The 54,703-nt window shown below is 65.5% G+C and carries 54 protein-coding genes (2 of these 54 only partly in view); 25 read left to right on the top strand and 29 right to left on the bottom strand.

Annotated features, from left to right (window positions below; all coding sequences use genetic code 11):
- The 4 genes from ACPRTJ_RS13555 to lipA form a co-directional block, all read left to right on the top strand.
- Positions 1–754, top strand: the 3' portion of a protein-coding gene (locus tag ACPRTJ_RS13555; protein ID WP_043863901.1) for a D-alanyl-D-alanine carboxypeptidase family protein. 407 nt of this gene lie to the left of the window's left edge; the window shows 754 of its 1,161 coding nt (coding positions 408–1,161); its start codon lies beyond the left edge, outside the window; it ends in the stop codon at positions 752–754.
- A 76-nt stretch (positions 755–830) separates the two neighbouring features.
- A complete protein-coding gene (locus ACPRTJ_RS13560) occupies positions 831–1,106 on the top strand; it encodes a DUF493 domain-containing protein (RefSeq protein ID WP_043863900.1) in 276 nt (91 codons plus the stop codon).
- Complete coding sequence (gene lipB, locus ACPRTJ_RS13565; RefSeq protein WP_043863899.1) at positions 1,106–1,753, top strand: lipoyl(octanoyl) transferase LipB; 648 nt, start codon at positions 1,106–1,108, stop codon at positions 1,751–1,753. Before ACPRTJ_RS13560 ends, lipB begins: the two co-directional genes overlap by 1 nt.
- Positions 1,754–1,755: 2 nt before the next feature.
- A complete protein-coding gene (gene lipA / locus ACPRTJ_RS13570) occupies positions 1,756–2,778 on the top strand; it encodes a lipoyl synthase (protein WP_043863898.1) in 1,023 nt (340 codons plus the stop codon).
- Between the two features lie 136 nt (positions 2,779–2,914).
- Here the strand turns inward: lipA and ACPRTJ_RS13575 are convergent, their stop codons facing one another.
- The 5 genes from ACPRTJ_RS13575 to leuS all read right to left on the bottom strand — a co-directional run bounded on the left by ACPRTJ_RS13575 (position 2,915) and on the right by leuS (position 8,945).
- Positions 2,915–4,231: a lytic murein transglycosylase gene (locus ACPRTJ_RS13575; protein ID WP_043863897.1), complete on the bottom strand. Its 1,317-nt coding sequence runs from the start codon at positions 4,229–4,231 to the stop codon at positions 2,915–2,917.
- A 61-nt stretch (positions 4,232–4,292) separates the two neighbouring features.
- Positions 4,293–4,457, bottom strand: coding sequence for an alternative ribosome rescue factor ArfA (arfA, locus tag ACPRTJ_RS13580; RefSeq protein ID WP_054916343.1), 165 nt, complete (start codon positions 4,455–4,457; stop codon positions 4,293–4,295).
- A gap of 140 nt (positions 4,458–4,597) precedes the next feature.
- A complete protein-coding gene (gene holA / locus ACPRTJ_RS13585) occupies positions 4,598–5,635 on the bottom strand; it encodes a DNA polymerase III subunit delta (RefSeq protein ID WP_058540594.1) in 1,038 nt (345 codons plus the stop codon).
- A gap of 39 nt (positions 5,636–5,674) precedes the next feature.
- Positions 5,675–6,280: an LPS assembly lipoprotein LptE gene (gene lptE / locus ACPRTJ_RS13590; RefSeq protein WP_282361842.1), complete on the bottom strand. Its 606-nt coding sequence runs from the start codon at positions 6,278–6,280 to the stop codon at positions 5,675–5,677.
- 58 nt (positions 6,281–6,338) lie between these two features.
- Positions 6,339–8,945: a leucine--tRNA ligase gene (gene leuS, locus ACPRTJ_RS13595; protein WP_054916346.1), complete on the bottom strand. Its 2,607-nt coding sequence runs from the start codon at positions 8,943–8,945 to the stop codon at positions 6,339–6,341.
- 237 nt (positions 8,946–9,182) lie between these two features.
- Here leuS and ACPRTJ_RS13600 point away from each other — a divergent pair, with 237 nt between their 5' ends.
- A complete protein-coding gene (locus ACPRTJ_RS13600; protein WP_104571897.1) occupies positions 9,183–9,500 on the top strand; it encodes a hypothetical protein in 318 nt (105 codons plus the stop codon).
- 134 nt (positions 9,501–9,634) lie between these two features.
- The gene (locus ACPRTJ_RS13605; protein ID WP_426427005.1) at positions 9,635–10,396 is read left to right on the top strand and encodes a YdcF family protein; all 762 of its coding nucleotides are present in this window, start codon (positions 9,635–9,637) and stop codon (positions 10,394–10,396) included.
- On the opposite strand, the gene lnt is transcribed toward ACPRTJ_RS13605, so the two are convergent.
- The 5 genes from lnt to miaB all read right to left on the bottom strand — a co-directional run bounded on the left by lnt (position 10,393) and on the right by miaB (position 15,703).
- Positions 10,393–11,910 (bottom strand): apolipoprotein N-acyltransferase, encoded by a 1,518-nt coding sequence (lnt, locus tag ACPRTJ_RS13610; RefSeq protein WP_043863891.1) that lies wholly within the window; start codon positions 11,908–11,910, stop codon positions 10,393–10,395. The two genes, ACPRTJ_RS13605 and lnt, sit on opposite strands and share 4 nt — an antisense overlap.
- A gap of 8 nt (positions 11,911–11,918) precedes the next feature.
- Complete coding sequence (locus tag ACPRTJ_RS13615; RefSeq protein ID WP_043863890.1) at positions 11,919–12,758, bottom strand: HlyC/CorC family transporter; 840 nt, start codon at positions 12,756–12,758, stop codon at positions 11,919–11,921.
- A gap of 5 nt (positions 12,759–12,763) precedes the next feature.
- The gene (gene ybeY / locus ACPRTJ_RS13620) at positions 12,764–13,258 is read right to left on the bottom strand and encodes an rRNA maturation RNase YbeY (protein ID WP_043863889.1); all 495 of its coding nucleotides are present in this window, start codon (positions 13,256–13,258) and stop codon (positions 12,764–12,766) included.
- A complete protein-coding gene (locus tag ACPRTJ_RS13625; RefSeq protein ID WP_043863888.1) occupies positions 13,251–14,252 on the bottom strand; it encodes a PhoH family protein in 1,002 nt (333 codons plus the stop codon). Before ACPRTJ_RS13625 ends, ybeY begins: the two co-directional genes overlap by 8 nt.
- A gap of 122 nt (positions 14,253–14,374) precedes the next feature.
- The gene (gene miaB / locus ACPRTJ_RS13630; protein WP_043863887.1) at positions 14,375–15,703 is read right to left on the bottom strand and encodes a tRNA (N6-isopentenyl adenosine(37)-C2)-methylthiotransferase MiaB; all 1,329 of its coding nucleotides are present in this window, start codon (positions 15,701–15,703) and stop codon (positions 14,375–14,377) included.
- A 129-nt stretch (positions 15,704–15,832) separates the two neighbouring features.
- Here miaB and ACPRTJ_RS13635 point away from each other — a divergent pair, with 129 nt between their 5' ends.
- Positions 15,833–16,159, top strand: a complete 327-nt coding sequence (locus tag ACPRTJ_RS13635; RefSeq protein WP_043863886.1) for a DUF1820 family protein — start codon at positions 15,833–15,835, stop codon at positions 16,157–16,159.
- 8 nt (positions 16,160–16,167) lie between these two features.
- On the opposite strand, the gene ACPRTJ_RS13640 is transcribed toward ACPRTJ_RS13635, so the two are convergent.
- The 4 genes from ACPRTJ_RS13640 to ACPRTJ_RS13655 form a co-directional block, all read right to left on the bottom strand.
- Entirely contained in the window at positions 16,168–16,716 is a 549-nt protein-coding gene (locus ACPRTJ_RS13640) for a tetratricopeptide repeat protein (protein ID WP_043863885.1), read from the bottom strand.
- 224 nt (positions 16,717–16,940) lie between these two features.
- The gene (gene hemL, locus ACPRTJ_RS13645) at positions 16,941–18,221 is read right to left on the bottom strand and encodes a glutamate-1-semialdehyde 2,1-aminomutase (RefSeq protein ID WP_054916347.1); all 1,281 of its coding nucleotides are present in this window, start codon (positions 18,219–18,221) and stop codon (positions 16,941–16,943) included.
- Between the two features lie 11 nt (positions 18,222–18,232).
- On the bottom strand, positions 18,233–18,859 hold the full coding sequence (gene thiE, locus ACPRTJ_RS13650) for a thiamine phosphate synthase (RefSeq protein WP_426427006.1): 627 nt from the start codon (positions 18,857–18,859) through the stop codon (positions 18,233–18,235).
- A 23-nt stretch (positions 18,860–18,882) separates the two neighbouring features.
- On the bottom strand, positions 18,883–19,680 hold the full coding sequence (locus tag ACPRTJ_RS13655) for a hydroxymethylpyrimidine/phosphomethylpyrimidine kinase (RefSeq protein WP_054916370.1): 798 nt from the start codon (positions 19,678–19,680) through the stop codon (positions 18,883–18,885).
- A 261-nt stretch (positions 19,681–19,941) separates the two neighbouring features.
- On the opposite strand from ACPRTJ_RS13655, the gene ACPRTJ_RS13660 reads away from it, so the two are divergent.
- The 4 genes from ACPRTJ_RS13660 to ACPRTJ_RS13675 all read left to right on the top strand — a co-directional run bounded on the left by ACPRTJ_RS13660 (position 19,942) and on the right by ACPRTJ_RS13675 (position 25,835).
- Entirely contained in the window at positions 19,942–21,930 is a 1,989-nt protein-coding gene (locus ACPRTJ_RS13660) for a sensor histidine kinase (RefSeq protein ID WP_426427007.1), read from the top strand.
- Positions 21,931–22,004: 74 nt separating this feature from the next.
- Positions 22,005–23,657 (top strand): acyl-CoA dehydrogenase family protein, encoded by a 1,653-nt coding sequence (locus ACPRTJ_RS13665; RefSeq protein WP_426427008.1) that lies wholly within the window; start codon positions 22,005–22,007, stop codon positions 23,655–23,657.
- A 69-nt stretch (positions 23,658–23,726) separates the two neighbouring features.
- Positions 23,727–25,199, top strand: a complete 1,473-nt coding sequence (gene amn / locus ACPRTJ_RS13670; RefSeq protein ID WP_043863881.1) for an AMP nucleosidase — start codon at positions 23,727–23,729, stop codon at positions 25,197–25,199.
- Positions 25,200–25,205: 6 nt separating this feature from the next.
- Positions 25,206–25,835, top strand: a complete 630-nt coding sequence (locus tag ACPRTJ_RS13675) for a pseudouridine synthase (RefSeq protein WP_043863880.1) — start codon at positions 25,206–25,208, stop codon at positions 25,833–25,835.
- Here ACPRTJ_RS13675 and ACPRTJ_RS13680 read toward each other — a convergent pair.
- Together ACPRTJ_RS13680 and ACPRTJ_RS13685 are read right to left on the bottom strand one after the other, a co-directional pair.
- Positions 25,832–26,035 carry a DUF2788 domain-containing protein gene (locus tag ACPRTJ_RS13680; protein ID WP_043863879.1) on the bottom strand — a complete coding sequence of 68 codons (204 nt, stop codon included), beginning with the start codon at positions 26,033–26,035 and terminating at the stop codon, positions 25,832–25,834. The genes ACPRTJ_RS13675 and ACPRTJ_RS13680 overlap by 4 nt on opposite strands.
- 55 nt (positions 26,036–26,090) lie before the next feature.
- Positions 26,091–26,567 carry an Lrp/AsnC family transcriptional regulator gene (locus tag ACPRTJ_RS13685; RefSeq protein ID WP_043863878.1) on the bottom strand — a complete coding sequence of 159 codons (477 nt, stop codon included), beginning with the start codon at positions 26,565–26,567 and terminating at the stop codon, positions 26,091–26,093.
- A 400-nt stretch (positions 26,568–26,967) separates the two neighbouring features.
- On the opposite strand from ACPRTJ_RS13685, the gene ACPRTJ_RS13690 reads away from it, so the two are divergent.
- Complete coding sequence (locus ACPRTJ_RS13690) at positions 26,968–27,765, top strand: DUF6515 family protein (RefSeq protein ID WP_253086437.1); 798 nt, start codon at positions 26,968–26,970, stop codon at positions 27,763–27,765.
- Positions 27,766–27,853: 88 nt separating this feature from the next.
- Here ACPRTJ_RS13690 and ACPRTJ_RS13695 read toward each other — a convergent pair whose 3' ends face one another.
- From ACPRTJ_RS13695 to ACPRTJ_RS13705, 3 genes are all read right to left on the bottom strand, one after another.
- Entirely contained in the window at positions 27,854–28,726 is an 873-nt protein-coding gene (locus tag ACPRTJ_RS13695) for a cation diffusion facilitator family transporter (protein ID WP_100634112.1), read from the bottom strand.
- Between the two features lie 21 nt (positions 28,727–28,747).
- The gene (locus ACPRTJ_RS13700) at positions 28,748–29,167 is read right to left on the bottom strand and encodes a hypothetical protein (protein WP_043863875.1); all 420 of its coding nucleotides are present in this window, start codon (positions 29,165–29,167) and stop codon (positions 28,748–28,750) included.
- A gap of 168 nt (positions 29,168–29,335) precedes the next feature.
- On the bottom strand, positions 29,336–30,148 hold the full coding sequence (locus ACPRTJ_RS13705) for a hypothetical protein (protein ID WP_116052297.1): 813 nt from the start codon (positions 30,146–30,148) through the stop codon (positions 29,336–29,338).
- Positions 30,149–30,323: 175 nt separating this feature from the next.
- Between ACPRTJ_RS13705 and hrpB the strand changes: the two genes are divergently transcribed.
- Positions 30,324–32,849 carry an ATP-dependent helicase HrpB gene (hrpB, locus tag ACPRTJ_RS13710; protein WP_426427009.1) on the top strand — a complete coding sequence of 842 codons (2,526 nt, stop codon included), beginning with the start codon at positions 30,324–30,326 and terminating at the stop codon, positions 32,847–32,849.
- Between the two features lie 3 nt (positions 32,850–32,852).
- Here hrpB and ACPRTJ_RS13715 read toward each other — a convergent pair whose 3' ends face one another.
- Both ACPRTJ_RS13715 and ACPRTJ_RS13720 read right to left on the bottom strand, forming a co-directional pair.
- A complete protein-coding gene (locus tag ACPRTJ_RS13715) occupies positions 32,853–33,932 on the bottom strand; it encodes an endonuclease/exonuclease/phosphatase family protein (protein ID WP_426427010.1) in 1,080 nt (359 codons plus the stop codon).
- A 63-nt stretch (positions 33,933–33,995) separates the two neighbouring features.
- Entirely contained in the window at positions 33,996–34,670 is a 675-nt protein-coding gene (locus ACPRTJ_RS13720; RefSeq protein ID WP_043863873.1) for a hypothetical protein, read from the bottom strand.
- Positions 34,671–34,822: 152 nt separating this feature from the next.
- Here ACPRTJ_RS13720 and ACPRTJ_RS13725 point away from each other — a divergent pair, with 152 nt between their 5' ends.
- The 3 genes from ACPRTJ_RS13725 (at position 34,823) to ACPRTJ_RS13735 (ending at position 36,778) form a co-directional block, all read left to right on the top strand.
- Entirely contained in the window at positions 34,823–35,578 is a 756-nt protein-coding gene (locus ACPRTJ_RS13725; protein WP_123753486.1) for a DUF2076 domain-containing protein, read from the top strand.
- A gap of 96 nt (positions 35,579–35,674) precedes the next feature.
- A complete protein-coding gene (locus tag ACPRTJ_RS13730) occupies positions 35,675–36,154 on the top strand; it encodes an NYN domain-containing protein (protein ID WP_043863871.1) in 480 nt (159 codons plus the stop codon).
- Between the two features lie 18 nt (positions 36,155–36,172).
- Positions 36,173–36,778, top strand: coding sequence for a 3'-5' exonuclease (locus ACPRTJ_RS13735; protein WP_043863870.1), 606 nt, complete (start codon positions 36,173–36,175; stop codon positions 36,776–36,778).
- Here ACPRTJ_RS13735 and ACPRTJ_RS13740 read toward each other — a convergent pair.
- Positions 36,775–37,233, bottom strand: a complete 459-nt coding sequence (locus tag ACPRTJ_RS13740; protein WP_043863869.1) for an Lrp/AsnC family transcriptional regulator — start codon at positions 37,231–37,233, stop codon at positions 36,775–36,777. The two genes, ACPRTJ_RS13735 and ACPRTJ_RS13740, sit on opposite strands and share 4 nt — an antisense overlap.
- Before the next feature lie 152 nt (positions 37,234–37,385).
- On the opposite strand from ACPRTJ_RS13740, the gene yedA reads away from it, so the two are divergent.
- The 3 genes from yedA (at position 37,386) to ACPRTJ_RS13755 (ending at position 40,567) form a co-directional block, all read left to right on the top strand.
- Complete coding sequence (yedA, locus tag ACPRTJ_RS13745) at positions 37,386–38,318, top strand: drug/metabolite exporter YedA (RefSeq protein WP_058540581.1); 933 nt, start codon at positions 37,386–37,388, stop codon at positions 38,316–38,318.
- On the top strand, positions 38,315–39,169 hold the full coding sequence (locus ACPRTJ_RS13750; RefSeq protein ID WP_146094979.1) for a hypothetical protein: 855 nt from the start codon (positions 38,315–38,317) through the stop codon (positions 39,167–39,169). Before yedA ends, ACPRTJ_RS13750 begins: the two co-directional genes overlap by 4 nt.
- A 66-nt stretch (positions 39,170–39,235) precedes the next feature.
- Positions 39,236–40,567 (top strand): DEAD/DEAH box helicase, encoded by a 1,332-nt coding sequence (locus ACPRTJ_RS13755; RefSeq protein WP_054916356.1) that lies wholly within the window; start codon positions 39,236–39,238, stop codon positions 40,565–40,567.
- Positions 40,568–40,648: 81 nt separating this feature from the next.
- On the opposite strand, the gene ACPRTJ_RS13760 is transcribed toward ACPRTJ_RS13755, so the two are convergent.
- Both ACPRTJ_RS13760 and ACPRTJ_RS13765 read right to left on the bottom strand, forming a co-directional pair.
- Positions 40,649–41,884, bottom strand: a complete 1,236-nt coding sequence (locus tag ACPRTJ_RS13760) for a TIGR03862 family flavoprotein (protein ID WP_426427011.1) — start codon at positions 41,882–41,884, stop codon at positions 40,649–40,651.
- A 151-nt stretch (positions 41,885–42,035) separates the two neighbouring features.
- Positions 42,036–42,950, bottom strand: coding sequence for a histone deacetylase family protein (locus ACPRTJ_RS13765; protein WP_054916358.1), 915 nt, complete (start codon positions 42,948–42,950; stop codon positions 42,036–42,038).
- A 98-nt stretch (positions 42,951–43,048) separates the two neighbouring features.
- On the opposite strand from ACPRTJ_RS13765, the gene ACPRTJ_RS13770 reads away from it, so the two are divergent.
- A complete protein-coding gene (locus ACPRTJ_RS13770) occupies positions 43,049–43,474 on the top strand; it encodes an EamA family transporter (protein ID WP_350488824.1) in 426 nt (141 codons plus the stop codon).
- On the opposite strand, the gene ACPRTJ_RS13775 is transcribed toward ACPRTJ_RS13770, so the two are convergent.
- Together ACPRTJ_RS13775 and ACPRTJ_RS13780 are read right to left on the bottom strand one after the other, a co-directional pair.
- The gene (locus ACPRTJ_RS13775) at positions 43,440–44,285 is read right to left on the bottom strand and encodes a phosphatase PAP2 family protein (protein ID WP_426427012.1); all 846 of its coding nucleotides are present in this window, start codon (positions 44,283–44,285) and stop codon (positions 43,440–43,442) included. The two genes, ACPRTJ_RS13770 and ACPRTJ_RS13775, sit on opposite strands and share 35 nt — an antisense overlap.
- Positions 44,286–44,287: 2 nt before the next feature.
- Positions 44,288–44,980, bottom strand: a complete 693-nt coding sequence (locus ACPRTJ_RS13780) for a histidine phosphatase family protein (protein ID WP_080922928.1) — start codon at positions 44,978–44,980, stop codon at positions 44,288–44,290.
- Between the two features lie 246 nt (positions 44,981–45,226).
- Between ACPRTJ_RS13780 and ACPRTJ_RS13785 the strand changes: the two genes are divergently transcribed.
- From ACPRTJ_RS13785 to ACPRTJ_RS13800, 4 genes are all read left to right on the top strand, one after another.
- Positions 45,227–47,410 carry a TonB-dependent receptor gene (locus ACPRTJ_RS13785; RefSeq protein WP_043863861.1) on the top strand — a complete coding sequence of 728 codons (2,184 nt, stop codon included), beginning with the start codon at positions 45,227–45,229 and terminating at the stop codon, positions 47,408–47,410.
- Positions 47,411–47,475: 65 nt separating this feature from the next.
- Positions 47,476–48,045, top strand: a complete 570-nt coding sequence (locus ACPRTJ_RS13790; RefSeq protein WP_426427013.1) for a GNAT family N-acetyltransferase — start codon at positions 47,476–47,478, stop codon at positions 48,043–48,045.
- A 75-nt stretch (positions 48,046–48,120) separates the two neighbouring features.
- Complete coding sequence (tesB, locus tag ACPRTJ_RS13795) at positions 48,121–48,990, top strand: acyl-CoA thioesterase II (protein ID WP_043863859.1); 870 nt, start codon at positions 48,121–48,123, stop codon at positions 48,988–48,990.
- Entirely contained in the window at positions 48,987–49,577 is a 591-nt protein-coding gene (locus ACPRTJ_RS13800) for an HAD family hydrolase (protein ID WP_054916361.1), read from the top strand. Before tesB ends, ACPRTJ_RS13800 begins: the two co-directional genes overlap by 4 nt.
- A 66-nt stretch (positions 49,578–49,643) precedes the next feature.
- Here the strand turns inward: ACPRTJ_RS13800 and ACPRTJ_RS13805 are convergent, their stop codons facing one another.
- From ACPRTJ_RS13805 to ACPRTJ_RS13815, 3 genes are all read right to left on the bottom strand, one after another.
- A complete protein-coding gene (locus ACPRTJ_RS13805; RefSeq protein ID WP_426427014.1) occupies positions 49,644–52,115 on the bottom strand; it encodes a TonB-dependent siderophore receptor in 2,472 nt (823 codons plus the stop codon).
- 104 nt (positions 52,116–52,219) lie between these two features.
- On the bottom strand, positions 52,220–53,167 hold the full coding sequence (locus ACPRTJ_RS13810; RefSeq protein WP_426427015.1) for a FecR domain-containing protein: 948 nt from the start codon (positions 53,165–53,167) through the stop codon (positions 52,220–52,222).
- A 1-nt stretch (position 53,168) separates the two neighbouring features.
- Positions 53,169–53,669, bottom strand: a complete 501-nt coding sequence (locus ACPRTJ_RS13815) for a sigma-70 family RNA polymerase sigma factor (RefSeq protein ID WP_043863856.1) — start codon at positions 53,667–53,669, stop codon at positions 53,169–53,171.
- A gap of 141 nt (positions 53,670–53,810) precedes the next feature.
- On the opposite strand from ACPRTJ_RS13815, the gene ACPRTJ_RS13820 reads away from it, so the two are divergent.
- Positions 53,811–54,703, top strand: the 5' portion of a protein-coding gene (locus tag ACPRTJ_RS13820; protein ID WP_043863855.1) for a zinc-dependent alcohol dehydrogenase family protein. Its footprint extends 118 nt past the window's final position; only the first 893 of its 1,011 coding nucleotides appear in the window; the start codon lies at positions 53,811–53,813; its stop codon lies beyond the right edge, outside the window.

A 54,703-nucleotide genomic window follows, 5' to 3' on the forward strand; every position in this document is an offset into this window, starting at 1 on the left:
TGCCGGCAGTGAAGACGCCTTCGCCGACATGATGAACAAGACTGCCACCGACCTGGGCATGAGCAACAGCCACTTCATGAACCCCACCGGCCTGCCGAACCCCGAGCACTACTCCTCGGCGCACGACATGGCGGTGCTGGCACGGGCGATCATCCACGAGGATCCGGCGCACTACGCGATCTACTCGCAGAAGGAATTCTTCTGGAACAACATCAAGCAGCCCAACCGCAACCTGCTGCTGTGGCGCGACAAGACCGTCGACGGCCTGAAGACCGGCCACACCGACGAGGCGGGCTACTGCATGGTGTCCTCGGCAGTACGTGACGGCATGCGCCTGATCGCCGTGGTGTTCGGTACCAACAGCGAGCAATCGCGCGCTGCCGAAACCCAGAAGCTGCTGACCTACGGTTTCCGCTTCTTCGAGACCCAGACCTTCTACCAGAAGGGCACCGAACTGGCCCAGGCGCCGGTGTGGAAGGGCAAGACAGCCCAGGTCAAGGCAGGTCTTGCCGAAGACCTGAGCATGACTTTGCCTAAAGGCCAATTGAAGAAGCTGGCTGCAAGCATGACCATGAACCCGCAGCTGACCGCGCCTATCGCCAAAGGTGACGTGATCGGTAAAGTGGAAGTCAAACTGGATGACAATGTGGTACACAGCGCCGACCTGATCGCGCTGGACGACGTGGAGGAAGGTGGTTTCCTGCGTCGTGCGTGGGATAGCATTCGGCTATTCTTCTACGGGCTGTTCAACTGATATCGTGACCTGCCATGCCCCCGCACACTCACGCGGGGGCATTGTTGTTGCCACGGCTTACGAGGCCGTTACTGCCATGACCGAACCAGACGTCAAGTCGCACAAGATCGAATTCCCCTGCGCCGATTACCCGATCAAGATAATCGGCGACACCGTGGTCCATTTCAGGGACACGGTGATCGAGATTCTCAAGAAATATGCCGAGGTCGACCTCAAGACCCTGGCCGAGCGCCAGAGCAAGGAAGGCAAGTACACCACGGTGCAGCTGCACATCATTGCCACCAGTGAAGACCAGTTGCAGAACATCAACAGTGCCCTGCGCGCGACCGGAATCGTGAAAATGGTGCTCTGATGTCGGCCAGCCTCGGCTTTCGCGACCTCGGCCTGCTGCCTTACACGGCCGTGCTCGAGGCCATGCGTCGGTTCACCGACCAGCGTGGCCCGGGCACGGCCGATGAAGTGTGGCTGGTTGAACACCCGCCGGTGTTCACCCAGGGCCAGGCCGGCAAGGCCGAGCACCTGCTGCTGCCGGGAGATATCCCGGTGGTGCAGACCGACCGCGGTGGCCAGGTGACCTACCATGGGCCGGGTCAGCTGGTGGCCTACCTGTTGCTCGATGTACGCCGCCTGGGCTTTGGCGTGCGTGACCTGGTCAGCCGCATGGAGCGCTGCCTGATCGAGCTGCTGGGCAGTTATGGCGTCGAGGCGGCGGCCAAGCCCGACGCGCCTGGCGTCTACGTCGACGGGGCGAAGATCGCCTCCCTCGGCTTGCGCATTCGCAATGGCTGTTCTTTCCATGGCCTTGCCTTGAACGTGGACATGGACCTTGCGCCATTCCGCCGGATTAACCCCTGCGGGTATGCGGGGCTGGCCATGACCCAGCTGCGCGATCAGGCAGGCCCGATCGAACTCACCGAGGTAAGGGCAAGGCTGCGCGGGCAGCTGGTCAAGCACCTCGACTATGCTGAGCAGACGACCCTTGCGGGCGGAATCGACTGAATATGAATACTGTTGTGCAAGAACCGCAGCAAACCCTTATTCCCACTCAGGACGTCAGCGCGCGCCCGGCCCCACGGCCCAAGGTCGAAGCTGGCGTCAAGCTGCGTGGCGCCGAAAAGGTTGCACGTATCCCGGTCAAGATCATCCCGACCGAGGAACTGCCGAAAAAACCTGACTGGATCCGCGTGCGCATCCCGGTGTCGCCGGAAGTCGACCGCATCAAGCAGCTGCTGCGCAAGCACAAGCTGCACAGCGTGTGCGAAGAGGCTTCCTGCCCGAACCTGGGCGAGTGCTTCTCGGGTGGCACCGCCACCTTCATGATCATGGGTGACATCTGCACCCGTCGCTGCCCGTTCTGCGACGTCGGCCACGGCCGGCCCAAAGCGCTGGATGTCGACGAGCCGATGAACCTGGCCGTGGCCATCGCCGACCTGCGCCTGAAGTACGTGGTGATCACCTCTGTGGACCGCGACGACCTGCGTGACGGCGGTGCCCAGCACTTTGCCGACTGCCTGCGCGAGATCCGCAAGCTGTCGCCGGGCGTGCAGCTGGAAACCCTGGTGCCGGACTACCGCGGACGCATGGACGTGGCACTGGCGATCACGGCGCAAGAGCCGCCGGATGTGTTCAACCACAACCTGGAAACCGTGCCGCGCCTGTACAAGGCCGCGCGTCCGGGTTCGGACTACCAGTGGTCGCTGACCCTGCTGCAGAAGTTCAAGGAGCTGGTGCCGCACGTACCGACCAAGTCCGGCCTGATGCTGGGCCTGGGCGAGACCGACGAGGAAGTGATCGAGGTGATGCATCGCATGCGCGAGCACAACATCGACATGCTGACCCTGGGCCAGTACCTGCAGCCATCGCGCAGCCACTTGCCGGTGCAGCGTTTCGTGCACCCGGACACCTTCGCCTGGTTCGCCGAGGAAGGCTACAAGATGGGCTTCAAGAACGTCGCCTCGGGCCCGCTGGTGCGTTCGTCGTACCATGCCGACCAACAGGCGCACGAGGCCAAGATCAAGCTGTGACCGGCGTGTGACTGGCTGAAAAAAGGCCCCCGTACCAGCGATGGTACGGGGGCCTTTTTGTTGATGGCTTCACTGGCTTCTTCGCCGGCAAGGCCGGCTCCTACAGGCTGTGGGAGCCGGCCCTGCTGTCGCGCTGTCAGCGCTTGCGCAGGCTTTCCAGCAGCTTGTGCGTCGGGTAGCCATCGGCCGGCCAGCCCTGCGCCTGCTGCGCACTGCGGATGGCCTTGCGCGTGTTGGCGCCGATGATCCCGTCTGCGGTACCCGCGTCATAATTGTTGGCGCTGAGCAGTTGCTGCAGCTCGATCCGCTCGCTGCGGCTCAGCGGCAGGTCATCCTTGGGCCACGACCCGCGAATGAAGCCCGAGTTGTCGAAGCGTTCCGCCAGCAGGCTTACGGCCAGCGCATAGGACGACGAGTTGTTGTACTTGAGGATCGCGCGGAAGTTGTCCAGCACCAGGAATGCCGGGCCACGGGCGCCCGCCGGCAGCAGCAGGGCGGCCGACAGCTGTTCGGTACCAGCCGGGGCACGGGCACCGGCTGGCAGGGTCACACCCAGTTGCTGCCACTCGGCCACGCTCTTGCGCAGGCTGCCATCGGCCAGCCAGTAGTCGAAGCTGCCTGGCACCTGGACTTCGAAGCCCCAGGGCTCGCCACGTTTCCAGCCGGAGCTTTGCAGGTAGTGCGCGGTGGAGGCCAGCGCATCGGCCGAGCTCTTCCAGATGTCGCGGCGACCGTCGCCGTCGAAGTCCACGGCGTGGGTGTTGTAGGTGGTCGGGATGAACTGGGTCTGGCCCATTGCGCCGGCCCACGAACCCAGCATGGCCTCGGGCTGGATATCGCCGTTCTGCAGGATCTGCAGGGCCGCGATCAGCTGCGCCTGGGCAAATGCCGGGCGGCGTCCTTCATAGGCCAGGGTGGCCAGGGAGCGGATCACCGACTTGCTGCCCTGGAACTGGCCGAAGTTGCTCTCCATGCCCCATACCGACACCAGTACGCTGCGGTCCACGCCATAGCGTTGCTCCAGCTGGCTGAGCAGAACGGCATGCTGGTCGAGCAGCTTCTTGCCGTTGCGAACGCGCAGGGGCGACAGCGCGCCCTCGAGGTATTCCCACACCGGCCGGGTGAATTCGGGTTGGCTGCGGTCGGCCTTGATCACGTCCATGTCGGGGGTGATGCCGATGAACGCGCGGTCGAAGGTGGCCGGGGTGATGCCGGCCTGCAGGGCCTGCTGACGAAAGCCGGCTTGCCATTGGGCAAAGGTCTGCAGGGGCTGGATTTCCGGGCTGGCGTCGGTGTTCGGGGTGGGCAGGGTGACCACCGGGGCAGGTTGCGCGGGAGCCAGGGGCAGGGTGTCGGCGACGGTAGGTTGCTCGGCACAGGCGACGAGCAGGATAAGGCTGGAAGCTGCGGTCAGCTGGCGAAGTTGCCGGCGACGGGAGGGGCATAAGGGCATGCATGGGTCCAGGTATTTCAGGTCAGGTGACGACCATATCATGCCTGTGGGTTTCTTGCTTTCATGCGGCCAAAAAGTGAGAAGCCTCCCAATCTCTCGATTGGAAGGCTTCGCGGCGGTAGCTGCCTTTGCCTTTGCCGGCGGGTTCCTGACGGCTGCGGAACAAGGGCTGGGCGATGATCGATTTGGCCTTGTTGGGCCGGTGCTTTGCGGGCTTTTTGCTCATGGCAGAGGTCCTGCTCAGATGGGTGTGGGCGCAATATAGGCGCTGAACCCCTCGCAGGCAAGGGCAGAGCCGGCATTGCCGGCGATGGGCTGCGCAGCGGCCCCCCAGAAGCTTCGGCGGTGCTGACCGTCAGTTGGGGGTTACTCGGCAGGCAATGCCAGCCGCTGCCCCGCCATCAACAGCGACAGCCGCGACAGGCTCACCCAGGGCGAGCCCTGGGCCTGGCCCTTTATCTGCGCATCGATGCGCTGGGCATCCTGCAGCAGCTGCGCCCAGCGTTGCGCCGAGTAACGCTGCAGGGCCTTGCTCATCAACGGCTTGCGCTTGTCCCACACTGGCGGGCGAGCCTGGCTGAACGCCTTGTCCAGCGGCACGCCCTGGGCGAACTGCTGGGCCAGGCCGGCCAGTACACGCAGCTCGCGCGCCAGTGCCCAGAGGATCACCGGTGGCTCGACCCCTTCGCCGCGCAGCCCCTCGAGCATGCGCAGTGCATGCGCGGCCTCGCCGTTGAGGATCGCATCGACCAGGCCAAACACGTCGAAACGTGCACTGTCGGCCACTGCTGCCTGCACGGTTTCCACGGTGATCGTGTTGCCGTCGGCCAGCAGCTTGAGCTTTTCGATCTCCTGCGCTGCGGCCAGCAGGTTGCCTTCGACCCGTGCGGCGATCAGCTCCACCGCATCACGCTGGGCCGAGAGCCCGGCCTGGGCCAGGCGCTGGTTGATCCATTGCGGCAGCTGTTGGGTGTCGACCGGCCAGATCTGCACGAACTGCACCTGCTGGCCTTCGATCAGGGCCTTGCCCCACTTGGTCTTCTGCGCGCTGCCATCAAGCTTGGGCAGGCTGACCAGCAGCAGGGTGTCGTCGGCCGGGCGCGCACAGTATTCGATCAGTGCCGCCGCGCCCTTGTCGCCGGGCTTGCCCGATGGCAGGCGCAGCTCCAGCACACGCTTTTGCGCGAACAGCGACAGGCTGGCACCGGCCTGCAGCAGGGTGCCCCAGTCGAAGTTGGCGTCGGCGCTGAACACCTGGCGTTCGTCGAACCCTTGCTGGCGAGCCGCCAGGCGCACCGCATCGGCGGCTTCCTGGCACAGCAACGGGTCGTCGCCACTGATCACGTAGACCGGTGCGAGGTTGCCTTGCAGGTGTTTGGGCAGTTGGGCAGGTGTGAGCTTCATAGGGCAGATAGACGGGGCGCCGAAGCGCCCCGTTCAGGCTCAGTTGGCCGGCAGTTCCAGCGGCGATTGCTGGGGGGTTGCATCCTGGGCACGGCGTGCAGCTTCAAGCGCCTGGGCTTCGGCCTTGGCCCGCTCATCGGCCTGCTGTTGCAGGCTATCGAGCTGCTCGGGGGTCAGTTGCTGCAGGCGCAGCACCATGCGCTGTACCAGCTCGCGACGAATCTCGTCACGGATCTGGCCCGCTTCCTGATCGGAACCGGTCAGGTTGTTGCTGTCGTGCACGTAGACCTTCTGCACTTCGATCTTGTCGTTCAGCAGGCTCAGGTTGTCCAGGCCCTTGATTTCGTAGCTAAGCTCGGTGGTCAGCTCGTACTCCACCGAACGGCCGGCGCCGGCATAGCTGGCTGCGCGCTGGTTTTCCTGTTCGTTGGTCAGGATCAGCTTGTACGGCGCACCTGTGTGCACGTTGACGCCGCTGGTTTGCAGTACCTGGCGCAGCTGGGTCACGGTTTCGCCATAGGCGTTGCGCGCGCTCAGGTCGAGTTCCTTGAGGCTCAGCTCGGTGACACCGGTTCCGCGCAGCTGGAAACCGCAGGCGCTGAGCAGGACCGCCAGGCCCATCACCAGCAGATTGCGTTTGATCATCTTGTTGCTCCCTTGAACCTTGTAGGCGGTGCGGGCGCCATCAAGGCGCCCGTTGCTCTCAGTTGGCGACGATATTGACCAGCTTGCCAGGTACCACGATGACCTTGCGGATGCTCAGGCCTTCGGTGAAACGCAGCACGTTCTCGTTGCTGCGCGCGGCGGCCTCGATTTCTTCACGGCTGGCACCGGCCGGCATTTCGATGTGCCCGCGCAGCTTGCCGTTGACCTGGATGACCAGTTCGAGGGTGTCCTGCACCAGCGCGCTTTCGTCGACCGCCGGCCAGCCGGCATCGATGATGGCCTGGGTGTGGCCCAGGCGCTGCCACAGCTCGTGGCTGATGTGCGGGGTGATCGGCGCCAGTATCAGGGCCACGGTCTCCAGGCCTTCCTGGATCAGTGCACGGTCCAGGTCGGTGGCTTGCGAGGCCTTTTCCAGCACGTTCATCAGGGTCATCACCTGGGCGATGGCGGTGTTGAACTTGTTGTGCTGGCCCACGTCGATGCTGGCCTGGCGGATCGCCGAATGGGTGGCACGGCGTACCAGCTTCTGTGCGTCGTTCAGGTTGCCCAGCTCCAGCTTGCCCGGCAGGCCCTGGCCGACGTGGGCCTGGGCCAGGCGCCAGACGCGGCGCAGGAAGCGGTTGGCACCCTCGACGCCGGAGTCGGACCACTCCAGGCTCATGTCGGGCGGCGAAGCGAACATCATGAACAGGCGGCAGGTGTCGGCACCGTAGGCTTCGATCATCGATTGTGGGTCGACGCCGTTGTTCTTGGACTTGGACATCTTCTCGGTGCCGCCGATGATCACCGGCAGGCCGTCGGTCTTCAGGCGCGCACTGATGGCCTTGCCCTTGGCATCCAGCTCGACTTCGACGTCGGCCGGGTTGAACCAGTCCTGGCCGCCATTGCTGGCGACACGGTAGTAGGTGTCGGCCACGACCATGCCCTGGGTCAGCAGGTTCTTGAACGGCTCGTTGGAGGTGACCAGCCCTTCGTCGCGCATCAGCTTGTGGAAGAAGCGCGCGTACAGCAGGTGCAGGATCGCGTGCTCGATACCGCCGATGTATTGATCGACCGGCAGCCAGTGGTTGGCCGCCTTAGGGTCGACCAGGCCCTGGTCGTAGTTGGGCGAGGCATAACGGGCGAAGTACCAGGACGACTCGACGAAGGTGTCCATGGTGTCGGTTTCGCGCTTGGCCGGCTGGCCGCATTTCGGGCAGCTGCATTCGTAGAATTCAGGCAGGCGCGCCAGCGGCGAGCCGGCGCCGTCCGGAACCACGTTCTCCGGCAGGATGACCGGCAGTTGGTCTTCCGGCACCGGTACGTCGCCACAGGCGTCGCAATGGATGATCGGGATCGGGCAGCCCCAGTAGCGCTGGCGGCTGATGCCCCAGTCGCGCAGGCGGAACTGGGTGCGGGATTGGCCCAGGCCCTTGGTGATCAGGGCGGCTTCGATGGCATCGAAGGCGCCGGGGAAGTCCAGGCCGTCGAACGCGCCGGAGTTGATCAGCTGGCCGTGCTCGTTGTAGGCGGCCTGCCATTCGCTGCCCACTTGATCGCCGGCACTGGTGCGCACCACGGTCTTGATCGGCAGCTTGTACTTGGTGGCGAACTCGAAGTCGCGTTCGTCGTGGGCCGGTACGGCCATGACTGCGCCGTCGCCGTAGTGCATCAGCACGTAGTTGGCGACCCACACCGGGAGCTTCTCGCCGGTCAGCGGGTGCTCGACCAGCAGCGAAGTGGCCAGGCCCTTCTTCTCCTGGGTGGCGACGTCGGCTTCGGCAACGCTGCCGCTCTTGCACTCGTCTATGAACGCCTGCAGCTCAGGGTTGCCCTTGGCTGCGAGGGTCGCCAGCGGGTGCTCTGCGGCCACTGCCACGTAGGTGGCGCCCATCAGGGTGTCGGGGCGGGTGGTGAAGACTTTCAGCGTGCCCGCTTCGCCGATGCTGGCCTGGTCGTAGGGGAACTGCACTTCCATGCCGCGCGACTTGCCGATCCAGTTGCGCTGCATGGTCTTGACCTGTTCAGGCCAGCCCGGCAGCTCGTCGAGGCTTTCCAGCAGCTCGTCGGCGTAGGCGGTGATCTTGAAGTAGTACATCGGGATTTCGCGCTTTTCGATCAGCGCGCCGGAACGCCAGCCACGGCCGTCGATGACCTGCTCGTTGGCCAGTACGGTCTGGTCGGCCGGGTCCCAGTTCACGGTGCCGTTCTTGCGGTAGATCACGCCCTTTTCGAACAGGCGGGTGAACAGCCACTGCTCCCAGCGGTAGTAGTCCGGCTTGCAGGTGGTGATCTCGCGGGTCCAGTCGATCGCCAGGCCCAGGCTCTTGAGCTGGGTCTTCATGTAATCGATGTTTTCGTAGGTCCACTTGGCCGGTGCCACGTTGTTCTTCATCGCGGCGTTTTCCGCCGGCATGCCGAAGGCGTCCCAGCCCATTGGCTGCAGGACGTTCTTGCCGAGCATGCGCTGGTAGCGCGCGATCACGTCGCCGATGGTGTAGTTGCGCACGTGCCCCATGTGTAGCTTGCCGCTTGGGTAAGGGAACATCGACAGGCAGTAGTAGGTGTCCTTGCCTGGCTGTTCACTGACGTCAAAAGAGTGGTGCTCGTTCCAGTAAGACTGGGCGGCGGCTTCGATTTCGCGGGGCTGATAGAGTTCGTGCATGGCTACTTTGCGCTGAGAAATGGGAGACCTTATCCAGGCTGGTTCAAAACCGTTGTGCCCGGCAATCCGGTGTCAAGAGTGAACGCCGTAGCATACATGACCCCCGTCCATCGTGGGAAACCCTGATTGCACCGGATCGGCTGGCGTTCCGTTGGTCGCGGCAACGGGCTGGTTTTGGGAGTGCCGCTAAGCTGACGTGTGGGGGGAGATGAATCTTATCTTCAATGAGGTGAACGGATGGGAGAGTCGCAGCTGGAACCACTGAAGCCGGAGATTTACGAGCGGTTGCTCGATCGCCTGGGGCTTGCCCTGGATGTCGCCCGTACGGCCGCTCGATTGCGTGATGAAATGCCTGCCGAACTGGAACTGCGTGGCCTGAGCCGCGCCGAATTCGACGTGATCAGGGCCTATCTGGCGTCGTTGCCGGAGGGTGCGCCGGGTCGTGCCGAAGCGATGCAGCAAGCGCAGCCGCCGTCCAGGGCCAAGGTCGTCTGGCTCAAGCAGACGGCGCGTTCCACCCACACGGCAAAGCCCGGAAAGCTGCACTGCAAATAGATAGGCAGTTGCCGGGCACAATCAGGCGCAGGCGGAGTGCGCCACTGGCACCATGATTCCCATTGATCGGCGCCTGGCGGCATTGTTGCCAGGCGCCGTTTGTCTGTAGCCTTGGGCATCCATGGAGGTGCCTGATGCCATTTCGCTATTTCATCAAACAACTGATTCTGCCGCCCGGCGTGCTGCTGTTGCTGCTGCTGGCAGCGTGGTGGCTGCGCCGGTCCTGGCCGCGTACCTCGCTGTTGTGTTTCATCGCCGGCCTGGGCGGGCTGTGGCTGATGAGCCTGCCGGTGGTGGTGGAGTTCGCGGCGCGCCAGCTGGAGCGTGTGCCGCCGCTTGCGACGCAGCAGTGGCAGGCGCTGGCCGGCCAGGCCGACGCGATCGTGGTGCTGGGCGCCGGGCGCGAGCGCGGTGATCCGGCCTGGGGTGGCGCCGACCAGCCCACCGGCGTGGCACTGGAGCGCATGCGCTACGCGGCGCAACTGGCCAAGGCCAGCGGCTTGCCGCTGTTGACCAGCGGTGGGCTGCACTACGGTACGCCGCCGAGCGAGGCGCGATTGATGGCCGATTCGTTGCAGCGCGATTTCGACGTGCCGGTACGCTGGCTCGAAGAGCAGAGCCGTACCACCTGGGAGAACGCCCAGATGAGCGCCGCGCTGCTGTTGCCGCAGGGCGTGAAGCGTGTGGTGGTGGTCACCCAGGCCTGGCACATGCCGCGTTCGGTGTGGAGTTTCGAACAGGCGGGGTTCGACGTGGTGGCGGCGCCGGTTGGCTATCTGGGGCATGCCTATGCACGCCCGTTCGGCGGCTGGATGCCCGAGAGCCGCGCCATGTGGCAGAGCGGCCAACTGCTCAACGAAGCAGTCGGCCTGCTGGGTTATCGCCTGTTCTACTAGACCGTCTTGGCAATGCGGCTGGCCAGCAGGGCCCAGCCGAACAGGCCCAGGCACAGGAGGGTCAGCGGCCAGGAGCGCCAGTGCAGGTAGGGCGTGAGTTTCTGCATCGGCACCACTTCACCGTAGAGGATGCCGCGTTCGAACTGCGGAATCTGCGCGGTGATCTTGCCGAACGGGTCGATCAGGCCTGTGACACCGTTGTTGGTGGCGCGGATCATCCAGCGCCCGGCTTCCAGGGCGCGCATCTGCGCCATCTGCAGGTGCTGGATGGGGCCGATCGACTTGCCGAACCAGGTGTCGTTGCTGATGGTCAGCAGGATGTCGCTCTTGGCGGCAAGGCTGGCGGCCAGTTCCGGGTAGACCACTTCGTAGCAGATCATCGGCGCCAGGTGGTAGCCCTTGGCCTGCAGCATGGCCTGGTCTTCGGGGCCGCGGGCGAAGTCCGACATCGGCAGGTCGAAGAAGGCGATCAGGCCACGCAGCATGTCCTGCAGGGGCACGTACTCGCCAAAGGGCACCAGCTTCTGCTTGAGGTAGGTGCCGTCACCCTCGCCGACCACGGTGATGCCGTTGTAGTAGCGCCGCTGCTGGTGCACCACCTCACGTACCGGCACACCCGTGATCAGCGCCGAATGCCGGTCAGTGGCGAAGCTGCCCATCATGTCCAGGTAGCCCTGGGCCTGCTCCTTGAGCACCGGCACTGCGGTTTCGGGCCACACGATCAGGTCCACGGGCCGGGAACTGAAGCTCATGTCGCGGTACAGCGCCAGTTGCCGGTTGAGCTGCTCGGGGTCCCACTTCAGTTCCTGCTCGATGTTGCCCTGGATTGCCGCGACCTTCAGCGGCTCGCCCGAAGGCACGGTCCAGGCATGGCCCTTGAGTGCCAGGCCGATGATCCACGGGGCGAACAGCAGTAGCGCGCCGATGGCCATGAAGCCCTTGCGCTCGCGCAGGCGGTGCAGGTTGCACAGCAGGGCGGCGGTCAGGGCCAGGGTGAAGGACACCAGCCACATGCCGCCCAGCGGGGCCAGGCCCGCCAGCGGACCGTCCAGCTGACTGTAGCCGGCATAGAGCCACGGGAAACCGGTGAGAAACCAGCCGCGGAACGCCTCCTGGCCCACCCACAGGGCGGCAAAGCACAGCGCGTCGGCCAGCGGTGCTTCAGGGCGGCGCAGCCAGCGCGCCCACAGCCAGGCCGGCAGGGCGAAAAACCACGCGATGGCGGCGAAGAACAGCAGCATCAGGCCGCCGGCCAGTAGCGCCGAGGCGCCGCCGTAGTCGTGGATGCTGACGTAGATCCACCAGGTGCCAGCACCGAACAGGCCGAAGCCGTAGCACCAGCCGCGCCACAGCGCCTGGCGCGGGCTCAGCTCGCGCAGGCCGAGGTAGAACAGCGCCAGCGACAGCAGCGACAGCGACCAGATGTCGAACGGGGCCAGGCTCAGCGGAGTGAGGGCGCCGGCCGCCACGGCCAGCAGGTTACCGGGCCAGCCGGGGCGGGTGATCCAGCGCATGGTTGTCCTTAACGGGTGATGGGGGTCAGGCGCAGCAGGTGAATCCGGCGGCTGTCGGCATTGAGGATGCGAAAGCGGTACGGGCCGATCTCGGTGGTTTCGTTGCGCTTGGGCAGGTGGCCGAAGGCGCTCATGACCAGGCCGCCGACGGTGTCGAACTCGTCGTCGGAGAACTCGCTGTCGAAGAACGCATTGAAGTTCTCGATCGGCGTCAGGGCCTTGATCAGGAAGTCGCCGCTGGGCAGCGGCTTGATGTAGCTGTCTTCCTCGACGTCATGCTCGTCCTCGATGTCGCCGACGATCTGCTCCAGCACGTCCTCGATGGTCACCAGGCCCGCCACGCCGCCGTATTCGTCGATGACGATGGCCATGTGGTTGTGGTTGGCGCGAAACTCGCGCAGCAGCACGTTCAGGCGCTTGGACTCGGGCACGAAGGTGGCCGGGCGCAGCAGGTCCTTGATGTTGAAGCTGTCGCCGTTCTCCTTGAGGATCAGCGGCAACAGGTCCTTGGCCAGCAATACGCCAAGCACGTCGTCGTGGCTCTCGCCGACCACCGGGTAGCGCGAATGCGCGGCGTCGATCACTGCCGGCAGGAACTCGCGCGGGGTCTGCGACGCCTTGATGCTGATCATCTGCGAGCGCGGCACCATGATGTCGCGCACCTGCAGGTCGGCGACCTGGATCGCACCTTCGACGATGGTCAGGGCCTCGCTGTCGAGCAGCTTGTTCTGGTGCGCTTCGCGCAGCAGCTCGAGGAGCTCCTGGCGGTTTTTCGGCTCATGGGCAAAAGCCTGGGTCAGTTTGCCCAGCCAGGACTTTTGCCCGTTGCTCGATCGATCTTCGCTCATGGCGGTTACTCGTGATCCTTGCAGATATCAGTGTGGGGTGCGTCGTGTTCGTCGTCGGCGTACGGGTCGGGGTGACCCAGTTCGGCAAGCAACGTTCGTTCCAGTGCTTCCATTTCCTCGGCCTCATCGTCGTCGATGTGGTCGTAGCCCAGCAGGTGCAGGCAACCGTGGATGACCAGGTGGGCCCAGTGGGCTTCGAGGGCCTTGCCCTGCTCGGCGGCCTCGCGCTCCACCACCGCCACGCAGATCACCAGGTCGCCCAGCAGCGGGATGTCGAGCAGGTCGTCGGGCACATCGGCCGGGAAGGACAGCACGTTGGTGGCGTAGTCCTTGTGCCGCCAGGTGTGGTTCAGCTCGCGACCTTCGGCTTCGTCGACCAGGCGGATGGTCAGTTCAGAATCGGCACTGCGCTGGCGCAGGGCCAGGGCGCACCATTGGCGGAACTGTTCTTCACTCGGGGCGCTTGCCTGGGTGGCCAGTTGCAGATCGAGCTCAAGCATCGTGCGGTTTGCCTTCGGTCGGGCCCGCCTGTGCATTCTCGAAGCGCTCGTAGGCTTCGACGATGCGCTGGACCAACGGGTGGCGCACGACGTCCTTGGGCTGGAAATGGGTGAAGCTGATGCCCGGCACGTCCTTGAGCACGCTGATGACGTGGGCCAGGCCCGACTTGGTGCCGCGCGGCAGGTCGACCTGGGTGATGTCACCGGTGATCACGGCAGTGGAACCGAAGCCGATACGGGTGAGGAACATCTTCATCTGCTCGACGGTGGTGTTCTGGCTCTCGTCGAGGATGATGAAGCTGTTGTTCAGGGTGCGGCCGCGCATGTAGGCCAGCGGGGCGATCTCGATCACCTGGCGTTCGATCAGCTTGGCCACGTGTTCGAAGCCGAGCATCTCGTACAGGGCGTCGTACAGCGGGCGCAGGTACGGGTCGATCTTCTGGGCCAGGTCGCCGGGCAGGAAGCCGAGCTTCTCGCCGGCCTCGACTGCCGGGCGTACCAGCAAGATGCGACGTACCTGTTCACGCTCCAGCGCGTCGACCGCGCAGGCCACGGCCAGGTAGGTCTTGCCGGTACCGGCAGGGCCGATACCGAAGTTGATGTCGTTGCCGAGGATTTCCTTCACGTAGCGCTGCTGGTTGAGCCCGCGTGGGCGAATCATGCCCTTGCGCGTGCGCAGCGAAACGCTGACTTCGTTGACTGCCGGGTTCTCCAGCGCTTCAACGGCCGATTCCTGCAGGAACAGGTGGACCATTTCCGGGGACAGCTCGGTGGCCTTGGTCTCGCGGTAGAGACGGCGCAGCAGCTGCTCGGCAGAGGAGGTCAGTTTGGGTTCGCCGATCAGTTCGAACTGATTGCCGCGGTTGCGGATCTCGATGGCCAGGCGCTGTTCGATCAGGCGCAGGTGCTCGTCGAACTGCCCGCACAGGTTGGCGAAGCGATGAGCCTCGAAGGGCTCGAGGATGAAGCGATGAGGTTCTATGGGTGCGTTCAAGGTCGTTTTTAGCCGCCCTACGGCAATTTGGATGAATTCAAGGATAACCCCACCCGCGCTACGGTGAAAGCGCTGAAACGATCAAGGGTCGCCGGGCCGCTCGTCGGGCCCGGCGCAGGCCCTTATTGCACCAGCGAACCGAACAGCGAATGTGGCCGTGCATCGTCGATGTGGATGTCGACGAACTGGCCGATCAGCGTGGGATTGTCGCAGCGGAAGTTGACGATACGGTTATTCTCCGTGCGCCCCTGCAACTGCCCCGGGTCGCGTCGCGAATAGTCGGTTACCAGGATGCGCTGCAGGGTGCCGACCATCTGTCGGCTGATCTCGAAGCCCTGGTGGTCCAGGCGGTGCTGCAGTGCAGCCAGGCGTTCCTTCTTCAGCGCCTCGGGGGTGTCGTCCGGCAGGTCGGAGGCCGGGGTGCCCGGACGCGGGCTGTAGATGAACGAGTAGGAGAAGTCGAAGCCGACCTCGGCCACCAGCTTCATGGTGTTCTCGAAGTCTTTCTCGGTTTCGCCGGGGAAGCCGATGATGAAGTCGGAACTGATGCAGATGCCCGGTACCGCCGCCTTGAGCTTGCGCAGCTTGGACTTGTACTCCAGCACCGTGTGCCCGCGCTTCATCGCCGCCAGCACGCGGTCCGAGCCCGACTGCACCGGCAGGTGCAGGTGCTTGACCAGCTCCGGCACCTCGGCGTGTGCCTGGATCAGGCTGTCGGAGAACTCCAGCGGGTGCGAGGTGGTGTAGCGGATGCGGTCGATGCCGTCGACGGCCGCCACCACCCGGATCAGCTCGGCGAGATCGGCCACGCGACCGTCGTGGGTCTGGCCCCGGTAGCCGTTGACGTTCTGGCCCAGCAGGGTGACTTCACGCACGCCGTTCTCGGCCAGGTGGATGATCTCGGCCAGCACGTCGTCGAACGGGCGGCTGACCTCTTCGCCGCGGGTATAGGGCACCACGCAGAAGGTGCAGTACTTGCTGCAGCCTTCCATCACCGACACGTAGGCGGTGGGGCCGTCGATACGCGGTTCGGGCAGGTGGTCGAACTTCTCGATCTCGGGGAACGACACGTCGACTTGCGGCAGGCGCGTGGTGCGCGCCGCGTCGATCATCTCGGGCAGGCGGTGCAGGGTCTGCGGGCCGAACACCACGTCGACATAGGGCGCGCGCTTGCGGATCGAATCACCTTCCTGGCTGGCCACGCAACCGCCCACGGCGATCACCATGTCGGGCTTGGCGTCCTTGAGCTCGCGCCAGCGGCCGAGCTGGGAGTAGACGCGGTCCTGGGCCCGTTCGCGGATCGAGCAGGTGTTGAGCAGGATGACGTCGGCGTCTTCGGCCCGCTCGGTCACCTCCAGCGCTTGATGTTCACCCAGCAGGTCGACCATGCGCGAGCTGTCATACTCGTTCATCTGGCAGCCATGGGTTTCGATATAGAGCTTCTTGGCCATGCGTGATCATCAGGTGATTCAAAGAACCGCGCATTATAGGGCGCGTGGTCGAGGGTTCCTAGCGCTGTCGTTCGGGCGGCTATGTTATAGTTTGCGGCTTATTTCCCCCTGTGACTGTTCCAGCCCCCAATGACCAAACGCGAAGCTCCCATCTACAAAGTCATCTTTCTCAACCAGGGCCAGGTGTTCGAGATGTACGCCAAACAGATCTACCAGAGTGACCTGTGGGGTTTTCTGGAGATCGAGGAATTCGTGTTCGGCGAGCGCACTCAGGTCGTGGTCGACCCGAGCGAGGAGAAGCTCAAGGCTCAGTTCGAGGGTGTGGTGCGCAGCTTCGTGCCCATGCATTCGATCGTGCGCATCGACGAGGTCGAGCGCCTGGGCACGCCGAAGGTCAGTGAAGCCCGTGGCGTCAGCAACGTGATGCCGTTCCCGATGCCGATGCCCGAGAAGTAACAGCTGCGTTACGGAAGGGGTGCGAAGGGGGTGCGACCGTCGACGGTCTGCAGCTCCAGCAGGTACTTGCGAAAGATCTGGCCGAGTACCTGGGTGGCCATCTCCAGTTCGTCGCGCTGCATTTTTGCCGACACTTCGTCGGCCATGTCCAGCGCGTCTTCAGCGCCGTTCACCGCGGCCATCTTCAGCACGATATAGGCCTGCACGTTGTTGGCGGCGACGCCTTCGCCGCGAAAGAACATGCTGCCCAGGCGATATTGCGCTTCGGCGTGGCCTTGCAGCGAGGCCTGCTCGAAATAGTTGAGTGCCTTGTTCAGGTCTTGCGGGGCGTTCTTGCCGTCGTAATAGAACTCGCCCAGCTCGTACTGCGCCTGTGCATCGCCGGACTGCGCGGCCTGCTGGCAGCTGGCCAGGGCCTGTTGCAGTTCGTCGGCAGGCGTATTGAGGGTGCAGCGGCCTGCTGCCGGGATCAGCAACGAGTTACCGCCTGCGGTGGCCAGCAGGGGCTGAAGTAGCAACAGGCAGCCCAGTGCGAGGGCGCGGCCGGCGCGGTTCATGGTGATCGACTTACCTCTGCAAAGCTGCGGCCAATGTGTCTGGTGGCACATTATGGGATAAGCAGCGCCCACCTTACAAAGTCTTTACTCGATTTTCTGCCGAGGGAGGAAGGCGGGGAGGCTTGCGGTGGCTGTTCTGGCGTCTTTGCCGGCCAGGCCGGCCCCTGCAGATTGCATGAGATTGCATGCAACCTGCAGGGGCCGGTCTGGCCGGCGAAGCGGTTTCACAGCTTGGCGAAGGCCCGCTCGGCGGCATCCAGGGTGATCTTCAGCTCGGTCTCGCCGTGGGCGATGGAGGTGAAGCCGGCTTCGAATGCGCTCGGCGCCAGGTACACGCCGCCTTCGAGCATCAGGTGGAAGAAGCGCTTGAAGCGCTCGGCATCGCTGGCCATCACGTCGTCGAAGGTGACGATGTCGTCGGCGCCGCTGAAGTACAGGCCGAACATGCCACCGGCCTGGGTGGTGACGAACGGCACGCTGGCCGCATCGGCGCGCTGCTGCAGGCCATCGAGCAGGCGGCTGGTGAAGGCGCTCAGCTCGTCATGGAAGCCCGGACGGCTGATCAGCTTGAGGGTGGTCAGGCCTGCGGCCATGGCCAGCGGGTTGCCCGACAGGGTGCCGGCCTGGTACACCGGGCCCAGCGGCGCGATCTGTTCCATGATGTGGCGCTTGCCGCCGAAGCAGCCCACCGGCATGCCGCCACCGACGATTTTGCCGAAGGTCGACAGGTCCGGGGTCACCCCGTAATGCGCCTGGGCGCCGCCCAGGGCCACGCGGAAACCGGTCATCACTTCGTCGAAGATCAGCACCACGCCGTGCTGGTCGCACAGGCTGCGCAGGCCTTCGAGGAAGCCCGGCGCCGGTGGCACGCAGTTCATGTTGCCGGCCACCGGCTCGACGATGATGCACGCCACGTCCTGGCCTACTTCACCGAGCATCTTCGCTACCGCGTCGATATCGTTGAACGGCAGGGTCAGGGTGTGCTTGGCGAACGCCGCCGGCACGCCGGCCGAGCTTGGTACGCCCTGGGTCAGCAGGCCGGAGCCGGCCTTGACCAGCAGGCTGTCGGAGTGGCCGTGGTAGCAGCCTTCGAACTTGATGATGCTGTCGCGACCGGTGAAGCCACGGGCCAGGCGGATCGCGCTCATGGTCGCTTCGGTGCCGGAGCTGACCATGCGCACCATTTCCATCGACGGCACGATCGAGCAGACCAGGTCGGCCATCTCGGTTTCCATCGCGGTCGGGGCACCATAGGACAGGCCGTGGGCCAGTTGCTTGCGCACCGACTCCAGCACGTCCGGGTGGCTGTGGCCGAGAATCATCGGGCCCCACGAGCCGACGTAGTCGACATAACGCTTGTCGTCTTCGTCAGTGACATAGGCGCCTTCGGCGTGCTTGAAGAACAGCGGCGTGCCGCCCACGCTCTTGAACGCACGCACGGGCGAGTTCACGCCACCGGGGATGTGCTTCTGGGCATTGGCAAACAGGGTTTCGGAACGAGACATGTCGGGCTCTCTCAGGCAGATGCGAACAGGGCGTTGAAGGCGCGGGCGCGGCGAGTGACCTCGGCCGTGCTGTCGGCGCCGAACAGGCCGTGAATCACCGCCAGCAGGTCGGCGCCATGGGCGACCAGCGGTGCGGCGTTGTCCAGGGTGATGCCGCCGATCACGGCAATCGGCAATTTGATGCGGCCACGGGCGTCCTCCAGCAGTTGCACGTTGCAGGCCGGGGCGCCGGGTTTGGTGACCGAGTTGAAGAAGCGGCCGAAGGCGACATAGTCGGCGCCTTCGCGGGCCGCCTGCTCGGCCAGGTCGAGCTGGGCGTGACAGGTGGCGCCGATGATCGCGCTGCGTCCCAGCAGGGCGCGCGCCGGGGTCAGCGGGCCGTCGGTCTGGCCCAGGTGCACGCCGACGTCCAGGCGCGCGGCCAGCTCGGCGTCGTCATTGATGATCAGGCGGGTGTTGTAGCGCTCGCACAGGGCCTTGAGCGCTTCGGCCTCGCCCAGGCGACGTGCGTGGTCCTGGCTCTTGTCGCGGTATTGCAGCAGGGTCACGCCACCTTCGAGGGCCGCTTCGACGTAGGCAAGAAAGCGGCCAGCCAACAGTTGGCTGTCGGTGATGGCATACAAACCACGTAACTTCATCGTGCAGGCCTCGGGGCGGTCGGTCAGGAACAGAAATCCAGGGGCAGGCGGCGTGGCACGTACTGGCCCTGGCCGAGTTTTTCGGCGTCACGCAGGGTGCGCCAGGTGTAGTCCAGCGCCGAGCGTACCGCGCTGTGCAACTGCTCGCCCAGGGCCAGGCGTCCGGCCAGGGCGCTGGCCAGGGTGCAGCCCGAGCCATGGTAGTCGCCCGGCAGGCGCTGGCAGGTCCAGGTGTGGTGCTCGCCGTCGCGGCTGTACAGGCGGTTGTGAATTTCGTGTTCGTCGCCGTGGCCGCCGGTGATCAGCAGGTGCTTGACGAATGGCAGCAGTTTTTCGGCGCATTCATCGGCACTGCCTTCGGGCAGTTCGGCCAGGATGCGGGCCTCGGGCAGGTTGGGCGTGGCAATGGTGGCCAGCGGCAGCAGGCGTTCGCGCATGGCGTAGCCGACCTCGTCCTTGCCCAGGCGACCACCGCCACCGGCGCGCAGCACCGGGTCGCACACCAGCGGCAGGTGCGGGTGGGCGCTGAGCAGTTCGACGATGGTGTCGACCATGGCCAGCGAGCCAAGCATGCCAAGCTTCACCGCCGCGACGGTCGAGTCGGTCAGCACGGCATTGGCCTGGGCCAGCACCCACTCGCGGTCGAGCACGCGGAAGTCACTGACATTGACGGTATTCTGCACGGTCAGGGCGGTGACGGCCGGGGCGGCGTGACAACCTTGAGCGATCAGGGCTTCGATATCTGCCTGCAAGCCGGCGCCGCCACTGGGGTCGTGGCCGGAGAGACAGAGGACAACGGGGCGGGAGCTGTAGGTATTCATGGTGCGCGAGCTTACCACCAAACGCTTTTGGCGGGTCTTCCAGGCAGGCGGTGTTTTTGATCGACAGGTCAGATTGCTTCTCTGATATAGGCTGAAAGCCGCGAGATAGAGCCTCTGAATTGAATTGAAACAACACCGCTGGAAGCGCCGGGAACCTATGCTAGAGTGCTCGCCAATCGATAACAGGTACTGTCGGATTTCGTCGCCTCAAACGGACAGGAGGCCAACGCGACGCGACTGCACATGCCACGCCGGGGCTGTATGCGTAATTTGCTGACTTTCTTGCTGTGCTGTTTGCCACTGTTGGCCAGCGCTGCCGATTTCGACGACACCACCCGGCAGTTGCCGCTGGGCCGCCTGATGCAGGTGTATGAAGACCCCGATGGCAGCGCCAGCATCGCCCAGGTGAGCTCGCCGGACTTCGCCAGCCGGTTCGAGCCGCACCAGGCCGACGTGCTCAACGCCGGCTATTCGACCTCGGTCTTCTGGATCAGGCTCGACCTGCGCTACACCGCCATGGCCCAGGCCGCGCCACGTCACTGGTTGCTGGAACTGGCCTACCCGCCACTCGATTACCTGGAACTCTACCTGCCCGATGCCGCCGGGCACTACTACCTGGCGCAGCGCACCGGGGATGCCTTGCCCTACGCCAGCCGCCAGATCCGCCAGAACAACTACCTGTTCAATCTGCCGTTCGCCCCCGGCCAGGCGACCACTTTGTACCTGCGCCTGCACAGCGAGGGTTCGGTACAGGCGCCGCTGACGTTGTGGTCGAGCGATGCGTACCTGGAGGCGCAGCCCACGCGGCTGTATGTGCTGGGGCTGATCTACGGCGTGCTGCTGGGGATGCTGGTGTACAACCTGTTCATCTTCATCAGTGTGCGCGACAGGAGCTACCTCTACTACATCCTCTACATCGCCTCGTTCGGCCTGTACCAGGTCTCGGTCAATGGCGCCGGGGTGGCGTACTTCTGGCCGGACCACCCGTGGTGGGCCAACGCCGCCACCCCGTTGTTCATCGGCGCCGCGGGCCTGTTCGGTTGCCAGTTCGCGCGCAGTTTCCTGCAGATGGCCAGCCACAGCCGCGCCTTCGACCGCTTCCTTCAGGGGCTGATGGCCTGTTCGGTGCTGGTGATGGTGATGTCGCTGGCGCAGGACTACGGGATCGCCCTGCGCCTGGCTACCGCGCTGGCGCTGCTGTTCACGGTGAGCATCTTCGCCGCCGGGCTGTTTGCCTGGTGGCGCGGCATGCGCGTGGCACGCTACTTCATCATCGCCTGGTCGGCCTTTTTGCTCGGCGGGCTGGTCAACACCCTGATGGTGCTGGGCTACCTGCCCAATGTGTTCCTGACCATGTACGCCAGCCAGATCGGTTCGGCGCTGGAGGTGGGGCTGTTGTCGCTGGCCCTGGCCGACCGCATCAACAGCATGCGCGAAGAACAGGCGCGCACGCTGCGCGAGGCCGGGCTGACACTGGAGCAGGCCAACTTGCAGCTGGCGCGCAGCAATCGCCTCAAGGACGAGTTCCTGGCCACCGTCACCCATGAGCTGCGCACCCCCATGAACGGTGTGATCGGCTCGCTGGAACTGATGCAGATGGCCACCAGCGAGCAGGAGCGTACCCCCTACCAGCACACCGCCAACGCTGCCGCGCAGAACATGATGCGCATGGTCGACGACATCCTGATTCTCACCGAGCTCAAGGCCGGTCGCCTGCAGGTGCAGACCGAGCTGTTCAGCGTGCATGGATTGCTTCACGAACTGCGCGTGCGATTTCTGCCCAAGGCCCAGGAAAAGGGCCTGTTCTTCAACCTGGACCCGGGCATGGATCTGCCGGACGTGATCCACGGCGACCGGCGCAAGCTGGCCATGTGCCTGAGCTACCTGCTCGACAACGGGCTCAAGTTCACCCATCGCGGCGGCGTGCTGCTCAAGGTGCGGGCCACGCCCATGGGCGTCGATCAGGCGAGCCTGACCTTCAGTGTGCGCGACAGCGGTATCGGCTTTCACTGCCTGGACGAGGCAGCGCCCTACCAGCGTTTCTTCCAGGTCGATGGGTCGATGACCCGCGAGTACGGCGGCCTGGGCATTGGCCTGTCGATCTGTCGCAAGCTGGCGCTGTTGATCGACGCACAGCTGAGCCATCAGTCGAGCCCGGGCGAGGGCAGTTGCTTCGAACTGACCTTGACGGCCCGGGTGCCCAGCGGGTTTTCCGGGGCGCCCAGATCGGGGCAAATCGCGGCTGATTAGGCGTTTTTGTCACTTTGAGCCGGGGGCGGGGCGTGATTCACTGGGGTCACGTCCGGATCTGCCAGGAGCCCCCGATGAACCTGCACCAGTACGCCGAAACCCACGAAGTCACCAACCAGCCGCCCAGCCTCGACGGCGCCAATCTGTATCGCCTCGACCTGCCGCTGCAGCAATGGTCGCGCCATTACGGCGCAGGCTGGGCCGAGGCACGTATCGATGCCTACGGCGCGCTGGCCGGTGGGCCGCTGATGGCCGCAGGCTTTCTGGCCAACCAGAACAAGCCGCAGTTCAGCAGCCATGACCGTTATGGGCATCGGATCGATCTGGTGGAGTTTCACCCGGCCTACCATGAGCTGATGCGGACTGCCATCGAGCATGGCCTGCCCTCGCTGCCCTGGGCCGAGCCGCGTGCCGGCGCGCATGTCGCCCGTGCCTCGATGACCTACCTGCACAGCCAGGCCGAAGCCGGTAGCGGCTGCCCGCTGACCATGACCTTTGCCGCGGTGCCAGCGCTCAGGCTGCAACCGGACCTGGCTGAGTACTGGGTACCCAAGGTGCTGGCCACCGCCTACGACCCGCGCAATGTCGGCGACCGGCACAAGGTGGGGGTTACGCTGGGCATGGCCATGACCGAGAAGCAGGGCGGTACCGATGTGCGTGCCAATACCACCCGGGCCTACCCGGTGAGCGCGCCGGGGCCGGGCCAGGCCTACGAGCTGGTGGGCCACAAGTGGTTCTGTTCGGCACCGATGTGCGACGCGTTCCTGACCCTGGCGCAGACCGACAAGGGCCTGAGCTGCTTTTTGCTGCCGCGCCATCGCCCGGACGACACGCGCAACCAGTTCTATATCCAGCGCCTGAAGAACAAGCTGGGCAACTGTTCGAACGCGTCCAGCGAGGTGGAGTTTCGCGGCGCCCTGGCCTGGATGATCGGCGAGGAAGGCCGTGGCGTGCCGACCATCATCGAGATGGTGGCCATGACCCGTTTCGACTGCATGGTCGGCTCCAGCGCGCTGATGCGCCAGGCCCTGACCCAGGCCGCGCACCACTGCGCCCACCGCACGGTCGGGGGCCGGGTGCTGGCCGAGCAGCCATTGATGCAGAACGTGCTCGCCGACCTGGCCCTGGAAAGCGAGGCGGCGCTGGCCCTGAGCCTGCGCATGGGGCATGCGCTGGACCAGCCCGACGACCCGCACCAGGCGCGCTTTGCGCGGCTGATGACGGCGGTGGGCAAGTACTGGATCTGCAAGCGCGCGCCGGCCATGATCAACGAGGCCGCCGAATGCATGGGCGGCGCCGGTTACGTGGAAGAGAGCATCCTGCCCCGGCTGTACCGCGAGGCCCCGGTCAACTCGACCTGGGAAGGCTCGGGCAACGTGCAGTGCCTGGACGTGTTGCGTGCCCTGTCCAAGGAGCCCGGTGTACTGGACACGCTGTTTGCGGAGCTGGGCGATGGCCATGGCGATCCGCGTCTGGCCGCACACATCGGCAACCTCAAGGCGGCCTTCGCCGATACCGGCGACATCCAGTACCGCGCCCGCCAGCTCACCGAGGACATCGCCCTGGCGGTGCAGGCCAAGCTGTTGCTGGAGGCCGGCAACGCGGCGGTCAGTGACGCCTTCATCGGCAGCCGGCTGTCCGGCAGCGGCCGGGTCTACGGCACGTTGCCGCGCGGGGCGGACGTGGCGGCGCTGGTGCAGCGGGCCACACCGAACTGGCCGCTCTAACGTGCGTGCCTTTGCCGGCGGATATAGGCAAGATGGGCCCATGCATGTCAGACAGACAGGAAGTACATTGTGAGCCGTACCGATGAAACCTTCGTTGTCGTGGAAACCGCCGAGCAAGCCGTCGACCAGTTGGCCGCCTTGCACGAATCCGCCACCGCCGCACTGAGCCAGGCGCTAAAGCGCTACCTCAAGGACCGCACCGAGCCCAATGCGGCCGAGCGCGCACAGTTTCGTTACCCCGAACTGCGCCTGACCTACCAGTATCAGGGTGACGTACCGGTGATCACCCGGGCCTACGCCAAGGTTCAGTTGCCGGGCACCTACAGCATCACCGTGACTCAGCCGGCCGCGTTTCGCGGCTACCTGCTGGAGCAGCTCGGGCCCTTGATGCGCGACTTTACCGTGACGGTCGAAGTGGGCCTGAGCGAGCAGAACATTCCCTACCCCTATGTGGTCGAGCAGGGCGATGAACTGGCCGGCACCGGCATCACCGCTGCGGCGCTGGCGCGGGTGTTCCCCAGCACCGACCTGTCGGCGGCCACCGACGGCATCGCCGACGGGCTGTACGACTGGGCCAACGTCGACCCGCTGCCGCTGGCGCTGTTCGACGCGGCGCGGGTCGATTTCTCGCTGCGCCGGCTGGTGCATTACACCGGCAGCGACTGGCGGCATGTGCAGCCATGGATCCTGCTCACCAACTACCACCGCTATGTCGACCAGTTCATCACCCACGGCCTGGAGCAACTGCGCCAAGACCCGCGCTTCGTGCGCATGGTGCTGCCGGGCAACGTGGTGATCGAAAAGGCCATGGACAATGGCGAAGCCCAGGCGCTGGTGGCCGGGGTGGTGTGGCACCGCTACCAGATGCCGGCGTATCACCTGATTGCTGCCGACGGCCATGGCATCACCCTGGTCAATATCGGCGTGGGCCCGTCCAACGCCAAGAACATCACCGACCATCTGGCGGTGCTGCGCCCGCACTGCTGGCTGATGATCGGCCACTGTGGCGGCCTGCGCCAATCCCAGACCATCGGCGACTACGTGCTGGCCCACGCCTACATGCGCCGCGACGGCATCCTTGACCGTGTGCTGCCGCCCAATATCCCGATCCCGGCCCTGGCCGAGGTGCAGCTGGCGTTGCAGGAAGCGGCGGCGCAGGTGACCGGCGAACGTGGCGACGAACTGAAAAAGCGCCTGCGCACCGGCACCGTGCTGACCTACGACGACCGCAACTGGGAGCTGCGCTGGGCCCAGGAGCGCCCATTGATCAACCTGTCGCGGGCTGTGGCAGTGGACATGGAAAGCGGCACCATCGCCGCCCAGGGCTACCGCCTGCGCGTGCCCTACGGCACCTTGCTGTGCGTGTCCGACAAGCCGCTGCACAGCGAGATCAAGCTGCCGGGGGCGGCCAACGCCTTCTACAACCGGGCGGTCAGCCAGCACCTGAAGATAGGTATTGCGGCGCTCGACCTGCTGCGCACCGAACTGAACTCGCTGCACTCGCGTAAACTGCGCAGTTTCGACGAGCCGCCGTTCCGCTGAGGCCCCATGCCGTTACCCCCCCGTTCCAAGCCGCGGCCCGCCGCGGCCAAACCCGCCGGCCCGCGTCGCCAGGCCAAGGCGCCGCCGGCCGCGCCGCGCCTGCTCCTGTTCAACAAGCCCTTCGACGTGCTGACCCAGTTCAGCGACGGCGAGGGCCGCGCCACCCTCAAGGACTTCATCGATGTACCGGGCGTATACCCGGCCGGGCGTCTGGACCGCGACAGCGAAGGGTTGTTGCTGCTGACCAATGACGGCCAGTTGCAGGCGCGCATTGCCGACCCCAGGCACAAGTTGCCCAAGACGTACTGGGTACAGGTGGAGGGCGAGCCGACCGAGGAGCAGCTGCAGCGCTTGCGCGAGGGGGTGCAACTGAATGACGGCATGACCTTGCCGGCCCAGGCGCGTCATCTGGAAGAGCCGCAACTGTGGCCGCGCAACCCGCCGGTACGCTTTCGCAAGAGCGTGCCGACCGCCTGGCTGGAGTTGGTGATCAAGGAGGGGCGCAACCGGCAGGTGCGACGCATGACCGCGGCGGTAGGCTTGCCGACCCTGCGCCTGGTGCGCGTGCGGATCGGCGACTGGAGCCTGGATGGGCTGGACCAGGGCTGCTGGCGCGAGGTGCCGGCGCGGCGCTAGACGCCTTCGATGAAGCCGATGACCACGCTCTTGATGACGAAGGCGAGAATGCCCAGGCCCAGCACGAAAAACAGGATGAAGGTGCCGAACTTGCCAGCCTTGGATTTTTTCGCCAGGTCCCAGACGATGAAACCCATGAAACCAATCAGGATGGTGACCAGGATGGTCATCATCCATTCTTCGAACAACGCAGGATCCATCGATCTTCTCCGCCAGGTTGAAGCGCGCGATTATACGCCCGGCCCGCAGCGCTGACTAACGCAGGTGCGTAAGGGGCAGCTCGGTGCTGGCCAGCACCTGGTTGAGCACGAAGCTTGAACGCACGCTGGTGACGCCTTCGATGCGGGTCAGGTGGCCGAGCAGCAGCTTCTGGTAGTGATCCATGTCTGGCACCACCACCTTGAGCTGGTAGTCGGCATCCATGCCGGTGACCAGGCTGCACTCCAGCACCTGGGGCAGGCTGCGGATGGCGGCCTCGAAGGTTTCGAAGCGCTCGGGGGTGTGCCGGTCCATGCCGATCAGCACGTAGGCGGTGAGGCTCAGGCCCAGCTTCTTGCGGTCGAGCAGGGCGACCTGGCGCGAGATGTAGCCATCGTCCTCCAGTTGCTTTACCCGCCGCGAGCAGGGCGAGGGCGACAGGCCGATCCGTTCGGCCAGTTCCTGGTTGGAGATGCGCGCATCGCGCTGCAATTCGGCAAGAATGCTCAGGTCGTATCGGTCGAGCTTGCTCATGAATGAAGCCTTTTCTGTTTCGATTGCTGCGGATTATCAATCCTTAGTTAAAAATTGCGCAAGTAATGTTTTGTTGAGCAATTTTCGCAATCCTCTGTCGCGGCGCTTGCCTATGATGGTCAACAGAATCACTGCCCGGACACATGTCCACAGCGGCGGCCCCAATCAGGGGCGCTGCGGCCAGCAACCCCACCGGGTTGTGCTCGGCCCCCGGGCTGCACACTGTTCACAAGACAGCGTGAGGTGAGCCGGCGTCACAAGCGCCGAGCACGGACGAAAATCTCGAAGGGTGGCCTCAGGGTCACCCTTTTTTAATGTCCGCAATTTCATCTGGCGCCTGCTGGCGCGTGGCAGGCGGCCTGATAGAGTAGGCCATGAATGCCAGCGGGAGAGAAACAGCATGAAGTCGCGCATCTGGCAGTTGGCAGGTGTTGGTCTGCTTTGCCTGAGCCTGGGCGCACAGGCCCAGGACGAGCGTCGCGGACCACAGCAGGACCCCAATGGCGGCGAGCGCCCGCCTGCGTCCTCGCCGCTCAACGCGCGCCCGGACGAGGTCCGCCAGACCCAGCCGCCACGCCAGGGGTACTATCAGGACGTGCCGCGGCGCAATGACGCCAATCAGCACTGGCAGGCCGGCGGGCCGGGGCAGCGCCCTGGCGAAGGGCACGGCAATGGCTGGGGCCCCGGGCCTCAGTATCGGCCGGGGCACACCATAGACCGCTTCCCGGAACCGTACCGGCGCGTGCCGTATCGTGGCAGTGACTATTACTATTCCGGTGGTTACTGGTATCGCCCGCAGGGGCCGCATTACGTGGTGGTGGCGCCGCCTTACGGGGTACGGGTGAACTACCTGCCCGACTATGCGCGGCAGGTGTGGGTGGGCAGTGCGCTGTTCTTTCTGGCTGCAGGCACCTATTACCAGTACCTGGACGACAGCCGCGACTATGTGGTGGTAAGCCCGCCGATGGCTGCGGCGCCGGCGCAACCGGGCAATGGTTATGACGTGATTGCCTACCCGGCCAACGGGCAGTCGCCACAGCAGGTCGATCAGGACCGCTACCAGTGTCACCGCTGGGCGGTGCAGCAGACCGGGTTCGACCCGGCATCGGCGACCTACGCGCCTGCGGCGCAGGTGACGGACACCTATCGACGGGCGCTGGGGGCGTGTTTGAGCGGGCGCGGTTACAGCGTCAACTGAAGCGCAACAGCTTCGCCGGCAAGGCCGGCTCCTACACGCACAGCGTGAATCCCGTAGGCGCCGGCCTTGCCGGCGAAGGGGCTGCTTGTCACTCCACCGGGTCGGCATGCACCAGCACTTCGGCCTTGGGGTACTCCCGGCGGATCGCCGCCGCTGCCGCATCGCACAGCACGTGGGCCTCGGTCAGCGTCAAGGTGCCCGGCAGCTCCAGGTCCACCTGAACGAACCAGTGGTTGCCCGACACCCGGGTGCGCAGGTCATGCGCGCCCTGCACGCCAGGCACCGCGCACACCAGTGTCATCATCTGCTCGCTCACCTCGCCGGGCAGCTCCTTGTCCATCAGGATGGCCGAGCTTTCACGGGCGATCTGCAAGGCACTCCATAGAATGTACAGCGCGATGCCCAGCCCAAAGTACGCATCCACCTGTGGCCAGCCGAACCGCGCCAGCACCAGCGCGACCAGGATGCTGGCATTGAGCAGCAGGTCGGAGCGGTAGTGCAGCGAGTCGGCGCGCACGGCGGTCGAGCCGGTGAGGCGCACCACCCTGGCCTGCACCATCAGCAAGGCGACGGTCAGCCCCAGCGACAGCAGCATCACGACAATGCCCACCGTGGCATCACCCAGCGGCGTGGGATTTTTCAGGCGTTCGACCGCCTGTACGCCGATCAGTACCGCACTCACCCCGATGAACAGCGCCTGGGCCATGCCGGCCAGTGCCTCGGCCTTGCCGTGCCCGTAGCGATGATCGTCATCGGCCGGGCGCAGGGCATAGCGCACCGCGAGCAGGTTGAGGAACGAGGCCACGCCGTCGAGCATCGAGTCGGTCAGGCCGGCCAGCAGGCTGACCGAGCCGCTGAGCCACCAGGCCACCGCCTTGCTCACGATCAGGATGCTGGCGACCCCGAGGGAGGCATTGGTCGCCAGGCGCAGCAGGCGGGCGTGTTCGGCGCTGGTGTTCATCGGTCGTCCTTGTGCGGGCGGTCAGGCGGCGGGCTTGAGGCCGTACATCGCCAGTTGTTCAACGCTGCCCTTGTGCTGGATCAGGCGCGGGTCGTTCAGCGGCAGGCGCTGGCCCAGCTCGCTCTCCAGGATGGCCTGCAGGCGCACCTTGTCGACCTTGCCATCGGCAGCGATGGCCTTGTTCAGCGTGTGCGGGTCGACCTGGGCGGTCTTGCCGCCGGGCAGGTAGATGGCGCCGGTGGCAAAGTCGACGCCGAAGGCGATCAGCCCGGGGATCACGTAGAACAGGATACCGATGGCATCCAGTGCCACGATCACCGGATCGACCTTGCCTTCGATCTGGCCGCGACGGTCGGGAAAGAACAGGGTGCCGCAAGCCGTCAGCTGGGTCAGCAGGGCAGCAACCACGGCACCGCCGATAAGGCGTGAAGGAATACGCATGTGAATCTCCGCAAAGTAGGCCGCACCGCTACCGGCGAAATGCCGGAGGGTGCAGCTAAGACCATGATAAGGCAGGCTCGGTTCGCCGTTATACTCGGCCGATTGTTCGAGGGCTATGGGCAGTTCTTTACTGATCAATACGGATCGGCGAGAACCGACGTATTCATGTCAGGCCTGTGCAATCAGCCCATTTCCCCCTTCGCTGCTGATCAGCAGGTTGGCTTTGTCGCCGTAGGTGCTGAACAGCCGCTTGGTGTCTTTCACGAACTTCACGTCCTGCTCCGCTCGGCGGGTCATTTCGCCATGCACATCCGCATGCAGGGTGGTCATCGCCGTGGCGGTTTCCTTGATGGTTTTTTCCAAGGCCTGGAAAAGTGGGCCCACTACGGGAAGCTTGGAGACTTCGATCCATGCGTAGTTCTGAAGGAAGGCGCAGAGAAACTCCCATGCGCTGTTGAGGCAGAAGTAAGTCCCCATTTTGCTCCGCTGCAGCGTGGCGATGATGTTCGACAGCGCGTCGCTCATGGCTTTGCTGTCGATAGCGTCGCTGGCGCTGATGCTGTTCAACAGTTCGATAATGCGGTCAAACAGCTCGGGCAGCCGGTTGCTGGCCTTGTAGTGTTCGAAAATCGCTTCGAAATCGATACCTTCAGGGCGTGTCTGATCCAGCATCCACTGATGGCATTTGATCTGTGGCAACAGCGTCACCAGATCGCGCATGAAGTCCGGGGTGGGCCGCTTGCTCTGGGCGTAGCCGGTGATGCACTTGATCAGTTCGTCAAGCCAGGCTGGGGTTCGCCCAGGGGGGATCAGCGCGCGCAAGCTAGTGGCAGCCTCATGCACTTTGGAAGCCTGTTGCTTTTTTTCGTGGGATAACTCGCCACCCATGATCCCCAGCAGTTTGTCGGAGGCATCGTACAGGCCGCTGCCTTGTCGATTGAGCAGAGTGGTCAGGTGGTCAAGCGCTTCTTTGTCGAGCATGGGCGCAGTCTCAAAATGTCTCCGGGCAGGGGCATCGTGCCGTTCCGCCTCGCTTTAACGGGACGATTTTGCCGGTTATGCGATGGCTAGGCCAGCAGGCGTCGTTGGTAACCGGCGCGTTGGTGAGGGCATGCCCTGCATTCCTTTATACTGCCGGGCTTGTTCGGGGGAATTCATGAGTTCATTGCCAATCGATGCCGTGCTGCCGGCCTTGCGCACCGCCTTGCAGCAGCGCCACGAAGCCGTGCTCGAGGCACCGCCGGGCGCCGGCAAGACCACCCGCGTGCCACTGGCCCTGCTCGATGAGCCGTGGCTGGCCGGCCAGCGCATCCTGCTGCTCGAACCGCGCCGGCTGGCTGCCCGCGCGGCAGCCGAGCGGCTGGCCAGCGAACTGGGCGAGGCGGTGGGCGAAACCGTCGGTTACCGCATTCGCCTGGACAGCAAGGTCGGCCCGCGCACCCGCATCGAAGTGGTCACCGAAGGCATCCTCACCCGGCGCCTGCAGGACGACCCGGCGCTGGACGGGGTGGGCCTGTTGATCTTCGACGAATTTCACGAGCGCAGCCTGGATGCCGACCTGGCCCTGGCCCTGAGCCTCAACGGCCGCGAGCTGCTGCGTGACGAGCCGCCGCTGAAGATCCTGCTGATGTCCGCCACGCTGGAAGGGCAGCGCCTGTCTGCGTTGCTCGACGACGCCCCGGTAATCAGCAGCGAAGGGCGCATGTACCCGGTGCAGATGCGCTGGGGGCGGCCGTTCCAGCCCGGCGAGTTCGTCGAGCCGCGGGTGGTCGACACGGTGTTGCAGGCGCTGGCCGACGAGCCGGGCAGCCTGCTGGTGTTCCTGCCTGGCCAGGCCGAGATCCGCCGTGTGCACCAGGCCTTGCAGGAGGCCCTGGGTGAGCGGCGCGAGATCCTGCTGTGCCCGCTGCACGGTGAACTCGATCTCGCGGCCCAGCGCGCCGCCATCGAGGCGCCGGCCGCGGGCCTGCGCAAGGTGGTGCTGGCGACCAACATCGCCGAAACCAGCCTGACCATCGACGGCGTGCGGGTGGTGATCGACGCCGGGCTGGCGCGGGTGCCGCGTTTTGACCCCGGCAGCGGCATGACCCGCCTCGATACCCAGCGCATCTCGCGCGCCAGCGCCACCCAGCGGGCCGGGCGCGCAGGACGCCTGGAGCCGGGCGTGTGCTATCGGCTGTGGTCCGAGGCCCAGCATGACCAACTGGCTGCCTACGGCAGCGCCGAGATCCTGCAGGCCGACCTTGCCGGGCTGGCCCTGCAATTGACCCGCTGGGGCGTGGCCCCGGCGCAGCTGTGCTGGCTCGACCTGCCACCGGCGGCGGCCTATGCCCAGGCCCAGGACCTGCTGGTGCGCCTGGGGGCGCTCAGGCCGGGGCAGTTGCTGGCGCTGACCGAGCATGGTCAGGCCATGGCCGAGTTGCCGGCACACCCGCGCATCGCACACCTGCTTTTGCGCGGCCAGGACCTTGGCCTGGCACAGATGGCCTGCGATGTGGCGGCACTGCTGGGCGAGCGCGACATTCTGCGCGGGGCGGGCGCCGACCTGCACAGCCGGCTGGCCCTGCTCAGTGGCGAAACCCGTGCAGCCCGAGGTGGGCAAGGCGGGGTGCAGCGGGCGCGACAACTGTCCCGCCAGTACCGCAGCTACCTGCGCGGCAAGGCCGGCGCGGCCGTGGCCGACCCCGAACATTCCCGCTGGCTCGGTGCCCTGCTGGCGCTGGCCTACCCCGATCGGGTCGCCCTGCAGCGCCGTGCCGGCGGCGCCGAGTACCGGTTGGCCAACGGGCGTGCGGCGCTGTTCGGTGAGGCCGACGCGCTGATGAAGCAACCCTGGCTGGTGATCGCCGACCTCGGCAGCCGCCAGGGGCAGCGCGAAGAGCGCATCTACCTGGCGGCCGAATTCGACCCGGCGCTGTTCGACGACGTGCTCGCCGAGCAGGTGCGCCACGTGGATCAACTGGACTGGGACGAGCGTGAGAACGTGCTGCGTGCCGAGCGCCAGCGCAAGGTCGGCGAACTGGTGCTCAGCCGCGAGCCGCTGACCGGGCTGGGCGAGGATGCGCGTGCGCGGGCGCTGCTTGACCTGGTGCGGCGCAAGGGCCTGGAGCTGCTGCCCTGGACCCCGGAACTGCGCCAGTGGCAGGCGCGGGTGGCACTGTTGCGCGGGCTGGATGTTGCGGCGGCAGGCCAGAGCGAATGGCCTGACCTGAGCGACGCGGCCTTGCTGGCCAGCCTTGAGCACTGGCTGCAACCCTACCTGGGCAAGGTCACCCGGCTCAGTCATTTTGCCCAGCTCGACCTGTCGTCCATCCTGCGCAACCTGCTGCCCTGGCCGCTGCCGCAGCGCCTGGACGAATGGGCTCCGGTGCACATCGGCGTGCCCTCGGGTTCCAACATCCGCCTGGACTACAGCGAGACGCCGCCGATTCTGGCGGTGCGCTTGCAGGAACTGTTCGGCCTGGCCGAAACCCCGCGCATCGCCCAGGGCCGCCAGCAGGTGTTGCTGCACCTGCTGTCACCGGCACGGCGCCCGGTGCAGGTGACCCAGGACCTGGCCAATTTCTGGCGCAGCACCTACGCCGAAGTGAAGAAGGACCTCAAGGGCCGCTACCCCAAGCACTACTGGCCGGACGACCCGCTGGTGGCCGAAGCCACCGCGCGGGCCAAACCGCGCAAGTAGTCGCTAGGGCGGCGTCGGCAACAGCAGGCGCGCGCTCAGCGGCAGGTGATCGGAAATCTGCAGGGTGTCCTGCTGCAGCACCCGGGCGCTCAGGCGCTGCAGCTTGGGGCTGTGGAACAGGTAGTCCAGGGTGCGGTCCGGGCCGTTCAGGCGCGGGTCGTTGGGGTAGTGGGTCAGCCAGGCGCTGCGCTCGGCGCCACCGGCTTCGGCGTTGCTGGGGATCATCGGATACTTTTCCCACAGCAAGTGCAGGTCGCTGTCGGCGCCATAGTGCTGGCGCTGCTCGGGGGTGAGCCGGCGGTACTGGCCCAGCGGCAGCAGGTTGAAGTCGCCACCGATAAGCCACGGCGTGCCCTGGCTTTCCAGCTTGTCGAGCAGCGCGCCGAGCTGGCGCACCTGCTGGCGCTGGATATCGCTGCCGGGAACGAAGGGCGCCAGGTGGGTGTTGAGCACCGCCAGCGAGCCGCCATCACGCAGCGGCAGGTAGCTGGCCAGCACCGCCTGTTGCGGCTGCAGCAGGCGGCTCAGGGCGTTGTCGGGGGCCGAGGGCAGGGCCAGGCGTTCGGCCTGCTGGATGGGGTAGCGGCTCAGGGTCGCCAGGCCGCGGCCGACGCTGCCGAACACATGCCGGTCGGGCACGAAGTCCGCCTTCCAGTCGTAGGCCTGCACCGCACAGGGGTAGAGGTCGGCCAGGCGCTCGCGCAGCAGGGCCAGCTGGTCCTGGTAGGCGCTGGCCTTGGCGTTGGTGTCCAGTTCCTGCAACAGCACGATGTCGGGGTTGTCGGCGCGGATCACCCGCGCCACCTCGTCGAGGTTGAACGCCAGGTCCTGTTCGGTAGGGCGGGTGTCACTGCCCCGGCCTTCGTCATACCAGAACACGTAGCCCTTGCCGGCCAGGTACTGGATGTTCCAGCTCATGACCTTGAGCATCTGGCCCGGCACCAGCGGCGTGGCCGTGCCACGGCAGGCCACCGGCAGGGCCTCGCGCGGCTCGGGTTGCCAGCTCAGGTGACTGGCCAGCAGCCACAGCAGGGCAAGTATCAGCAGCAGGGTCAGCAGGGCATTGCGCAGTAGTCGGATCATCGGCTCGGCTTGGCGTCGCAGGTGAACCCGCAGCATACCCGAGCCGTTCGTCGCCTGCTTGGTTCAGCTCGGGTCGCGGGCCAGCGGCGGCTCGGTGACCAGCATGAACATGCGAAAGCTCACCAGGGTGCTGAACAGGGTGAGGAAGCCGTTGAAGCTGCCCACCAGCAGTTCCAGCCACAGCTCGGGCTCTTCTCCGATCAGGCTGCGGGTCAGCGCATCGATCAGCCACAACGGGATCATGGCCACGATCATGCACACCAGGATCTGCCAGAAGTGGCCCTTGCACAGCTCGAAGCTCTGACGCATGGCCGGCAGCGGTTGCAGGCCGCGCAGCACAAGCAGGTACTCGGCGAACACCAGGTTGACCATCACCCAGATGCCCGGAAGGATGAACAGCGCGCAGCCGGCCACGATCAGCAGCAGGCAGACGATCATCAGCAGCGCGAACGAGGGCCACAGGCGCAGCGACATGGCCAGCAGGTCGCGCTTGCGCGGCTCTTCACCCTGGCTGCGGGCGTCCAGGTAGAGGATCAGTGCGCCGCTGTAGAGCGGGTAGAACACCAGGCCCAGCAGCATGCCGTAGGCCAGGGTACGGGTCTGGCTGCCGAACTGTGCATAGATCGCCTGGGCCAGCAGCGTTTCGATGACGATCAGCGGCAGGCACAGCTTGGCGATGCTCAGCAGGTGGCGGCGGAAGAAATACAAGGAGTCTTGCAGAACGCTAAGCGGATTCATCAGTCGATATCGCAGTGACAGAGCAGGCCGCTACTTTAGCCCAGCGGTCGAACCTGAACAAAGTTTCATGCCGCGGGCCGATTGAATCGCCCATGCTGGAACCCCATCTAGTGCTCACCTGTAATCCCCCGGCTATCCAGTGAGGTCGCCCCATGAACCACGAAGAACAAACCTTGATCGACGGCCTGTTCGGCCGCCTCAAGCAAGCCGAGAGCGAAGGCGCACCGCGTGATGCCCAGGCCCAGGCGCGCATTGCCGAGCACCTGCAGCAACAGCCGTCGGCCCCTTACTACATGGCCCAGGCGATTCTGGTGCAGGAGGCCGCGCTCAAGCGCCTCGATGAACAGAACAGGCAATTGCAGGCCGATCTGAACCAGGCCCGCGCACAGGTGGCGGCCACTGCGCCGAGCAGCGGCGGCTTCCTGTCGAGCATCTTCGGCGGGGGGGCACGGCAACCCGAGCCGCAGCCGCAGCGCGCGGCCCAGCCGGCCCCGGCACCTGCCACCAGTGGTGGTGGCTGGCGTGAACCGGCCAGCGGCTTTGGCGGGCCCGGCGTGGCCCCTCAGCAGCAGGGTTTCAACGCCGCGCCCCAGGCCGCACCGGCCCGCGGCGGCGCCAGCAGCTTTCTGGGCGGTGCACTGCAGACCGCCGCCGGCGTGGCAGGCGGGGTGATGCTGGCGCAGGGTATCAGCAGCCTGTTCGGGCACCACGGGTCGCAGCCCCAGGAAGTCACCGAGATCATCAACGAAGCGCCGGCACCGGCCAGCGACAGCGGCTGGGGCGGTAACGACGAGCAGCGCCTGACCGCCGACAACGGTGGCTACGGCAATGATCAGGGCGGCTTCATGGACACCGACTACGGTGACGATGGCGGCGGCTTCTTTTCGGACGACGATTCCTTCGTCTGAGCCGCGCACATACCCGTACTGCCGTCAGGCTGGCATACTGGGCGCCGAAACGGCCCCGGTATGCGGGGCCGGCCCCTGGCGTGACGAGGAAGTGCGGTGAAGAAGATTGCGGTGTTCGCCGATGTCCAGAACCTCTACTACACCGTGCGCCAGGCCTATGGTTGTCATTTCAACTACGCCGCCTTCTGGGCGCACGTCAGCCAGGACGGCGAGATCGTCGAGGCGGTGGCCTATGCCATCGACCGCGGCGACAGCAAGCAGCAGCAGTTTCAGCAGATCCTGCGCAACCTCGGTTTCACGGTCAAACTCAAACCCTATATCCAGCGCAGCGACGGCTCGGCCAAGGGCGACTGGGACGTGGGCATCACCCTGGACGTGATCGACGCCGCCTCGCGGGTCGACGAAGTGGTGCTGGCCTCCGGCGATGGCGATTTCGACCTGCTGCTGGAACGGGTGATCAACCGTCATGGCGCCGAAGCGGTGGCCTATGGCGTACCGGGGCTCACCGCCAACTCTCTGATTCGCGCCGCCACCCGCTATGTGCCCATCGAAGGCGCACTCCTGCTCAAGCACTGAGAGCTACCCGAGGTTTTTGTGGAACGTATTGCGGTCATCGACTTTGAAACCACCGGCATCTCGCCGGGTGCCTACTGCCGCGCTACCGAAGTGGCGGTGGTGATGCTCGAACGCGGGCGCATCGTCGATCGCTACCAGAGCCTGATGAATGCCGGCGTGCCGGTACCGGCCTTTGTCGCCGGGCTGACCGGCATCACTACCGCCATGCTGCGCAGTGCGCCGGCCAATGCGCAGGTGATGAACGAGGTGGCCGAGTTCGTCGGCAGCACGCCCTTGCTGGCGCACAACGCCTCGTTCGACCAGAAGTTCTGGGACTACGAACTGAGCCTGATCGGACGCTCGCGGGTGCAGTCGTTCGCCTGTTCGATGCTGCTCTCGCGGCGCCTGCTGCCGGCTGCGCCGAACCACAAGCTCGGCACCCTGACGCGCTGGGCCGGGCTGCCCGACACCGGCACCGCTCACCGGGCCATGGCCGATGCCGAGATGGCCGCCAACCTGGCCCAGCACCTGGCCGGCGAACTGCGCCAGCGCCACGGTATCAGCGAGGTGTCGCACCCGCTGTTCTGCAGCCTGCAGAAGGTCCCGGCAGCCAAGGTTGCCGAAACCCTCAAGCGCTACCGCTAGGCTTTCTTGCCGTTGCTGTCGAGCTGGCCGAGCGGCACCCGTCGCTCTACCGCGCTGGACAGGATGATCGAGGTCTTGCTGAACCCGAACTGCGCCACGTGGTTGATCAGCTCTTCGAGTTCCGGCATCGAGCCGACCGCCGCCTGCATGATCACGCACGGATCGCCGGTGACCCGGTGGCACTCGGTGATCTGCGGGATACGCGCCAGGTCCTCATAGGTCTGCTGGTTGCCGTGGCTGGCCAGGCGCAGCTCGATCACGCACTGGATCGGCAAGCCGATCCGGCTCATGTCGACCTTGGCCTGGTAGCCGGTGATGACCCCGCTGGCCTCGAGCTTGGCCACCCGCTCGGCCACCGCCGGGGCCGACAGGTTGACCTTGCGCGCCAGTTCGGCGAAGGAGGCGCGGCCGTTGTCGAGCAAGGCGGCGAGGAGCATGCGATCGTACTTGTCCATGGGGCGTGGGTACCAGGTGTTGAAACGATGGCGAATCGGGCAAACATCCGTTTTTTCGAAAGTATGGTGGCCGTATAAACAGGGTTTGTAACTTAAAATTACCCGTTTGGCTTTCTAAACTACAGCTCCAAAACCCTGATTTCGAGCCTCCCATGCCTGCCTCCCGTCGCTTTCCGCTGGTGCTGATCGGTGCCTTCCTGGCCTTGTACCTGGTGTGGGGGTCGACTTATCTGGTGATCCGCATCGGTATCGAGTCGTGGCCACCGCTGCTGATGGCCGGGGTGCGCTTTCTGATTGCCGGCAGCCTGCTGTATGGCTTTCTGCGCTGGCGCGGGGTGCCGGCGCCCAGCTGGGCGCAATGGAAGGCCGCCGGGGCCATCGGCATATTGCTGCTCAGCTGCGGCAACGGCGGCGTGACCCTGGCCGAACATGCGGGCGTGGCGTCCGGGGTCGCAGCTCTGGCGGTGGCGACCGTGCCGCTGTTCACCCTGGTGTTCGGGCGATTTTTCGGGCACCGCAACACGCGTCTGGAATGGGCCGGTATCGGCCTTGGCCTGGCCGGCATCGGCCTGCTCAACCTGGGCTCCAACCTGCAGGCCAGCCCGCTGGGCGCGGCGCTGATCCTGTTTGCTGCAGCGTCCTGGGCCTTCGGTTCAGTGTGGAGCAAGAGCCTGCCGCTGCCGGCCGGGCCGATGGCCAGTGCCGCCGAAATGCTGGTGGGCGGCGCGGCGCTGCTGCTGGGCAGCGCGCTCAGCGGTGAACGCATGACCCAGATGCCGACCGCTGCCGGCTGGGGGGCGTTGCTCTACCTGGTGTTCTTCGGTTCGATCCTGGCCTTCAGTGCCTACATGTACCTGCTCAAGCATGTGCGCCCGGCGGCGGCCACCAGCTATGCCTACGTCAACCCGGCGGTGGCGGTGCTGCTAGGCATCCTGTTCGCTGGCGAGCAGATCGGCGTGGAGGAGTGCGTGGCGATGGCGGTGATCATCGGCGCGGTGGTGTTGATCGGCGTTCCGCAATGGCGCAAGGTGCCGGCCAGCGTGGCCACCCCGGCTGACGCCTTGAGGGGTGAGTTGTCCAAGTGAAGCGTCGTATTGCCATGGCAGGCTTGTTGGTTGGGATGCTGTCCGGTTGTGATGAACAGGAAGTTGGCCTGGAGTTTCAGGTATCGGTTATCGACAATTACGCCCACGGCCATGCAGACCGGTATTACGCCGAAGCGGTCCGTAACCTGCTGGCCGAACAGCAGATCGACCTGGCCCGAGTGGAAATGTGGGCCGATGACGAGACCCCTTGGGTGGTGAACCTGCGCATGCCAGGCGACGTATTGACCCCGGCGCGGCGTGAGGCTCTGCAGGCAACGGTCGACGCCGTGCTGGCTGCGCGCCAGGCAGTCACCGGCAACGTCACCCTGACCCTCGCGGATCAACCTGACCAGCCGATCGCGTTGCGGTTGGCCTTCCCCAACGATGTCGCGATCAAGAGCCATCCTACGCTCAGCGAAGCGATGCGCTCGCTGATCGAGAACACGGCGCGCGGCGAGGTCGATTGCCGGGTCCCGGTGAGGCTCAGGGCCAACCTGCCCTTCGAGGTGCTCGACTACAGTCAGGGCGTGATGACGCTGCGCACCCCGGACCAGAAGCTCAGGCGCACGCCGGTTCGCCTGGAGTTCGCTGATGGCGGGTTGCGTAGTCAGGTAGCGCGCGGCCAGGTAGCCGTCAGCTTCAGCCGCGAGAAGGACCGCGACCACATGATCTTCGAACTGGGGTCGCTGGGCATGCACAGCTGGACGCCGATGTCGGCGCGCGATTCGAGTCTGAACGAGATCTACGGCCTGTGCCGTTCGCGCGCCAGCCAGCTGGGCAGGCCGCTGTCGCTGTTTGTCGGCAATGGCCTGGATCGCCTGACGTACGTGTACCTGCCGCCTGTGGATTGAAGCTCGGTGAACCCGCGCGAACAGGGTAAACTTGCGCCATTGCTGAATTCCCCAGACGGTATTGCCATGACATTCGCCAAACTTGGCCTGATTGAACCCTTGCTGCGCGCGCTCGAGCACCTCAAGTACACCACCCCGACACCGGTGCAGGCGGCGGCCATCCCGGCCGTGCTGGCCGGCCGCGACCTGATGGCGGCGGCGCAGACCGGCACCGGCAAGACTGCCGGCTTCGCCCTGCCACTGCTGCAGCGCCTGGTGATGGAAGGCGAGAAGGTCGCCAGCAACTCGGTACGTGCGCTGGTGCTGGTGCCGACCCGCGAGCTGGCCGAACAGGTGCACGCCAATATCGTCGAGTACGCCGAACACCTGCCGCTGCGCACCTACGCGGTGTACGGCGGGGTGAGCATCAACCCGCAGATGATGAAACTGCGCAAGGGCATCGACCTGCTGGTGGCCACGCCCGGGCGCCTGCTCGACCTGTTCCGCCAGAACGCGGTCAAGTTCAACCAGTTGCAGGCGCTGGTGCTCGATGAAGCCGACCGCATGCTCGACCTGGGCTTTGCCGAAGAGCTGCGCTCGATCTACGCGGCGTTGCCGGTCAAGCGCCAGACGCTGCTGTTTTCCGCAACCTTCTCCGACGAGATCCGCCTGATGGCCGGGCAGATGCTCGACGACCCGCTCAGCGTCGAGGTCAGCCCGCGCAACGTGGCGGCCAGCAGCGTCAAGCAGTGGGTCGTGCCTGTGGACAAGAAGCGCAAGCCCGAGCTGTTCATGCACCTGCTGCGCAAGCAGCGCTGGAAGCAGGTGCTGGTGTTCGCCAAGACCCGCAACGGTGTGGATGCGCTGGTGGAGCGCCTGCAGGCGCAGGGCGTGAACGCCGACGGCATCCATGGCGATCGCCCCCAGGCCACGCGCCAGCGTGCGCTGGACAGCTTCAAGGCGCGCGAGATCCAGATCCTGGTGGCCACCGATGTGGCGGCGCGCGGGCTGGATATCGACGACTTGCCGCTGGTGGTCAACTTCGATTTGCCGATCGTGGCCGAGGACTACATTCACCGTATCGGGCGTACCGGGCGTGCGGGCAATACCGGCGAAGCCATTTCGCTGGTGTGTGCCGACGAGGTGAACATGCTGTCGGCCATCGAGATGCTCACGCGCAAGACCTTGCCGCGCCATGAAGAGCCGGATTTCGTGCCGGAGCACCGGGTGCCGGAAACCGACGCCAGCGGGCAGGTGGTGAAGAAGCCGAAGAAACCGAAGAAGCCCAAGCAGGGCAGCGGCAAGGGCAGCCTGGGGCGCTGGACCGACAGCGGGGATACCCCCGCAGCCGCGCCGCAGGTCAAGCCGGTGCGCAAGGTGCCGACGTTCAATACCGGGCCGCGCAAGCGCAAGCCTTGATTGGGCACGGGCTGCGCTGCAGCCCTTTCGCCGGCAAGGCCGGCTCCTACAAGGGCTGTGCGTACCCTATAGGCGCCGGCCTCACCGGCGCAGCCACTCCAGCACCCCCAACCCCGCCCTTCGCCCACTGGCAAAGCACGCCGTCAGCAGGTAGCCGCCGGTCGGTGCCTCCCAGTCGAGCATCTCGCCCGCACAGAACACCCCCGGCAACCGGGTCAGCATCAGGTGCCGATCCATCGCCTCGAACTTCACGCCGCCGGCGCTGCTGATCGCCTCGTCCAGCGGGCGCGGTCGTACCAGCGTGATCGGCAACGCCTTGAGCGCTGCCGCCAGGCGCGCCGGGTCGGCAAACACCTCGGGCCCGGTCAGCTCGCGCAGCAGCGCCGCCTTCACCCCGTCCAGGCCCAGCTGACCGTGCAGGTGCCTGGCCATCGAGCGCGAACCACGGGGTTTGCGCAGCGCCGCCTCGATCTTGTCCACAGGCCGGTTCGGCAGCAGGTCGAGCAGCACCGTCGCGCTACCTTCGCGGTTGATCGCTTCACGAATCTGCGCCGACCAGGCATACACCAGGCTGCCCTCGACGCCGCCCTGGGTCAGCACGAACTCGCCCAGGCGCGGCGCCTGGCCGGCCAGGCTCAGGGCGATGTTCTTCAGCGGTGCACCGGCGAACCTGCCCTTGAGCACGTCGCTCCAACCCGTTACCTCGAAGCCGCTGTTGGTTGCCTGCAGCGGCGAGATATCCACACCCCGCGCCTGCAGCCAGGGCAGCCAGGCAGCGTCCGAGCCCAGCCGCGCCCAGCTGCCGCCGCCCAGCGCCAGCACCACGGCATCGGCCTGCACGCTCACCTCGCCCTGTGGACAAGTGATCCGCAGGGCGCCGTCGGCATCCCAGCCGTGCCAGCGATGCCGGGTGTGGATAACTACCCCGGCATCGCGCAGGCGCTTGAGCCAGGCGCGCAGCAGCGGGGCGGCCTTCATGTCGCGCGGAAACACCCGGCCGGATGTCCCCACGAAGGTGTCGATGCCCAGGCCGTGGATCCATGCGCGCAGCGCGTCTGCATCGAAGCCGTCGAGCAGGCGCGCGATGTCGTGTTCGCGTTCTGCATAGCGCGAGATGAACGCGGGGTAGGCTTCGGAATGGGTGATGTTCATGCCGCCCACGCCCGCCAGCAGGAACTTGCGCCCCACCGAGGGCATGGCGTCGTACAGGTCTACCCGCACACCAGCCTGGCTGAGGACCTCGGCGGCCATCAGCCCGGCCGGCCCGCCTCCGATAATGGCAACGTGGGGGGCGGCGGTTGGGGGAGTATCGGTCATGGGCGGCTGCAGGCTGGGGATAAAAGAGCGGGCATTCTACCCGACACGGCCCCGCCCAGGCACTGTACAAAAAACGATCAGTACGGTGCAGGCCCCGTGCCACAAGGGCCGGATGGGCTTGCGCTCAGGTTATCCACAGGCAGCTCCACAGTCATTGTGGGTAATCGAGTACCCGTTGTGCGCTGTGGTGCAGTATGCCGTGGCGTCGGGCCAGGGCGTGGCGGTCCTTGCTGTAGCCGCCGCCGATCAGGCCGACCACCGGGATATCGCGCCCCAGGCAGTGGCGCAGCACGGCTTCGTCGCGGGCAGCGACGCCTGCGTCGGTCAGTTGCAGGTACCCCAGCGCATCGTCCTTGTGCACGTCCACGCCGGCGTCGTACAGCACCAGGTCGGGCTGGTACAGCGGCAACAGGTAGTTCAGCGCGTCGTGCACCACCTTCAGGTAGTCGGCGTCGCCCATGCCGCGCGGCAACGGGATGTCCCAGTCGCTCTGGGCCTTGCGTGCCGGAAAGTTCTGTTCGCAGTGCAGCGACACGGTGATCGCGTCCGGGGTGTCGTGCAGGATGCGCGCGGTGCCATCGCCCTGGTGCACGTCGCAGTCGAAGATCAGCACCCGGTGCACGCGCCCGGCTTCGAGCAGGTAGCGGCTGATCACCGCCAGGTCGTTGAAGATGCAGAAGCCGGCCGGGTGATCGTAGTGGGCGTGGTGCGTGCCGCCGGCCAGGTGGCAGGCGATGCCATGCTGCAGGGCCTGTTCGGCGGCCAGCAGCGAGCCGCCGACCGCGCGCACGGTGCGCCGTGCCAGCGCTTCGCTCCAGGGCAGGCCCAGGCGACGCTGGTCTTCGCGGCTCAGGTCGCCATTCATGTAGCGCTCGATGTAGCCCCGCTCGTGGGCCAGGGCGAGGATGTCGCTGGGGCAGAGCTCGGGGCGCAGCAAGGCCGCATCGGTGGTCAGGCCGCTGTCGACCAGGTGGTCGCGCAACAGGCGGAACTTGTCCATCGGGAAGCGGTGCCCGGCAGGAAACTCCGGGCTGTAGTCGTCGTGGTAGATCAGGGGCAGGGGCATGGCAGCTTCTAACCGGGGCAGGCCTCGATCTTGCCAGTTGCTGTACAGCCAGCGCCAGCGATCTACACTGCGCGCAGGTTCTCGACAGGGGTGCACCCATGCTGGCTTCCTGGACGTTCTGGGCGATTCTGTCGGCGATGTTCGCCGCCTTGACCGCCATATTTGCCAAGGTTGGCGTGACCGGCATCAATTCGGACTTCGCCACCCTGCTGCGCACGGTGGTGGTGCTGGTGAGCCTGGCGCTGATTCTGTTCGCCACCGGCCAGTACCAGTCACTGGGGTCGATCTCGCCGCGCAGCTACCTGTTCCTGCTGCTGTCGGGGCTGGCCACAGGCGCCTCGTGGATCTGCTACTTCCGCGCCCTGCAGCTGGGGCAAGCCTCGCAGGTAGCGCCTGTGGACAAACTCAGCGTGGTGCTGGTGGCGGTGCTCGGCGTTACCCTGCTGGGCGAGCGGCTCGACCTGCGCCAGTGGGGCGGCATCAGCCTGATCACTCTGGGCGTAGTGATGCTGGCATGGCGTTAGCGTGCAGAGGTATTGCCGGTAACTCCAGCGGTGCCTTCAGCGGTGCCTGCAGCGCGGTGCGGCCATAGAAGCACAGCGCGGTCGGCAGGCAGGTCAGCCAGACGAAGATCCCCGCCCAGAAGGTGTGCGACATGTAGTGCCAGCCCTGCATCACGCGGGTGGTGCCGTACACCATGCCCAGCAGCACGATGAACCCCAGCAGCTTGCGTGCGTGCGCCCAGCGCCAGCGGCGGGCCACGAAGTACAGCGCCATCAGGGTGAAGCCGCTGGAGGCATGCCCGCCGGGCCAGCAGCGCCCGTCACCGGCCTTGCGCAGCAGGTCGAACTGTTGGTACCACTCCAGGCGCGGATGGGTACCGCCGTAGAATGTGGTCTCTACCGGGCAGTACACCCCGGTGTGACTCTTGAGGTAGTGAATGATGGCAGTGCACAGTGCGAATGCCACCACCACGAACAGCAGGTCGCGCCGGTGCCGGGTGGTGAAGCGCAGCACGCCGGCAATGCGGCTGCGTTGCAGCAGCCGGGTGGCGGCGGCCTGCGGATGGCGGGCGAAAAGCGGCCACACGAAGGACAGCAGGGCGCCGATCAGTGCGGCTTCGCCTGTCCAGTTGGGCAGGATGCGGGGCCACTTGTGGGTCACTTTCTCGAACCAGGCGTCGTGCAGCAGGGTGAACTGGCCGCTGGCCGGGTCGATGAACAACTGGCTGAACCAGCGGTCGAGGCCGGTGAGGTCGAAGGCCACGAACACGACCAGTGCCAGCAGCAGGGGCAGGCCCAGGTGGGTGAGGTAGAACGACTGGCGTGGCGACATGCTCATTGCTCCGCCCTGGCCAGCAGCTTGCGCCATTCGGGGGCGTTCATGCGGCCGAGGATTCTCGGTTTGCCGCTGGCGCCCACCGAGACGAATACGGCTTCGGCGTAGGCGCTGGAGCGTTCGCCACCGGGCACGTTCAACTGGCGTTCGAGCTGGTCGATGCAGCCGCTGTGGGTCACCAGCACCAGGTTGCGCTCGGCGGCCTTGCGCGCCAGGGCGTTGTCGGCGAAGCCCTTGTTGCATTGCTGCAGCCAGTCCTCACTGGCTGCCAGCTTGCCGAACATGAAGTGCGCGGTTTGCTGGGTGCGGGTCAGGGGGCTGGCCAGTATGTCGGCATGCTCCAGGCCCAGGCGCTGCAGCCCTTCGCCCACCTGCGCCGCAGCCTGGCTACCCGCCTGGGTGATGCCTTGCGGATCATCCAGGCACGGGTTGCGCGAGCGGTCGCAACGCTCGGCATGCCGCACCAGCACGATGACTTCACCTTTGGCCCAGTCGGCATACACACCGCTGTTGCGCATCTGTCTTTCGCTACCCAGGTCCACGATCGCCAACCCTCTGAACAGCCACAGGCTTGAAACGGCCAGTGCAAGCAAGGTGCACAGGCCCAGCAGGAACGTCGCCGAAGGCAGGCGTCGTCGTCGCCCCGGACGGGCTGGGATCAAGGTCTGGTCGAGTACTGCATCGTGCAACATGGGGCCGCTCCGGCTACCGCGAGAATGTGTGCACGGTAAGCAACGGCCTGTGGTGAATCGGTGAAGGCGATGTGAAAGCCTTGTGGGGCAAGGGGCAACAGCACGTTGCAGTTTCAATTCAATGAAGTAATAAGTTGTTACTTTCGGACATAAACTGAAACGCGGCGTAAATAATGTAAATCGGCTTTGAGTGATAATTGCTCGTAAATAGTATTGCGCATCATTTTCTGATGGTGGGCATTACCAATGGCACAACTTTCAATAAAAAGCCGTCGTTCTGAATCCGGTCATCTGTGTACTGCACTGGGGTTGGCGGTAGCCTCCTGGTCGACAGCCAGTATTGCGCAAACTTCCACACCGGCTGCATCGTCCACCGCATCGTCGGTGGAACTCGATGCCACCGATGTGAAGGGCGTGCACCATGAAACGTTCAAGGTCGATAACGCCTCCTCGCCCAAGTTCACCGCCCCGCTGCGCGACACGCCAAAGTCCGTGACCATCATCAATGAAGCGCTGATCAAGGAGCGTGGCGCCACGTCCCTGACCGATGTACTGCGCACCACTCCCGGCATCACCCTGGGCGCGGGCGAGGGTGGCACGCCACTGGGCGACCGCCCGTTCATTCGCGGCTTCGAAGCCAGTACCGATATCCAGATCGACGGCCTGCGCGACCTGGGCCGCGCCTCCCACGAGGCGTTCAACATCGAGACCGTGGAAATCGTCAAGGGGCCGGGCTCGGCCTACAGCGGCCGGGGTTCCACCGGCGGCTCGATCAACCTGGTGAGCAAGGCGGCCAAGGCCGAGGACTTCATTGGCGGCAGCTTTACCCTGGGCACCGACCAGCTGCGTCGCACCACCCTCGATGTCAACCAGTACCTGGGCGAGCAGGACCTGGCGTTTCGTCTCAACGCGATGAAGCACGAGGCCGACACCCCCGGGCGCGACCATGTCGAGGTCAGCCGCTGGGGCATTGCGCCGACGATCACCTGGGGCCTGCAGGGCCCGACCCGGGTCACCGCCAGTTACTACCACCTGCAAACCGACGACATTCCCGATCAGGGCCACCCGGTTTCGTTGATTACCAACAAGCCGGTGAAGGTCGACCGCGACAACTTCTACGGGCTTGTGGATCGAGACTTCCGGAAAACTTCCGCCGACCTTGCCACCTTCAGCATTGAACATGACTTCAATGAACACCTGAGCCTGCGCAATACCCTGCGCGGTGGCCGCACCATGCAGAACTATGTCATGAGCCGTCCGGTGTTCGCCAATGTGGGCCAGGAAGAGAGCGGGCTGGTGTCCCGGGGCTTTCGCCCGCGCAATGTGGTCAACACGTCGCTGATCAACCAGACCGACCTGTTCGGTACCTTCGACACCGGCACCATCAAGCACACTTACGCAGCCGGTATCGAAGTCAGCCGCGAAACCATCACCGACAAGGACAAGTACCAGGGCAACAACGGACGCCCGGGCGACCTTTACGACCCCAACCCGCACGACGGGGGCTGGACCCTGCTGCCGGGCACCGGCCAGGTCACCAGCAAGTACCAGACCGACACCCGCTCGCTGTATGTGTTCGACACGCTCGGCCTGCATGAGCAGTGGGACCTGAACCTGGGCCTGCGCTACGACGACTACGACGTGAAGAACCGCGTCGCCGGTGGCGCCGAGTCGTCCAGCGAGCTGTGGAACTACCAGGTGGGTATCGTCTTCAAGCCATTGCCCAACGGCAGCATCTACCTGTCCTACGGCACCTCGTCCAACCCGTCGGGCGAAAACACCCAGTCCGGTGGTGCCGATGGTGCCGGTGCCGGCAACCTCAACGGCAACAAGGCCAACCTCGACCCCGAACGCTCGCGCAGCCTGGAGCTGGGCACCAAGTGGGACGTGTTCAACGAGCAGCTGTCGCTGACCGCAGCGGTGTTCCGTACCGAGAAGACCAATGCACGCGTGACCGATCCAGTCTCGGGCCTGGTGGCACTGGATGGCGACCAGCGTGTCACCGGCCTGGAGCTGGGCGCCACCGGACGCATCACCGATGCCTGGGCGGTGTGGGCCGGCTATACCTACCTGGATGCCGAAGTGGTGAAGGCCGGTGGCAACGGCGCCAACGACGGCAACCAGTCCAAGTTCATCGCGCCCAACAGCTTCAGCCTGTGGACCTCGTACGACATCGATGCACGCTGGACAGTCGGCGCTGGCGCCAACTACATGGACGAGCGCTACATGAACGACGCCAATACCATCACCGTCGACGACTACTGGCGCTACGACGCGATGGTCGGCTACAAGGTCAACAAGAACCTCGACCTGCAGCTCAACCTGCTCAACCTGACCGACGAAACCATCTACGACGCCTCGCACGTGGGCCTGTTTGCCACGGTGGCCCCGGGGCGTTCAGCCGAGTTGACTGCCAACTTCCGTTTCTGAGGCTGGGCGCTCGGGCATTGCCTGCCTACGCTGTACACTGCAAGGCAGTGATCACGGAGCAGGCAATGACCCCGATACTTGAACTGGAGAGCGCGCGGCTGCGGCTGCGCCAGTGGCAGGACGACGACCTCGCCGAGTTCGCCGCCCTGTGTGCCGACCCACTGGTGATGCAGTACTTCCCGGCGCCGCTGAACCGGGTCGAAAGCGCCGCACTGATTGGCCGCATCCGCGGCCATTTTGCCGAGTACGGGTTCGGCCTGTGGGCCCTGGAGCGCCAGGACAGCGGGGCGTTCATCGGCATGACCGGCTTGCTCAATGTGAGCTTCGATGCGCCGTTCACCCCGGCGGTGGAGATCGGCTGGCGCCTGGCGCGGCGCCACTGGGGCCAGGGCTTCGCCAGCGAGGCGGCCTGGACCTGCCTGCGTTGTGCGTTCGCCCAGCTGGGCCTGGACGAAGTGGTGTCGTTCACTACCCAGGGCAATCTGCCGTCGCAGAAGGTGATGCAGGCCATCGGCATGCAGCCCGATCCGCTGGGCGACTTCGAGCACCCGCGCCTCGAGCCCGGCCACCCCTTGCGCCCCCACGTGCTGTACCGGATCAACCGCGCCCAGTGGCAGGCCACCTTGCATGGCTGAATCGCAGAACATACAGGCCGCCAATGACAAACCCTGTATTATTTGCGCCCTGGGCCTTGCTTTGGAGAATCTCGAATGAGCCACGTGTTGGACGATCTGGTCGACCTGTTGAGTCTGGAGGCGATCGAGGAAAACCTTTTCCGCGGACGCAGCCAGGACCTGGGCTTTCGTCAGCTGTACGGGGGCCAGGTACTGGGCCAGTCGCTGTCGGCGGCCAGTCAGACGGTCGAAGAGGCGCGCCACGTGCATTCGTTGCACGGCTATTTTCTGCGTCCGGGCGATGCGTCGATGCCGGTGGTGTATTCGGTGGACCGCGTGCGTGACGGCGGCAGCTTCAGCACCCGCCGGGTGACGGCGATCCAGAAGGGCCAGCCGATCTTCACCTGCAGCGCCTCGTTCCAGTACGACGAGGAAGGCTTCGAGCACCAGGGCCAGATGCCCCAGGTGGTCGGCCCCGAGAACCTGCCGTCGGAAGTGGAACTGGCCGAGCGCATGGCCGATCAGTTGCCCGAGCATATTCGCGACAAGCTGCTGTGCGCCAAGCCCATCGAAGTGCGCCCGGTGACCGAGAAGGACCCCTTCAACCCCAAGCCCGGCGACCCGGTGAAGTACGCGTGGTTTCGTGCCGACGGCAACCTGCCCGACTCCCAGGCGCTGCACAAGTACATGCTGGCATACGCCTCGGACTTCGGCCTGCTGACCACTTCGCTGATGCCCCATGGCAAGTCGGTTTGGCACCGCGACATGCAGCTGGCCAGCCTCGACCATGCGCTGTGGTTTCACGGCAACCTGCGCGCCGATGACTGGCTGCTGTACGCCATGGACAGCCCGTGGGCGGGCAATGCGCGCGGCTTTGCCCGTGGCAGCATCTTCAATCGCGCCGGGCAGCTGGTGGCCTCGTCGTGCCAGGAAGGCCTGATTCGCCATCGCAAGGACTGGGCATGAGCCTGCGCTCGATTCGTCACTGGGTGTTCGACATGGACGGCACCCTGACCGTTGCCGTACATGACTTTGCGGCCATTCGCGTGGCGCTGGACATCCCGGCGCAGGACGACATTCTTACCCATCTGGCGGCCCTGCCTGCGGCAGAGGCGGCGGCCAAGCATGCCTGGCTGCTGGAGCACGAGCGCGAACTGGCAGTGGCCTCGCAGGCGGCGCCGGGGGCGGTGGCGCTGGTGCGCGAGCTGGCGGCGCGGGGCTGCCGGCTGGGGATCCTGACGCGTAATGCGCGCGAGCTGGCGCATGTGACGCTGGAGGCGATCGGCCTGGCCGACTGCTTCCCGGTGCAGGACATCATCGGCCGCGACGAGGCTCCGCCCAAGCCGCACCCGGGCGGGCTGCTGCAACTGGCCCAGGCGTGGGACGTGGCACCGGCGCAGATGGTGATGGTCGGTGACTATCGCTTCGATCTGGACTGCGGGCGTGCGGCGGGTGCGCGCACGGTGCTGGTGAATGTGCCGCAGAACCCGTGGCCGCAGCTGGTGGATTGGCATGCGGCTGATTGTGGGGTGTTGCACGGGATGCTGGAGTAGGTCCGTGCTGGCCTCTTCGCCGGCCTTGCCGGCGAAGAAGCCCGGATCATCAACCCAGGCCTTCGATCAGAACGCCCAGCGCGTAGTCAGCATCAGGTTGCGCGCTTCGCCATAGTAGGTGGTGTCGAAGTTGCCCAGCCCGGCCAGGTAGCGCTTGTCGAACACGTTGTTGGCGTTGAGCGTGAAGCTCAGGTGGTCGTTGTACTGGTAGCGGCCCATCAGGTCGACCAGGGTGTAGCCACCCTGCTTGATGAAGGTGTAATCCTTCACCGTAGGGCTGTAGATCTGGCCGTAGAACGCGCTCTGCCAGTTCACCCCGCCACCCACCGTGACCTTGTCCAGCGCCCCCGGCAGGCGGTAGGTGGTGAACAGCCGCAGCAGTTGCTCAGGCTTGGTGGTGCTCATCGGCGAGCCGAAGATGCGCTGGTGGTCCTTGTCGCGAGAGCGCGCATAGGTATAGCCGGCCGACAGGTTCCAGCCCTCCTGCAGTTCGCCGGCAATCTCCAGCTCCACGCCCTCGGTGGTTGCGCCGCGGGTGGCCTTGTAGATCCCCTCGTTGGTGTTGGTGGTGCCGGTCTGCACCGCCACGTTGTCCTGCTCGATACGGAACAAGGCCAGGCTGGCATTGAGCCGCCCCTCGAAGTAGGCCGCCTTCAGCCCTGTCTCGTAGCTGTCGCCCTCCACCGGATCCAGCGGGGTGCGGTTTGCGTCCTTGTAGGTCTGTGGCTGGTAGATCGAGGTGTAGCTGGCATACACCGAGTAGGTGTCGTTGAGGTCATACACCACGCCGGCATACGGGGTCACCACGCCATGCTGCTTGTAGCCGGCCTGGTTGTCGCTGAAGTACACCGGGTTGAGGCCGTCGTAATCGTAGTTGTCGTTGTACTTGAAGGTGCTGACGCGGGTGCCGAGGATCAGCGACAGGTCGTCGGTGGGGCGCAGGCGGGTGGCGATGTACGCGCCGTTCTGGCGCTTGGTCTGCTCGTACTTGCCGTTTTTCGGGAAGTCCGGCACGCCGATCTTGCCGTTCCATTCGTAGATGTTGCCCGGTGTGCCGCCCAGGCTGGTGTCCCAGGTGGCGCCGGTCTGGCGCGAGTTGGCCGCGTTGAAACCCATCACCAGGTCGTGCTGGCGGCCCAGCAGGGTGAAGGGGCCGGACAGGTTGATGTCGGCGGTGTTCTGCACCCGGTGACCTTCCCAGCGGCCCCAGAACATGAACATGCCTTCGCCCGTGGCACGGTCGGGATTGCCGCCGCTGGCGGAGGCAAGGCGCGTGTCGTGGTCGCTCTGCAGCTGGTTGACGCTGAGCTTCAGGCTCCAGTCGTTGGCCAGCGCCTGCTCCAGCGAGGCGAAGTAGGTGCGGTTCTGGAAGTCGCGACGGCTCCAGTCGGCCCCCGGGTTGAACCGGCGCGAAAAGTCGGTGCGTCCGCCATCGGCGAAGTACACCGGGTTGCCGGTCCAGGAGGTGCCGCGCGGAGTGGTGGTCTGCTGGTCGATACCCACAGTCAGCAGGGTGTCGGGGGTGACGTCGACTTCGAGGATGCCGTAGTACACCTCTTTCTTCTGCTGGTAGTGGTCCTGGTAGCCCTTCCTGTCCTGCTGCGCGCCGACGAAGCGCCCGCGCACGCTGCCGCTGTCGTTCAACGGGCCGGAAACATCGCCTTCGCCACGGTAGTCGTCCCAGCTACCGGCGCTGCCCGACAGCGAGGCCTGGAACTGCGCGGTGGGTTTCTTGCGGATCAGGTTGACGGTGGCCGAAGGGTCGCCGGAGCCGGTCATCAGGCCGGTGGCCCCCTTGAGCACTTCGACGTGGTCGTAGATCGCCATGTCGACATGCGCGGTGCCTTCATCGTACACGCCGTCGTAGATGGTGTTGACGCCGTCGTACTGGAAGTTGGTGATGGCCAGGCCACGGCTGGAGAATTCGGTACGGTCGCTGTCGTAGGCCTGGGCGGAGACGCCGGGGGTGTTGCGCAGCACGTCGGTGATGCTCTGCGCGCCCTGGTCATCCATCTGCTGGCGGGTGACCACGGTGACCGATTGCGGGGTTTCGCGGATCGACAGCGTCAGCTTGGTGGCGGTGCGGGTGGCGGCGGTGGTGTAGGCGCCGGTGTTTTCGGTGGTCTCGCCAAGGGTATTGCTTTCGATGCTGGTGGCCCCCAGCTCGACGGCGCCGCCGTTGCCGGCTGGCACCAGCACGTAGCCGCCATTGGACTGGCGCTGGGCCTGCAGGCCGCTGCCCGCCAGCAGTCGCGCCAGGCCTTCATCGATGCTGTAGCTGCCCTGCAGGCCCGCCGATTGCAGGCCCTGGGTTTGCCGCGCATCGAACGACAGGGTGATGCTGGCGCGGGTGGCGAACAGGCTCAGCGCGGTGCCCAGCGGGCCTGCGGCGATCTGGAAGTGGGTGCTTGCGCTTTGTGCCAGGGCGTTTGACGGCAGCACCGCCAGCAACGGCAACGGTGCCAGCGGCAGGCTGAACAGGGCCAGGTGGACGGCGCGTAGCAGAGGGCGAGGCGCTCGCGGGCAAGGGGCGGACATGCAGGTTTTCCTTCGATTGGCTGGGCAGGGGCGCGGCTTTTTTTCCGCTTTAACTGCGTAGCCGAATGAGAATGAAAATCGGCAACCCGGTTTTCGATGTTTTTTCAGACCGGCTCGACGCTCACCCAGTACCGGGTGAGGTAGCGCACCTTGACCGGCAGCGAGGTGCCCAGGTTCTGCAGGACGGTGTCGGTATCGTCAATGCGAAAGGCGCCGGACAGGCGCAGGTCGGCAATACGCTCATCGCAGCGCAGCAGGCCGGGACGGTAGCGGCGCAGCTCGCTGATGAAGTCGGCCAGGCGCCACTCGATCACGGTCAGCATGCCGTCGGTCCAGGCACCGGTGCCGGGGGCAGCGCTACCGACCGCTCCGAGCTGATGCGCGTCGAAGCTCACGCTTTGCCCGCTGTCCAGGCGCAGCACTTGCCCGGGCTGATCGGCGGGGCGGACCTCCACGGCGTGCTCCAGTACGCTGACCCGGCTCAGGCCGCCCTCGCTGTGCACGCTGAAACGGGTGCCCAGGGCGCGGATGCGGCCTTCCGGGGTTTGCACCAGGAAGGGCCGGCCAGCGGCGTCGGCGGCGGTTTGCACCATGATTTCGCCGCTGTACAGGCGCAGCAGGCGCTGCTGACCGTCGAATTCGATATCCAGCGCGGTGTCGGTGTTGAGTTCCAGTTGACTACCATCGGCCAGTGTCACGTGGCGGCGCTGGCCCTTGCCGGTACGCAGCCCGGCCATCAGCTCGCGGCCCGTGTCGCTTTCGCGCACGGCCCAGCCGGTGATGCCCACGCCCATCAGCAGGGCCAGGGTCTTGAGCACGGCGCGGCGTTGTGCGCGTACGCCGGCCAGGGTCGGCAGGGCCACGTCGGCGGGCAGGCGGCCAAGCTGGCGCTGCAGTTTTTCCACCCGCGCCCAGGCCTGGGCATGGGCCTGGCTCTTGCCCAGCCAGTCCCGCCAGGCCTGCACCTGGGCCTCGCTGGGCTGCGCGGCATTGAGCTTGACGTACCAGCTGGCCGCCGCCTCCAGGGTTGAGTAGTCCAGGGGCTGGGCCATGTCAGTCGTCCGTCAGCAGCAGGCAGTGGGTCATGGCGCGAATCATGTGTTTTTTCACCGTGGTCACCGACACGCCCATGCGCTCGGCGGTGGCCACGTAGCTCAGGCCCTCGAGCTGCACCGCCAGGAAGATCTGCCGGGTGCGTTCGCCCATGCCGTCGAGCAGGGTATCGACGGCCACCAGGGTTTCGAGAATCAGCAGGCGCGTCTCTGGCGACTCGACGACGCGCTCCGGGCGGGTGGCCAGCTCGGCGAGGTAGGCCTGTTCCAGGGCCTTGCGGCGAAACTTGTCGACCATCAGCGCATGGGCGATGGCGCCCAGGTAGCTGCGCGGTTCACGAATGGTCTGGGCATTGCGTGCGGTCAGCACCCGGATGAAGGTGTCCTGGGCAAGGTCTGCGGCATCGCTGGCGTTGCCCAGTCGCGCGCGCAGCCAGCTTTTCAACCAACCGTTGTGTTCGCTGTAGAGCGCGTGCAGGGCAGCGTGATCGGGTGCGGGCATGGCGCGGAGGATACTGAGTAATTGATAATTAGTCGCATTATTGTGGTTTGCCGGCGGATTGTGCAAGTGCTGGTGCTTGACCTGCGTCAGGCACGGGCGAAGACTGGTTGACCCTTTACAGACACGAGCGAGGCGCTTCCCATGAGCCACAAGGCCATTTACGTTCAACCCGGCGGCGGATATGACAAGGTGCAGGTGGGCACGTGCGAAGCGCCGGCGCCGCAGGCGGGCGAGATCACCGTGCGCCTGCGTGCCAACTCGCTCAACTACCACGACTTTGCCGTGGTCAGCGGCATGTGGGGGCCTGCCGAGCCGCGCATTCCGATGGCCGATGGTGCCGGTGAAGTGGTGGCCGTGGGCGCCGGGGTCAGCGAGTTCGCTGTCGGTGATGCAGTGGTCAGCACCTTCTTCCCCGACTGGCTGGATGGCGCGCCGCTGATCGAAGGCTTTGCCACGGTGCCGGGCGATGGCATCGACGGCTATGCCCGCGAGCAGGTGACGGCCCGTGCCACGTCGTTTACCCATGCGCCCAAAGGTTGGAGCCACGCCGAAGCGGCCACGCTGACCACTGCGGGCTTGACCGCCTGGCGTGCACTGATGGCCGACGACGCACTCAAGCCAGGCGACACGGTGCTGGTGCAGGGCACCGGCGGGGTGTCGATCTTCGCCTTGCAGTTCGCCAAGCTGGCGGGCGCCACGGTGATCGCCACCTCCTCCAGCGACGCCAAGCTCGAACGCCTCAAGGCCCTGGGCGCCGACCACCTGATCAACTACCGCACCACTCCGGCCTGGGGCGAGCAGGTGCGCAGCCTGACCCACAATCGTGGTGTGGACCATGTGATCGAGGTGGGCGGCCCAGCCACGCTGGAGCAATCGATGATTGCCGCGCGCATTGGCGGGCACATCTCGTTGATCGGTATCCTCACCGGCGTAGCGGGGCAGTTGCCGCTGGTGCAGGCGCTGGTGCGCCAGTTGCGCCTGCAGGGGGTACTGGTGGGTAGCCGTGCCCAGCAGCAGGCCATGGTGCGTGCCAT

It is taken from the genome of Pseudomonas palmensis (genome assembly GCF_049942755.1).
GTDB classification, from domain to species: Bacteria; Pseudomonadota; Gammaproteobacteria; order Pseudomonadales; family Pseudomonadaceae; genus Aquipseudomonas; species Aquipseudomonas palmensis.

Excerpts from the sequence above, each read along its gene's own strand:
- tesB (WP_043863859.1), top strand. The coding sequence starts at position 48,121 with ATGAGCCACGTGTTGGACGATCTGGTCGACCTGTTGAGTCTGGAGGCG.
- holA (WP_058540594.1), bottom strand. The coding sequence starts at position 5,635 with ATGAAGCTCACACCTGCCCAACTGCCCAAACACCTGCAAGGCAACCTC.
- hemL (WP_054916347.1), bottom strand. The coding sequence starts at position 18,221 with ATGTCTCGTTCCGAAACCCTGTTTGCCAATGCCCAGAAGCACATCCCC.
- ACPRTJ_RS13805 (WP_426427014.1), bottom strand. The coding sequence starts at position 52,115 with ATGTCCGCCCCTTGCCCGCGAGCGCCTCGCCCTCTGCTACGCGCCGTC.
- ACPRTJ_RS13695 (WP_100634112.1), bottom strand. The coding sequence starts at position 28,726 with ATGAACACCAGCGCCGAACACGCCCGCCTGCTGCGCCTGGCGACCAAT.
- ACPRTJ_RS13755 (WP_054916356.1), top strand. The coding sequence starts at position 39,236 with ATGACATTCGCCAAACTTGGCCTGATTGAACCCTTGCTGCGCGCGCTC.
- lptE (WP_282361842.1), bottom strand. The coding sequence starts at position 6,280 with ATGATCAAACGCAATCTGCTGGTGATGGGCCTGGCGGTCCTGCTCAGC.
- ACPRTJ_RS13575 (WP_043863897.1), bottom strand. The coding sequence starts at position 4,231 with ATGCCCTTATGCCCCTCCCGTCGCCGGCAACTTCGCCAGCTGACCGCA.
- ACPRTJ_RS13775 (WP_426427012.1), bottom strand. The coding sequence starts at position 44,285 with ATGTCGCCACGCCAGTCGTTCTACCTCACCCACCTGGGCCTGCCCCTG.
- lipB (WP_043863899.1), top strand. The coding sequence starts at position 1,106 with ATGTCGGCCAGCCTCGGCTTTCGCGACCTCGGCCTGCTGCCTTACACG.
- ACPRTJ_RS13780 (WP_080922928.1), bottom strand. The coding sequence starts at position 44,980 with ATGTTGCACGATGCAGTACTCGACCAGACCTTGATCCCAGCCCGTCCG.
- ACPRTJ_RS13765 (WP_054916358.1), bottom strand. The coding sequence starts at position 42,950 with ATGCCCCTGCCCCTGATCTACCACGACGACTACAGCCCGGAGTTTCCT.
- lnt (WP_043863891.1), bottom strand. The coding sequence starts at position 11,910 with ATGCGCTGGATCACCCGCCCCGGCTGGCCCGGTAACCTGCTGGCCGTG.
- ACPRTJ_RS13760 (WP_426427011.1), bottom strand. The coding sequence starts at position 41,884 with ATGACCGATACTCCCCCAACCGCCGCCCCCCACGTTGCCATTATCGGA.
- ACPRTJ_RS13790 (WP_426427013.1), top strand. The coding sequence starts at position 47,476 with ATGACCCCGATACTTGAACTGGAGAGCGCGCGGCTGCGGCTGCGCCAG.
- ACPRTJ_RS13655 (WP_054916370.1), bottom strand. The coding sequence starts at position 19,680 with ATGAATACCTACAGCTCCCGCCCCGTTGTCCTCTGTCTCTCCGGCCAC.
- thiE (WP_426427006.1), bottom strand. The coding sequence starts at position 18,859 with ATGAAGTTACGTGGTTTGTATGCCATCACCGACAGCCAACTGTTGGCT.
- ACPRTJ_RS13800 (WP_054916361.1), top strand. The coding sequence starts at position 48,987 with ATGAGCCTGCGCTCGATTCGTCACTGGGTGTTCGACATGGACGGCACC.
- lipA (WP_043863898.1), top strand. The coding sequence starts at position 1,756 with ATGAATACTGTTGTGCAAGAACCGCAGCAAACCCTTATTCCCACTCAG.
- ACPRTJ_RS13605 (WP_426427005.1), top strand. The coding sequence starts at position 9,635 with ATGCCATTTCGCTATTTCATCAAACAACTGATTCTGCCGCCCGGCGTG.
- ACPRTJ_RS13665 (WP_426427008.1), top strand. The coding sequence starts at position 22,005 with ATGAACCTGCACCAGTACGCCGAAACCCACGAAGTCACCAACCAGCCG.
- arfA (WP_054916343.1), bottom strand. The coding sequence starts at position 4,457 with ATGAGCAAAAAGCCCGCAAAGCACCGGCCCAACAAGGCCAAATCGATC.
- ACPRTJ_RS13690 (WP_253086437.1), top strand. The coding sequence starts at position 26,968 with ATGAAGTCGCGCATCTGGCAGTTGGCAGGTGTTGGTCTGCTTTGCCTG.
- ACPRTJ_RS13815 (WP_043863856.1), bottom strand. The coding sequence starts at position 53,669 with ATGCCCGCACCCGATCACGCTGCCCTGCACGCGCTCTACAGCGAACAC.
- ACPRTJ_RS13715 (WP_426427010.1), bottom strand. The coding sequence starts at position 33,932 with ATGATCCGACTACTGCGCAATGCCCTGCTGACCCTGCTGCTGATACTT.
- ACPRTJ_RS13770 (WP_350488824.1), top strand. The coding sequence starts at position 43,049 with ATGCTGGCTTCCTGGACGTTCTGGGCGATTCTGTCGGCGATGTTCGCC.
- ACPRTJ_RS13720 (WP_043863873.1), bottom strand. The coding sequence starts at position 34,670 with ATGAATCCGCTTAGCGTTCTGCAAGACTCCTTGTATTTCTTCCGCCGC.
- ACPRTJ_RS13725 (WP_123753486.1), top strand. The coding sequence starts at position 34,823 with ATGAACCACGAAGAACAAACCTTGATCGACGGCCTGTTCGGCCGCCTC.
- hrpB (WP_426427009.1), top strand. The coding sequence starts at position 30,324 with ATGAGTTCATTGCCAATCGATGCCGTGCTGCCGGCCTTGCGCACCGCC.
- ACPRTJ_RS13640 (WP_043863885.1), bottom strand. The coding sequence starts at position 16,716 with ATGAACCGCGCCGGCCGCGCCCTCGCACTGGGCTGCCTGTTGCTACTT.
- ACPRTJ_RS13635 (WP_043863886.1), top strand. The coding sequence starts at position 15,833 with ATGACCAAACGCGAAGCTCCCATCTACAAAGTCATCTTTCTCAACCAG.
- ACPRTJ_RS13785 (WP_043863861.1), top strand. The coding sequence starts at position 45,227 with ATGGCACAACTTTCAATAAAAAGCCGTCGTTCTGAATCCGGTCATCTG.
- ACPRTJ_RS13705 (WP_116052297.1), bottom strand. The coding sequence starts at position 30,148 with ATGCTCGACAAAGAAGCGCTTGACCACCTGACCACTCTGCTCAATCGA.
- ybeY (WP_043863889.1), bottom strand. The coding sequence starts at position 13,258 with ATGCTTGAGCTCGATCTGCAACTGGCCACCCAGGCAAGCGCCCCGAGT.
- ACPRTJ_RS13700 (WP_043863875.1), bottom strand. The coding sequence starts at position 29,167 with ATGCGTATTCCTTCACGCCTTATCGGCGGTGCCGTGGTTGCTGCCCTG.
- ACPRTJ_RS13675 (WP_043863880.1), top strand. The coding sequence starts at position 25,206 with ATGCCGTTACCCCCCCGTTCCAAGCCGCGGCCCGCCGCGGCCAAACCC.
- ACPRTJ_RS13685 (WP_043863878.1), bottom strand. The coding sequence starts at position 26,567 with ATGAGCAAGCTCGACCGATACGACCTGAGCATTCTTGCCGAATTGCAG.
- ACPRTJ_RS13615 (WP_043863890.1), bottom strand. The coding sequence starts at position 12,758 with ATGAGCGAAGATCGATCGAGCAACGGGCAAAAGTCCTGGCTGGGCAAA.
- ACPRTJ_RS13600 (WP_104571897.1), top strand. The coding sequence starts at position 9,183 with ATGGGAGAGTCGCAGCTGGAACCACTGAAGCCGGAGATTTACGAGCGG.
- ACPRTJ_RS13560 (WP_043863900.1), top strand. The coding sequence starts at position 831 with ATGACCGAACCAGACGTCAAGTCGCACAAGATCGAATTCCCCTGCGCC.
- yedA (WP_058540581.1), top strand. The coding sequence starts at position 37,386 with ATGCCTGCCTCCCGTCGCTTTCCGCTGGTGCTGATCGGTGCCTTCCTG.
- leuS (WP_054916346.1), bottom strand. The coding sequence starts at position 8,945 with ATGCACGAACTCTATCAGCCCCGCGAAATCGAAGCCGCCGCCCAGTCT.
- ACPRTJ_RS13660 (WP_426427007.1), top strand. The coding sequence starts at position 19,942 with ATGCGTAATTTGCTGACTTTCTTGCTGTGCTGTTTGCCACTGTTGGCC.
- ACPRTJ_RS13810 (WP_426427015.1), bottom strand. The coding sequence starts at position 53,167 with ATGGCCCAGCCCCTGGACTACTCAACCCTGGAGGCGGCGGCCAGCTGG.
- miaB (WP_043863887.1), bottom strand. The coding sequence starts at position 15,703 with ATGGCCAAGAAGCTCTATATCGAAACCCATGGCTGCCAGATGAACGAG.
- ACPRTJ_RS13680 (WP_043863879.1), bottom strand. The coding sequence starts at position 26,035 with ATGGATCCTGCGTTGTTCGAAGAATGGATGATGACCATCCTGGTCACC.
- ACPRTJ_RS13740 (WP_043863869.1), bottom strand. The coding sequence starts at position 37,233 with ATGGACAAGTACGATCGCATGCTCCTCGCCGCCTTGCTCGACAACGGC.